Raw genomic sequence first — 53,981 nt, forward strand, 5'->3', positions numbered from 1 at the left:
CAATTATTATCCGATTTTTGTATAGGGTTGGCTAGTGGGTTATGAGTTTTTTTAGACATCCAAAAATCCCCTTATGAGATAAATTCAACCATAAAATAGATATCTAGCAATATCAAATGACTATGAAATTCTAAGAAAACAGGAGAAATCGAGAGATTTCGTTTCAAATATTGAGAGAGGTTAGCTTAATAAGGTACACAGTATATTTATTATGTGAAGAAAGGAAAAGAGAAATAATAAGTATAAATCAAGCCCAAATAAGATTTCCATAGGTCCGCAATAACCAATATATAACCAATTAAAAATAAATAGGAAATAAAAACCAATGTAAAATAAAGGTCATCATTGTATTTAAGTGCCATATATCCATTTGTGACAAATAAAGAAGTTAGAATAATCAGTATCATGGCCACGCTATTAAGAAAAGTTAGAAGAAAAAGTAAAAAGAAGACAAAAATTATTACTGAAGATGTATAGATAATTGGGTTTTTCATATTTAACTCCCTATTTATTATTAGCAGGAAATTACACTGAATTTGATAATCAATAGTTTAATTCTTGTTTATTTTACGTGGTAATTTTGTGAGTAGTTTTAAAAAAAAATGAAGTTATCGTGAACAAAAGACAGACAATACGATCAGGTGCATTAGTTGAAAAAGAATTAAATAACGTTATTATCGCTCTACAAAAGGTTGAGGAACTGAGTCGTCGATAATATTTCGCGAAAGGATATATGCAAGTGCATTTTGAGGAAAGAATGTGAGTAGGGGTGAGAAAAGCTAATGATTCTTGTTTAACATCCACCCGTAGAGGGTGTTAAACAGCATGTTCTAATGGACTTTTTAGTAGTTCTAGCTATGTCCTAAGACACTAACAATTTAGCACAGACTACACGGAATTGTAAGTAGCATATCGTATTCGCGTCAAAATATAGAAGACAAGCGATATACGGAAGAATTAAAAAAGATATCGGTAAAATTCTTAGAACACTGTGTGAAAAGGTGTAGAAATTATAGAAGCCAATGCAAGGTCGCTAATGGGCAGTCTTTTTGTGATGGAATAAATGGGCAGCATCACTGTAATGAATGAAAATGAGATTTGAGCATAAAAAGACCTCTTGATATGATAAAAGTGTCCTGACGCTGGCCTTTTCAATAGGGTCACTGGGGAAGTGAGTTTTGTATATCTAATGTTTTGGAACAAGATATTGTATTTATTAAAAATATAGCTCCAGATGAAAAAGAGCATAACTACTGTATTAGATAAAATGAATAATTATGCTATATCAATTACCTTTGTGAAAAAATATACTTAAATAAACGGGGGCTTAGAATGCTTGAACCTGACTTTCTCCTTTGACAACAGCTAGACCAATCACTGGATTCATGACTATCTCCTTCTAAAAATTAGATTGACCAATAACCCCTAGCACCTTTTGTAGTTTCATAGCTTCGCTTGTTGTACGAGATCTAAGTTCCAACCAGCTTCAATCATGTTTCTATAAGTAGGGGGCGAACGATTTAGCTGACGGGATCAAGTCCCACGGTCAGGTAAGTTCTACCCCAGCTACCATTAGTATTCTAGAACCTAAACAAAAAGGTCAACCAATAACATTGGCTAACCTTATAATACGAACGGGTGCATTAGTTCAATATGAATTAAACAACTTTATTATTGATTTTGGAGTGCGATTATATTTAAATGGATAAAAATTAACTTTAAAGAGCCTTTGGACAGCCCTTTCTATTCGAGCAAGTTGCCCATTTTGGCTGACATAGTAATCTCCCCATTATTACTAATAATCAGCCATTGTAGATTTGAAAAGTTATCAAATAAGGTTTTACTTTCATCTTTACCCAAAATGAAGAGGGAAGTAGACAAAGCATCAGCTAATGATGGACTATTTGTTACAACTGTGCTACTCGATGTTCCTTCAACAGGATAGCCCGTTCGAGGATCTATGATATGTGTGTAACGTTTCCCATCCAGCTCGAAATATTGTTCATAATCTCCTGAAGTATCCATTACGTTGTCTTGTAACTGAACATAACCAATCACGTTATCTAATTCAAGAGGATTACGAATACCTACTTGCCATGCTGAACCATCAGGTTTTTCCCCTATCGTATACACATTACCACCTGCTCTTACGATAGCAGAAGTGATGTCTGCTTCCTTTAATATATTGACGGCTTGTTCAACAGCATACCCTTTTGTAATTGACCCTAAATCAATACTCATGCCGGAATAAGGAAGGAAGGCGGATTTATTCGTGGAATCAAGTATGACATTTTTGTAGTTCACTAGCTTTAATGCTTTAGCAATCTCAATACTACGTGGCAAGGTCATCGTTTCCTTTGCCTCCATCCAAAGCTTGACTAGTGGGCCAATTGTAGGATCAAATAAACCCTCCGTCATATCAGCCATTTCAAGCGCCCGATAGAGTAAATTGTAGCCATCTTCTGATAGATTAATTGGATGTACTCCAGCTGCTTCATTTAGTTTTGTCATCTCGCTCTCAGACGAATAAACATTAGCGACCTCATCGATTATCGCCATTTGTTTCAGAGCTTCTTTCCCAGCAAGTTGGGCATTTTTTCCGTAGGCTTCGATATATACTTCTGTATCAAATAAGAATTGAGTTTCACGAAATACTTCCTCATAGAGCCTAGACTGACAAGCAGTAAGTATGATTGTCATACATAAAAGGATAGAAAAAAGTCGTTTCACTATATAACCCGTACAACCAACTTATTCGGCAAACAAGTAATGGCTTCCCCAGATTTTTGGATGGAGCCCATTTTCGAACAAATTTTCTTCTCGCAAATATCATTTTCTTCATGAACAAAAATACGGCTCCCATTTATAACAACATGTGCTGTTCCATTTTTAACTGGAATATAAAAGTTGTACGTCTCGTCAGTAAACGTACCTTCTTTTACTACTTTACCATCAACGGTAATTTGCCACTTGGGCTCTGTTGGGCTTATAAGGGAGCTAGCTAATATATCACTTTGTCCGAGTAAAAGGGCACCTCCAGAAATGAATCCGGTTGCAATGCCCCTTTTTAAAAACTTGCGTCTGTTTATTTTTTGATTAGATTTTTCATGATTCATGATTGTTCCCTTCCTAACGTAGTAATTTTCTTAAGAAAAAAGAATATTGCTCAGTATTGAACAAACATAATTAAAACTTTGCTTCAACACATGCTAGATCTATGAATGGATTTTTCTCAAGGTCCGGACGACGGTGTTACGACTAACACCAGTAATCAATGTAAGATCTTCTTGTGTGATATACTTCATATCCACACCGAAATCCTCTAAAACATGATACGTAGTTTCGACTTTTTCGATTCCGGTCAGTGTTCGTGCCCTCATTGCAATTATTTGGAGTTTAAGTAAGTGATTAGCAAGGTTTTGTAAAAGTGCTTGAGAAAATGGTTTGGATTCATCAAAAAATGTTCGTATAACTTCTATTGGATAAATACATTTTGTTACTTTCGTAAGCGCCATTGTTTGAAAATCCGCATAGTTATAACTTCCAAATGAATCTGGATAGTCTAATGATGGATTCCCCCATAATAGTAAATAATCATTTATAATTTCACCTTCCCTTAATACATCAATGTTTTTCTGAGATCCATCCTCGGAAAGAGTAAATTTTAATAACACACCTTTAGCAATAATTTCAAGCTGGTCGTCGGAATGTTCTGTTTGAATCTGCTTCGGCATTTGGAAACTAATTGTCGCATGTTTGCAAAGTGCTTGTCTTGTTTCTGGATCTAAGGAGTCACAAAAGGGGTTACCAGGACAATTTTTTTTCATAATGATCACCTATGTTTAATAGATATGAGATTATTCCTATAATAACACACGAAAGAAATAAATTTGGAACAAATGGAGGCAGTCACAAATTATTCGAAATTTTTAATTTCACTTTTATAATTAGGAGAAAATATAGTTGTTTTGTGTAGAAAAAGGCGTTATATAGCCATTTTGCCGTCCCTTAATCGACTACCTTCTTGCAGAATTCCCTTTTGATTGTACCAAATAGTATATAGCAATGTACCATTTGGTACACACGTCAGTATGATATGGAACAACCACCTATTTCGATAATTACTAAAATCAAATTACAGTAATCATTGTGAAATGATGAATAAGAAAATACTAGGATGTTTTCTAATCATTCGTGATGAATTGTCTTAAATAAAAAAAGGAGGTCAAAAATAATGGAAGAGAACAAAAATAGCTTTTTCAATCCTTTGATGACTCGTCGTAAGTTTGTGAAGGCTTCGGCAATTGCAACAGCTGCAACAGGTGCAGTGATAGCAAACCCTTGGGGTTCTGCCATGAAAACATTATCTGTAGATCCTGCAGAAGCAGCGACACAGGCAAGTAAGGAGCAGATTTTTTCTGGAGCATGTCGTGGTAACTGTGCAGGTGGATGTTTCTTAAACATTGAGGTTAGGGATGGAAAGGTTGTCCGAACATCAGCCAGAGATTTTCCAAATCCAGAGTACAATCGTATTTGTGTAAAAGGATTATCCCATGTTCAAAGAATTTATAATAAGGATCGTCTTAAATACCCAATGAAGCGTGCTGGAAAACGTGGAGAAGGTAAATGGGAAAGAATTACTTGGGACGAAGCGATTACAACTATTACAGATAAATGGAAAGAGTATGAAAAGAAATATGGAAAGGAAAGCTACGCGATTTACTGGGGCTCAGGTAGTTATGCTGCTGTAAGTGGAGTGGGAATGGGTAACTCTATCAACCGTCTTTTGAATGTTTTAGGCTGTGCAAATATTCAGGCGACAGTGGATGCTGCACATGGCCATGCTGCCGGTAATGCAGTCGGCTGGGGCCCAAACTTCACTCTGAATGAAATTGCAGATTTAAAAAATGCGAAAACGATTATTGTTTGGGGAGCAAATCCTGTAATTTCTCAACAGCAAAGTAGCCATTTCTTACTCGAGGCAAAAGAATTAGGTGCAAAATTAATTGTTATTGACCCAACATATAATATTACTGCTTCTAAGGCAGATATGTTTGTCCCAATTACTCCTGGTACAGATGGTGCTCTAGCACTTGGGATGATGAATATTGTTGTTAGGGAAAAATGGATTGATAAGCCATTTTTGATGAAATCGACTGTTGCTCCATTCCTAGTGAAGGAAAGTGATGGCAACTATTTGCGTTTAAGTGATATTGGTCGACTTTCTGAAGGACAGGAGGATCAAATCGTTGTTAGAGGGCAGGATGGTCGAGTAGGCCTCACAACTGAAATCACAAATCCGGTTATTGAAGGTACTTTTTCGATTAATGGTATTAAAGTAACAACAGCTTATAGTCTACTTTTAGAGCGTATTGCTGAATATCCGCCTCAAAAAGCATCTGAAATTACAGGTATTCCTGTTGAAACAATCGAAGAAATTACGAAAATTTATGCAAAGAATACACCATCAACCATATATTCTTATTTTGGTGTAGATCATTATGTCAATGCTCATTACAGCATGTTTTCAATGTATGCATTAGCAATGATCACGGGGAATCTTGGGAAATCCGGTGCTGGATGTGGTATGGGAGAAACTCTTGGAACTAATTTTATTAATGTTATGGGAACCCTTTATCCAGAAGGTGCAACAGGTCCAGCTATTACGATGGCTACGCCAGATATGGCACAAGTGATGGATGAGCACAAGTATGGTACTAAGGATATTACTTTAAAAAGCGTTTATTTTACTCATATTAATATGCTTGGAAATGCGGCAGAAAGAAAGTATGCCTTAGATTGGATGAAGAAGTTAGATCTAGTTGTTGTTGCTGATATGAATATGAATGAAACTGCTCAAAACGCCGATATTTTACTCCCTGTTGCTCATTGGTTTGAGGTCGAAGATGTATATTGTGCTTATAGTACACATCCATATGTCATTTATCAGGAAAAAGCAATAGATCCATTGTATGAATGTAAATCAGATTTTGAAATTGTGAAAATGATTGCTGAGAAAATGGGTCATGGTGATCAATTTAATATGACAGAAGCAGACTATATTAAGCTATGGCTAGATACTGATGCAGCAAGAGATCTAGGCATCACATACGACAAGCTTAAAAAAGAAAAGGTAATGAAATGCTTGCCAGGAGAAAATTTTGTATATGGAAGTGATGGCACATTCTTAACACCAACAGGAAGAGCACAGTTCTACGTTGAGACTCCAGCTCCTAATTCAAACTATGATGCCCGTTTCTATGATAAAAAATTTGATATTGAAAAAGAAAGATTACCATACTGGGAGCCACCTCATGAAGCGTCACGTGATAATGCTTTGTATAAAAAATATCCTTTCTTTATGATATCAGATCATGTGAAATTCCGAACACATTCACAGTGGTGGGATGTTCCCGTATTATTAGAGCTTGATCCAGAGCCACTTTTAAAAATAAACCCTGATGATGCTGATAAATACGGAATTAAAACAGGAGATAAAGTGAAAATTTACAATGACCGTGGCTACGTTATTATGAAGGCTGCCATCAATGCGGGCTGTCAACCAGGAGTTCTAACAGCACCAAAAGGCTGGGAGAAATCACAATTTATAGAGGGCCACTTTGCAGACTTAAGCTCTCGTGTAATGCACTCAATATGTGCTAATAGTGCATTCAACGATTTGTTAGTTGCAATCGAGAAAGCATAAAGGAGGAATGAAAGATGCGATATGTAATGGCGATTGATTTAAAACGCTGCGTAGGCTGCCATACATGTTCTGTTTCATGTAAAATAGCCAATAATCTACCAAATGAAATCTGGTATAACAGAATTTTAACCGTCGGTGGCGATACAATGGATACTGCAGGGGGGACTTTTCCCAATAACAAACTTGAATTCTTACCGGTAAATTGCCAGCACTGTGAAAATCCTGCTTGTACGAAGGCTTGTCCGGTTGGTGCAACTTATAAGAGAAAAGAAGACGGAATCGTCATTCAGGATCCAGATAAATGTATAGGGTGCCGTTATTGTATGGTTGCCTGTCCTTATAGTGGTGTTCGTCAGTTCAACTGGAAGGAGCCAGAATACTATGTCGACTTCCCTGTAGGAGACGCTGATACGGTTCAAAACCAATACAATACAGTAAGCAAATGTAATTTCTGTGTTCACCGTTTAGCGGAAGGAAAGAAACCAGCTTGTATGGAGTTATGTATTGGTCGTGCACGTTATTTTGGCGATATTGATGATCCTGAAAGCGAAGTTAGTAAAGCGATTAAAGGACGTAAATATTTCCATTTGTTAGAAGAAAAAGGTACAAAGCCTTCAGTGTACTATTTAACATGAGGAGGGATTTTCAATGAGCACTCAAACGCAAACAGTAGATAAGATACATTCATCTAACAAAAGTTCGTTTATGATATGGATGACTATTTTTTCTATCTTTACCATTCTCGGCATTGTGTGCTGGGGAATTCAGTTAGTGAAAGGTTTACAAGTGACAAATCTAGGCATTACAAATATGTGGGGGCTGTATATCACATTTTTTATGATTTTCACTGGAGTTGCAGCGGGAAGCTTGTTCTTTGCTTCAGTTCCATATTTATTTAATCTTGAAGCGTACAAGCCCTACTGCAGAATCTCTACCTATGTAGGGGCGGTAGCTAGTATTGTTGCTGCATCCCTATTTATTATTGTGGATATCGGAAATCCTGAGAGAGCGTGGCTCTTTATTATAAGTGGAAATTTAACATCCCCAATGTTTTGGGACTTCATTATGTTAGCTTCCTATATGGTTATTTCGGTAATTTTTACTCGCCAGTTGATGTTAGTAAATGAAGGGAAAAAAGAAGAGAAATCAGTAAAACCAATTGCGATTATCAGCTTTATCGCAGGTATTCTTGTAATCGTAACATCCTTTGTATTTGCATTCCAAGTTGCTAGACCAATGTGGAATACACCAGCTCAACCATTATCCTTCTTGTTAGCTGCGTTTGTGGCAGGTCTAGCAGTGCTAACGATTTTAGCGTTTATCCTAAATAAGAGTGGTTATATCCAAATGCCAGTAAATTTGCTTGCGAAGATGGGCAAGGTAGCAGCTTCTTTATTATTTGCTGAGTTGATCATCATCGTGCTTGAGTTGTTAGTTGGAATATATCCAGGTGGTGGAGAAGAGGAAGAAGTACTTCTATGGTTAGTCAAGGGCGACGGAGCTGTTATGTTTTGGGGTGAAATAGTTACTTTAGTTGCGGCAATTGTTCTTTTGGCTAAGAGAACATCACCTAAGGGTGGCAACCTCCTTGCTGGATCAATTCTAGCACTTGTGGCCATTTTCCTAATTAAAACAAACTTATTACAGTCAGAATTATTCCATCCATTACTTCAATTGCCTGGACCAAAACTATATGGGGATATGACAGGTCCATATGTTCCAGCGCTAATTGAAATAGGGATATCGTTAGGAATCATGTCACTAGGTGCACTTCTATTAAGCTTAGGATTGAGAAAGTTAAATCTAGGCACTAAATCTCTAACGAAATAGTATTGATAGCGAAAATTAAGAAAGTACCAAATGCCAAATTTTTTAGGTGTTTAGTACTTTCTTGAAATAAAGATGAATGATATCACCATTAAATTAAAATTTCATAATTAAGATAGGCAATAGGAGGCACACCCGTATGAACACCGAAATAAGGGTTATTCAAGAAAACCAAATAAACCTAGCTTTTTCAACCTCTGATTTCTATCAACTTTTATCTACTTCGTTACAGTTACCATCTGCTAATTTCGCTGAAGCATTATTAGATGATAGATACAAGGATGATATATTGAGTATTTTTTGTGAGTTTTCAATTAGTAGAGAGAAAATCTCGGAGGTAGAGAAAGCCTTTGTACAGTTGAAGAACTCTGTAAAGGACGTACACCATCTGTTGAAAGAAATGCGAATTGAGCATACTAGATTGTTTTATCATCCGAAAAGCCCAGCTCTAAATATATATGAAACGACCTTCTTAAAATCGGAAAAGGAAGGATCCGAGAAACCGATGCTCTTTGTTAGTCAGGAAGCTTCTCATGTGGAAAAAAGCTATAAGGAAGCTGGACTTATTGTGAAAATGAAGGAACCAGCGGATCATATCGTAACCGAAATGGAATTTATGATGAATTTATATGGAAGAAAAGCGATTGCTTTGCAACATGATGATAAGGAAGGTCTAGAAAAAATTCAAAAGTATATTAAGAGGTTTGAAGAAATGCACTTAGGAAAATGGGGATATGAATTTTTTGTAGAATTAGAAACTAAATCTACTATTCTTAGTTATCAGTTGATAGGAAAACTAGCAAAGATTGGTTTAGGTCATGTGCTGTTAAAATAAACAGATGCCATCCGTTCATGATATAAATTTGGAGTGATAAACATGTTATTTAATAACGGGATGTTTATAAAAGTTGATCGAACTCGATGTTTAAATTATTTGCATCATGGAGTAGGTTGTACCCATTGTGTATCGAATTGTCCAGGTCTAGCATTGGAATTGACAGAAAGAAAAATTTCATTAAATAAAGAGAATTGTCTTGGCTGTGGATTATGCTTATCTGATTGTCCAACTCAGGTGTTTACGGCTAATCATTGGGATGAAACATCTGTGGTGATGGAGGTTTGTAGACAGAAGGCAGAGGTTACACAGTTTTTCTGTGAATATCATGACAATCCTTTTCTCTCAAAAAAAGAGAAGAATAAGGGGGCTATTCAGATACCAACATGCCTTAGTAGCTTATCAAAAGGTGCTTGGTACGAAATCGGGTTACATACGAGTGTTGAAATACGTGTAGATAAATGTACCGAGTGTCCAATGAACAAGTGCTTAGAAAGATTACAATTAAATGTAAATACAGCAATCGAATGGTTAGAGGCTTCTGGTCATACTCCTGAATTTACCCTTGTTAAAAATGTAGGTAAGGTTGAGAAACATAAAAAACTTATGGCTGTTTCGACAGGAATGAAAACGACATCTCGCCGAGATTTATTTTTGTCTATATTTAAACAAGGGAAAGAGGTCATAACAAAGGTTAGAGAAGAAAATAATATATCTAAGGGACGGAAGAAAAAAGGAATGGCACGAAGCTTGTTGCCGGCTTGGCAGAACAGATTGGAGCAAACTTACACGGCAAACTTTCAAGAAGGGGGAAGACCAGTCTATTGGCCGTCAATCCAAAAAAGCGAAAGTTGTGTCAACTGTTCTGTATGTACTACAAATTGTCCAACTAAGGCGTTGAAAGTTGAAATTGTAAATCAAAAAGCAGTTCATACCTTTACTAGTGGCCAATGCATCGATTGTCGTATATGCATGTTATTTTGTCCAACTGGAAGTATTATACGAGATCGAGAGATTAATGTCAGCCCATTCGAAGAAGAAGTATTATTAGAAGTACCTGTCGTAGAATGTAAACGATGTGGGGAAACAGCAGCCGATCAAGGAAATACCTTGTGCTTTTGGTGTGAGAATGAGGCAGATGATTCAGAAATGATTAATGATGTATGGAAGTTTTTAATAGGTTAATGTCGACAACTAGCAAACATAAACCCTTGAAAGAGAGGGAGGTAATCCAATGCTGACACAAATTAATGAAGAACCAGTTAATGAACTTTACTTAAACTTAGCCTCGGTTGCGAGGGATCGATCTCAAATGTATCAGCTTTTAATAGCTGCCGTACGATATCCAACATACGAGCTTGCTGAAGCACTTATTAATGGAAGCTTCTATACAGAAGCCAATAACCGTGTAAATTGGGTGAATGTAGGGAGTGGAATTTTTAATAATCCGTTACAGAAACTAAAGGTAACAGTGGAGAGTATAAAGGATTTACAGCCAAAAGAGCTATTGTCGAAGATGGAAGCTGAATATTCAAGATTATTTTTAGAGGGTAATCAAGCAATAATTCCACTGTATGAAGCGAGTTTTAGTGGCTGTGCAACAGATGAAATCTCAGTACAACAAGCAGTGGAAGAAGTGTATCAAGCAGAAGGAATTGTCCATACATATGAAGCGTATGAGCGAGCAGACTTTATTGGTACGGAGCTAGAGCATTTATATTACTTGTGTTCAAACGAGGCGGAATCTTGGCAAATTGGAAAGATGGGAAAGGCAAAACAATGGAAGCGGAAGCAACGTGCGTTTCTAGTAAAACATACTGGATCATGGGGCGGAGTTTTTTTTACGAAGGTAGTAAATTCGACCGAACTTGATGTTTATACAGCAATTGGAATGTTAGGAAGTAGTTTTATGAGGTTAGAAAGAGGGAACTAAGCTCCCCTTTAAGAAGGCGGTAAAATAGATGAAGCGTATTCTAAGGATGATGATGCAAAAGCCAAAAAAATATATTATTGTCGCTGTTGCCTTGTTATTATTGGGCATTGCTGCTGTTTATCAAAGGGTAAGCAACGAGCAGGATATACTTAGCCTTTTACAAAAAGCTGAACCAGCTGTGGAACAATATAATGAAATTAAAGGATCTTTTCCGACCTTTGAGCTCTTTGATGGTGATGGTAGGTTTCTTAATTACGCAGTTATTTCTAGTGCTTCCGGTTACGGTGGGGAGATTCGGATGCTCACGACAGTAAATGAAGATGGCACAATTAATCGTGCAGTATTACTTAAACATGCTGAAACACCGATCTATTTAAATAAAGTGTTAAAAAACGGTTATCTTGAAAACCTTCAAGATAAATCGATTAGTAATCCACTCAAAAGCTATGATGGCCTAGATGCGGTAAGTGGTGCGACTAGAACAACAGAAGGAATCTTGTCAGCTGTTTCAAAAGGAGTTGCACAAATTGGTGAGAATCAGCTAGGGATTGCATCACCAACTGAAGAGGGCATACATTTTGACTGGCAAGATAGTTTAGTAGTCTTAATTGTCTTAGTAGCATGCTTAGCCACAGCAAAAAAAATCAAGAAGCTAAGAACGTGGCTCTTGGTTGCATCTGTCATTGTAATTGGCTTTATGGCAGAACAGTCTTTAACGCTCGGAAATTTTATGAGCATCGTGACTGGGAATATGCCAGCATTTACTGAGCGACCAATTTGGTTTATTTTTGTTATTGGAATTCTATTAGCTACGTTAATTTTTGGGAAAAACATCTATTGCGGCTGGATTTGTCCGTTTGGTGCTACACAAGAAGGAATATACAAGGCACTTAATTTAAAAACAAACAAGGTAGATCCGCGAATATTTGCTGTTGCTAAAAAGAGTGTATGGTTTTTCATTTGGCTTGCCGCAATGTTAGCACTATTCTTCAATAATCCTGGAAGTTCAAGCTATGAACCTTTTTCAGTATTTTTCGGTGGAGAAGGTGTAGAGCTCCAGTGGCTAATCATGGGAATTGTTGTCTTTATGTCTATTCTCGTGTATCGACTTTGGTGCCGCGCGTTTTGTCCAGTAGGTACAATATTAGATCTAGTTGCGCAAGGAAAACGAAAAACAAAGAAGCTTTTGAAAAATAAGCCACATGTACATGGTGAAAATACTAGGTGTACCTCGTGCTCTAACTGTGAAGCAACTTGTGGAGTAAAAAGAAAGAAAGAGAAAAAGCCAGAATCATTAAGCACTTTTAATAAAGTACTAGTTTGTATCATTTTACTAATAGATATATTAATCGTCGGTGTTCTTTTACAGAATGTCGGATTGATTTAATGAGTGTTTAGTAAACGGTTTTGAATAGATGACTTAATTATATAAAAGAGGAGAGAAGACAATGTTATCAAATATAGGTGTTCCTGGGTTAATAATCATTTTAGTAATTGCACTTATTATTTTCGGACCGAAGAAGCTTCCTGAAATGGGCCGTGCTGTTGGACAAACATTAAAGGAATTTAAAAAATCAGCTAAAGAATTAGTGGATGATGAAAAAGAAACTGCACAGAAAATTGTTTCTTCCTCAAATGATGAAGAAAAGACTAAATAATTCTATTCGAATTAAAAGTAGAATTTAATTTAATGTTATATGACATAATAAGAAATTAAATAAATGACCACACATTATATATATGTCTAATATGTGTGGTCATTTTAGTATCAACAACAAAACCTAAATATAACCTAAAGGTTATTTTGGGTTTTGTTGTATTTTTATAGAAAAATAAAAAAGATCACATTAAATGTGATCCATTACATTAAAAATTATTCGTCATCCCATAAATCATTCCTGATATATAAGGAATTAACCATAATAACCAAACAATAATACTTAATTTATGGAATTTTTCCATCATAACTTTATCCTTTTTAATCAAAACAATTGTAGCCCAGATAGCATGAAATAACATTAATAAAATTGCTAATAAACCAGTTATACCATGGAAACTAAATAGAGATCCTTCTGATGCCATTTTTTCCATTATAGTCGTTCCAATAGTGTCGAAAACTAATCCTAACCAAAAAATGATTACATGCCATGGTTTTAATATATCTTGAAACTTCTCTGACCATACTCCTACAGAATAAAATAATAATGCTGCCGTAATGAATATAATTGCTAATATAAGCATTGAAATCACTCACTTTTTTAATTTATCTAATTAGTGTTACCTTTAAACAAATAAACTATTTAGAATTATTGCTTGAGCTTAGTATATAAAACGAATATGAACGGCAGATGAACAATGTATGTTGAAGATTATGATTGTTAATTAAAAGAGAGATAAATAGTTATCAGGGGATATCAAATGGTATAAATCAATTATTTTATTTAGAGTTTTAAAGATCTCTTATTGAACAAATGAGGAAGGTGAATTAAATTATTAATATTCACAAACTTATGTAAATTAGCTATGATTAGTGTAATATTACACTGCAGGTGAAAGGAAATGAGCATTAATGGGATTTCAAAATGTTTATTTCGAAATGTTTTTTTCCTTTGTATTGGCTCTAATTGAGCTATTCTCAAGTAGTAAAGAATAATTTATGATATAAGATTTCTTTTCTACACAGAAAATCCCTCTAGAGAGGGAAAATTTAGAATCGTTTTCTTCTATGGTAAATACATGGACATGGATGAAAGTGTGGTACTACATGTACTATAGTGTTTTTCTTTACTATGTGTCTTATTGGAGTAAGTTGTGGAGGTAACATTTGTGTTGGATACATATTTGCATTCTGTGGTACATGTTGTGGCTGAAATTGATTTTGCTGATACATAATGATCACATCCCAATTAATTAAGATAAGATATCGTATGCATCAAATGTTGGGCGTGTACAGTTGTCTACCCAGATATAAATAAAATGTGTCTTTTATTGATGAACATTAGACCGATATATGGCTGCTTATAGTGTCATAGCTTCGCTTGTTATACGAGATCTCAGTCCGAACCAGCTGCAATCATGTTTCTATAAGTAGGAGTCGAACGGTTTAGCTGACGTGTTTAAAAACCCATGGGTGCGGTCATTTTACTTCAGCTACCATTAGTATTCTAGAACTTAAATAAAAAGGTCAACCAATAACATTGGCTAACCTTATAATACGAAGTGGGTGTTTTACTTCGACAACAAGAGCTGAGACTGGTTCCTTCTTCTTGTGTGATAAACGAAGAAAACCCCCAAGATTTCTCTTGGGGGTACAGTATTTTCGTGTTAAGTTTTTAATGGTTAGGCTTATTTTTCACCACTTAACTCAACTAGAATCTTGGCTTGTGATTTATCATTGGTTAACGCTTCAAAGCCTTTTTCAACGATATCATCTAACTGGATTTGAGATGTGATAATCCCTTGTGGTTTCAATTGTCCAGTACCCATTAAATCAACTGTTTGTTGGAATGAAGTAGGTGTGTAAGCAATAGATGATGTCACCTTCACTCCTGTATTTGTTAAATGAAGTGGATTCCATTCAATAGGTCGAGCGAATATTGAAACAATAACCATTGTACCGCGTGCTCTTGTTGCATCAATAGCTTGTTTAAATGTAGGAGCTACACCAGCCACTTCAAATGCTACATCCACACCATCTGGAACAATTGTACGAATTGCTTTTACCGCATCTTCTTTACCAGAGTTAATAATATGAGTTGCACCTAATTCTCGAGCTTTTTCAAGGCGAGTTTCAGATAAATCTAAAACAATAATTTTACTTGCACCAGCAGCTTTTGCCGTAATAACAGTTAATAATCCAATTGGTCCTGCACCAAATACAGCAACAGTATCACCAAATTTAAGGTTACCTTCTTTAATAGCTTGTACAGCTACAGCTGTAGGCTCAACTAATGCACCATCTTGTAAGGATAGTGTTTCTGGAAGAAGATACACATTATTTTCTGGAGCATTAGCAAAAGTAGTGAAACCACCATCACCATGTAAACCAATGAAACTAAAACCATCATAGCTATCTAAATCTTCTGGTTTGTTCCCGTATGTAAGTGTAGGGTTGATGGCTACACGGTCTCCTACTTTAAATTTTGTTACATTTGATCCTACTTTTTCAATCACACCAGCAAATTCATGTCCCATAATAAGTGGTGCAATTTCTCCAGTTAATGGATCAGCTTTTTCCGTAGGTACAAATACAGGACCTTCTTGATATTCATGTAAGTCACTACCACAAATACCTGCCCATGCAACTCGGACTGTTACTTCATTGTCTTTCAAAGGTTTTAATTCTCTTTCTTCAATACGAATATCTTTTTCACCATACCATACTGCAGCTTTCATAAATAAAACCCCCTATTATTTTTACTTATTTAAAAAATAAGTATTTTAAGATATTTCTTATTACAATTATTATTATACTAGTAACTAAAATAAATGGTAGATTTTTGCTTCGTGTAGGGTTTTGGTTCTTTTTATGTGTGAAAATTGTTATTTTATTCTTTTAAACTAAGTTTTGATGACGGGACAATTTATTGGAAGAAGGAATATTGGCTTATAGTCAAAAGATGCAAAAGTAGTATGGTTGACTCCATTACTACAAAGAGATGACGTATTTAACGCAATGGTTAACAGTGATAATAAAGGACTTTGTATTATTGGAGATAAAGATAGTTGTTTAATTGAGGAACGCTTTGAAAAATTGAAAAATAATCAAAATCTTATATTAAAAGTGGTTGATGGTGGAAATCACAGTTTAGAGCTTGATAAAGAACCAATAAAATCTATTGAAATAGTAAAAAGTATAATTTCTGCTATTAATGAGTTTTAAAATCTAAAGGGGAAATGGGGTCGGGGATTCGAATCCCTCTCGGATTATTATTTTATGGGGAATAAAAAAGGAGTCATACTTTGTGTTGAATGACTCCTTTTTGTTTGGACATATTTGTCTTATTATCAATTATTAGTGTTGATTTGGTAAATCGAATGGCGTAATTTTATGGTACTGTGTATCTATATTTACATTCGTGTTACTTGAATTAATTCCAGATAATGCAAATAAAGATGTTGATAACAGTACACTTAATATAATTTTTTTCATAGTCTTTCACTCCTTTTTATTATTTTTAGCTATATGTTAGTATGAACGTGTGTATATGATTAGATGAAACTTAATTAAAGGCATTCTTTTCTTTTTTTATTATGTTAATAAAACTTAGTTTACCTTGTATTTCAAAAATATAAATCGCCTTATCTAAATATTCATTTCCACTTTCAATTCGTTTATTGTTTAAGAGATTAATTCCTGTTTGATATAATAATTCACCTAATAGGTATAAAACTTCTGTTTCAACACATATTTCTATTCCTTGTTTACTATACAGGATTGAATCTTCATAACGTTTAAGAGCCGTTAAAGATTTAGATAGACCATATAGAAGGCGAATTTTTATATTTTGATCTTTATTCTCTGGTAGATTATCGAATTGTTCTATTGCTTTCGTGTAAATATCAATAGCATCAGTGTTCCTGTTTTCTTCATTATAGATAATAGCTATACTATTTAATATTTCTATTTCTCTTTCTATTTCTTTTTCTGAGTATTGAGTGGCATCGTCAGATAAATAGTCTAATGCTACTGTTAACTTATTTAGAGCATCATCAACATTCGAGTTAATGTAATAATCACAAATACCTTCATGCCACAACAAGAATTGCTGATCTTCAGGAGTTTTGAATAAAGAGTTTTCTTTTTCTTTTTCAACAATATAGGATAAAGATTCATAATCTCGTACTCGTATAAATTTTCTCATTAAATGTTTAACTTTTTTTATATTATCAGGTTCTTTCTGAACATTTTCTATATCAAAGAAAAAGTTCATGTCAACATTTAATTTTTGACTTAAAAGGTATAGAACTTGACTTGTAGGATTTAAATCTCCTTTTTCAATAATGCTAATTTGTGCTTGTGTACATATTCCTTCAGCAAGCTCTTTTTGAGTCATATTTAGTGTTTTTCTTTCTCTTTTGATTTTTTGTCCAATAAGGTTTGTAACCATTTTATTCTCCTTAGATATTGGGATAACCTGCTAAAAAATATAATACGATATATTGGTTAATTAATTTCTGATTTAATTCTCAAATATCTTTTGTTGCTTCTATAAACTTTTCTTACGTTTCCTTATAATTTCTCTTTAATTGTTTCTCAATGCTAGTTTTTGTTTCATCAACAATAAAACTTATTTTTCTGATCTTTACTTCATGTTTGTATACTATAAAAAGGATTGGCATTTAGTTGATTCTTTTATTTTGTTATGGTGTTTTGTTTTATTGTGTAATTATTCTGAATCATCGATGTTCTAAATTTGATTCTTGAATATTCGGAAGAGGAAATAAAAATTTTAAAATTTATTCTTGATTAATCCAAGAATAATCGGAAATTGAAGATTTTAAAAAATAAATGTTGATATATCAATATCTATTTTAATTTAAGAAATTTATTCACGATTTCTATTTTAATCCAAGAAATTTATTCTCGATATTAATTCGACATTCATCGTACACTTTCCTTTGAAAAAATAGAAAGTCACTAAAATTTTCCATGGGTGTAGCAAGGACTATTTATTAAATGGTTATAGCGGTAATACATATGAACAGATTGAACAGGGGAATTCACACACTTGTACCCATGATGGATCGGTTAACAGTAGTACATAAAAAATGAAAATCTTAAACGATTGGAGTGAAGTTATATTCGTTTCGATGGTGGGTTATTGTATACAGTCGGCATTAAACTGCTGAACTTATTTTTATAGGGGTACTTTAGTCAAAGAAAAATATGTTTAGGACAGATGATTTATTGGAGATCTTGAATAAGGAAAATAGCCAGTCAGGTGACTGGCTATCATAAAGTGAAAAAGTTTCAATTTTGAGCACGCATGAACACCTATATACAAAATAAAAACTCATTTTTCATATAGCTGGTGGCTTCAGAGAAAACAAAAGATTGACTATAACAGCTATGATCAAATAAGACAAATTATTCGAAGTAAAGGAGAAAACGCGAATGTGAGAATCTGCCGTTCTTCTAGTTAGGATGACAGAAAAAGTACTTGCTGAAATAGAAAAATATAAATAGTTGTATTTTATAGCAAAGAAGGAGCAATAAATTTAATACAACATTCCAAATCATAGAAGGTCCCTTTAATCCCATAAAAGCTATTATAAGACCAATAAAAGAAACACTAAGAGTAAATTGAGCATTGAAGAAATGAAATATACTAAAACCTAGCGGCGATATTAAATCTCCTAAAATTAATATTATAAAATATATTAGTAATGCTATTAGACCGAGGCAGAAACAATAAAAAGACATGTAAGTAAATTTAAGATTATTCATTATCACACAACACTTAGTAAAGATACTTTTAGAGATTAAATGAATAATTTGTTGGATGAACAAAAAATAGATTAATAAAATGTGAAGGTATAATTTTTCTAACACAAAACGGGAAATTTTGTAGAAGAAGGTTAAATAGAAATAATTTTGGTTTGATGATTTCATTTTATATTTGAAAAAGCACCTAGGAATTTTTAGGTGCTTTAGGGTTCAAAATGATAGATTTTTTAAATTCTAGTGGTTTGCAGTATTTCGCCGTAATTTCCTGATGCTTATTCTGTTTTTAACAACAATAAGAACAAGATTTAGTGTTCTTAATGAACGACCCGATTCTGCTAACAAATCATTTTTGGGTGAGCTAGAAGCTGCTTCATCAATTTTTTAGTCAATGATGCAGATCGTACTCGTAAGTGTAAATCAGGAGCAATTGTAATAGAGAATGCATTATTATCAATTGCTTTCTTTAATTCTGAAATGGTAGAACAGGTGTAGTCTAATATATTCACAACTGAGCCATATTGTAAATACTGATGCGTATCACTTCCTGCTACTATAGGAAGTTCTAGTTTTTCCGCAAAATCATACACTTTTTCTTGGTTGAGTTCAATACCTATTGAATGAAGATCTTTTCCATTTAGATCTAGTGCATCTAGTCTCTTCAACTGATTCGATTTATGTTGGGTCAGTGGAGTGCTAGGTCGAAATGGATGACCGCCAATTTTAATTACTTCAAATGATTCTGCTAGGCTCATCAAATCTGCAAAAGGGATAAGATTTGTTTCCTCAAGATGAGGCTTTAATTGCTCGAACATCGTTAAAATGGATTCTCGACGGCTTATCAATAATATATGACCTACTTCTTTTACATCGACTTCCATACCGGGGAAAATCTTTAGTCCTTCTACTTCATAGTAATCTTCTTGATAAGGAAAATGAGCATCTAAATAATGATAAACTTCTAAAAAATTCGAGGTGTTGAAATGCTCTGTTAAAGCAAAAGCATCTAGTCCAGATGCTTTTGCTTCTCTAACCATTTCTTGAAAATATGTTGGTGAGAAGTCCGATTTTTTTGAAATTTTAACATGTGTGTGAAAATCAATCTTCATTTGAAAAACTCCTTCATTATTAGTAATAGCTACCTGTCACATAAAGAACGGTCACATATAAAATGCTAGCAATAAGAAAAGCATAGTCATTTTGACCAATTCGGAGAGAAGCAAGCTTTAACTTTTTTACTTGTGGATTTTTAAAGGCATTTTTACTTCCTTTTGTTTCAAGTGCTTCCACTGTTGTACGAGCACGTTTTGCCGTGCTTAAGAGTAATGGATAAAAAGACATAACAGCTAATTTAATGAAATAGCTAGCCGATCGCCAGTACAATATGCCTTTCTTAGCTGGTGCTTTTCCTCTTAATCTGTACGACATGAAAACATGGTTATATTCTTCAAGTAGTAACGGTAGCATTCGGTAGCCATATGAAATGGAAAAAGCAACTTGGCCTGGTACGCCAATACTGAGTAATCCCACACTCAATTTCTCAGGACTCATGGAACAAAATACGGTAATGCTGGCTAATGAAATAACGGCAAGCTTAACCGTCAGCATTAACAACGGCTGTAGAATCGCTAAATCTCCTCCGAAAAACAGAGAAGCTATTAATAAATAGCCACCTTGACCGAGCAAACCAAGAATCAGAATCAGTAAAATCAACCGGCTTACCTTTGTCATGATTGTGGTTATAATCGTAGCTGCCAACAGGCCGAATAATATTACTTCATTATGAATAAACCATGGAGCAATTCCGAAAAAACCATACCAGATGAACAGTATACGAGGATCGAGCTTGGCAATAAATGTTTGATCATTTGCATACGCTGTGTTCATTAATTCGATTTTAATCTGTTCTACACTTAGCTTATCAATTATGCTTTTTGCGTAATCCATGAACGTTCCTCCTGATATAAATCAACAAATGATTCGATCGAATAAGCAGCTGATGAAAGGTGTAGCTTATGGCTTAGTTCTACAATCTGAGGAGGCACAATGCCAGCTCTCCTCATTAAAAGTAAATTTGAAAACAATCCTTCTTTATCACCATCATAAATGATTTCTCCATTGTTCATGACAATAACGCGTGTCGACCATTCACTCACCAATTGCATGTCATGTGTAGCAATCATAACCAATTCTGTATGATGCTCTAACTGATTGATAAATTGAGTCAGATGCTTACGTGTGGCGATATCGAGATTAGCTGTTGGTTCATCTAAGAGAATAATCGCTGGATCCATCGCTGCACCAATAGCGAGTGAAGCTCGACGCTGCTGACCTCCACTCATGAGACGGCTGTCTTTATGCTGTAAATCGGTTAAATTAAACAGTTCCAGTATGTGATCTACTTTTTGCTTATATCCCTTTCGATTGCGCGCTTTTAAGAAGAATTCCACATCTTTGCGGACGGAATCTTCAATAAACATTTGCTCCGGATTTTGATAAATATAGGTTACTTGATCTGCTAGTTGTTCAGGTGATTGGTTGCTCGTAGCTTTTCCCAACACATTCACAGTTCCTGATGCAGGCTTGCGGAATCCTGTTAATAGTCGCAATAATGTCGATTTTCCTGCTCCATTATTGCCCACAATCGCCACTTTTTCACCTTTATAAAAGGTTATATTAATATCCTGTAATATATGATGATAGGAGCGATCAACCGTTTTATAAGAAAATGCAACATCATGAAATGAAGCAACAGGCTCGCAATTACAGCCAAAATCCCTTTGATTAACCTGCGGTTCTTTTTGACGTACTTTTCTTACGAAATGATACTCTGCTTCACTCAATGTTGTTGGAAGAGAAGCTGTGTCACCAAGTACATAGGCCGCCTGTGTGCCTTGTGGTGGATAAATATGGTGCTCGGTTAATTCATCTACTGCAGTTAGAGCTTCTTTAACTGGTTTTTTCCATACTAATTGTCCTTTGTCTAGTAACAAAACAGAAGAACAATAATCGGCAATAAATTCAGTATGATGCTCAATTACAATAATGGTCTTATTATACTTTTCATGTAGTTTTTTGAGGACGTCATACATTTTTTTGGCATGATATGGATCGAGCTGGGCAATCGGTTCGTCCAAAACGATAATATCTGGATTTAGTGCCAAGCAGCCTGCCAGTGCAAGTAGGTGCTTTTGTCCGCCACTAAGTTGCCAGACAAATTCATTTTCCAAATGATCAAGCTCCACAAGCAGAAGCGCTTCACGAGCTCGTTCTTTATAATCTGCAAAGCCAAAATGAAGGGGAGCAAAAGCAGCATCCTCCAGTACTCTTGCTTGCACAAGCTGATTTTCAAAATCTTGATAGACATAACCGACATGCGCCGAAAGCTCTGCGACTGAACTCATCTCTACATTCAATCCATTGACAGTGGCTACTCCCTCAAAATCACCTGTGTAATAATGAGGAATAAGACCATTCATCAGTTTACACAATGTAGATTTTCCACTCCCATTACCACCAATGATAGCGAGAAACTCTCCTTGTTCTACCATCACGTTCATATTATGCAGTACGGGCTTTTTGTCATTAGGGTAAGTAAAGGTCACATTTTGAATGTCAATAACCGTATTCATGCTGCGTTTTTCCTTTCCTTTTTAGAGCGTGCAATAATTGTATAAATAACGATGGCTGAAATAATGACTGCCACACCAAGACTAATCCAAGTTAAAGCTGATTCAGAGTCTTCAGCGAATGATGCTTTCCATTCAAATATGTTCAAATTGGTTTCAGAAATGAACTCAAATCCGAATGCTGAAAATGCCAGAATGACGGAAGCAATCACAAGCTTTGGATGCAGAATTCCTCGGATAGAATGAACATTCTGCTGCGTGCGCGGTTTCATTCCAAGCAGAGGTTCAATTTTCCCATAGAGACGTGGCACAAGATACAAGGTAGGAAGCAAGGCAAATAAAATGCCAGAAAAGAAGACATCATTTAAGAATGCAAATCCTTCAACTACTACGACACTTTCTGGAAGACCAGCAATCGCTTCAAAATCATCTACACCAATCCATACTTTCCCAATATCAACCATCATGCTAATTAGCTGGTGAATCACAACGCCAGACATGGCCGCAATCCCTACTTGACTCTTGCTTTTCGGATTCGTAACCATAACTCCTGCAATATACATGGCGAGTGAGAATGATATGAACTTTTCCAGTTCACCAAAACCACCGAACTGGCCAAGCATTAATTCGCCAAAAATAACTTCTCCAAGGGCAGCTCCTACGGCGGCATATAACGGGTGAAACAAAATACAAAGAGTCAATGGAATAAAGGCAAAATACTCAATGGAAAACTCAACAGGTCCTAAGTAAATAGATGGAACTAGTTCAGTAATCATGTTCGACAAGCCATAAAGGGACATCGACAAAATAAAAATCATCATTTTTTGTGACTGGGTTAGCGTATCTTGTTTTTTCAAGGGAATACCTCCTTTAGTAATTTCACCTTCATTTTAGTGAACTAATATAAATTAGGCATACTATTCATGTAAATATAAGGTAAATTTTTTATCATTTTCTTTCATTTTGAAATTTTTTTATCAAAATATGATAGCATAATGGAAAAAAGGGATGAATGAAGTGTTTGATGTGCATAATTTATCGCAAAGTCAGATGAAAATTGCCCAATGGATATTACATAATGAATCAACCGTCATGATTGCTACAGAAAAAGATATAGCTCAGACTGTAGGAGTAAGTATTGCTTCTGTTTCACGCTTTTGGAGTACGATAGGTTTCAAAAACTTAAAAGCTTATAAGCATTATTTAAAAGAAAAACGTGAAATTACACCGGCTAAAAAAGTGCTAAACACCTTAAATGAGTTAGAGTATACGGATGTTCAAAGTCATCATTTAAATCGCAGCATTCATCATCTGCAAACTACACTGAATCATTTTCAGCTTGAGCAGTTTAAACAAACTATTTCTACGATTCGTCAGGCTAGCACTCTTTTTATTTATGCTCCAGGACCTTCTCTTAGCCTTGGAGAGCTAGCAAGCTATCGTTTACGACGTTATGGCATTAATGTACATCTAATTAGATGGATGGGAAGTGAAATGTTAGAGGAGCTAATCCATATTAATGAAGGATGTGCCGTACTTCTATTTAGTTTTGGTAGGCTGTTAAAAGAAGGTGAAGTGCTGTTAAAGCATGCGAATGAAAAACGTTGTAAAACAATAGTTGTCAGTGATCAGCTTGCACTTAATATTCCTATACCATTTGACCTTTTTTTATATGCAGATCGAGGAGGAAAAGAGGAGTTTCATTCGATGATTGCCCCACTCTTTTTAATGGAAAATTTAATTATTGAAATTGGAAAAGAGGAAAAGTCATTAACCTATATGGGAATCCTCGATGATACTCGTACAGCCTACAAAGAAGATCTTCCACGGTGAACCATTTTTTTAACGAATAAAATTATTAGCTGGATTCCAATGAAAAAGTAATGGAAGATAAATCAACAATAGAAAAGGAGACAGCATTATGTTTATGCTGTCTTTTAAAATGTTTTAAACAAAAGAAGTAGGTGTATGAAGGGGTCTGAATCTTTTAAAATGGAAAGGTTTAGATGTCATAGTTCTTTATTTTTTTATACTACTACATGTATAATCTTCAAAGAAAGGATATCTGGCCGTTGACAAGCAATTACTTTTTCAATGTTTAGCTTTGTTAGGAGCTCATTACCAAATGCGGTGACTATACTCCTCCAAGGCTTTTAGCTTGAAAGACATGTATTTTTAATTGACTGAATTTATACTTTTTTTATTTTGTTTAAACTCGAAATAAATAAATTTTTAGTTCAATTAAATGCTGTTTGCTGAGTCTTCAGGAAAATGTAGAAAATTAGATTACTAAAGGAGTTAGAAAGTTGAAAACAAAAAAGTTTACTTTAACTGCAATTTTTTTATCTATCATTTTATTTTGTGCTTTTACACCATTCGGCTTTATACATTTAGGGGTAATTAAAGCGACTTTAATACATATTCCAATAATTATAGCTTCTATTATTTTAGGGCCAAGAATTGGTGCTTTCTTAGGGCTTGTGTTTGGATTTACTAGTATTGCCATCAACACGATCAGTCCAACATTGTTATCCTTTGCTTTTTCACCAGCTATTCCTGTTTTAGGCACAAATCACGGAAGTTTTTGGGCGTTATTTATTGCAATTGTTCCAAGAGTAATAATTGGATTTATCCCTTATTACATGTTCAAAGCTTTTCTAAAAGTTATAGCAAAGAAAAAATCCAACTATCAAAAAACTGCTATATTTCTAGTTGGCTTATTTTCGACTTTTATTCATACATTTTTAGTCATGGGTTCTATTTCTTTCTTATTCCAAGATGCCTACGCCCAAGCTATTAATGCTACCAGCACGAGTGCTATTTATAAAGCTGTTTTAACAGTGTTTTTTACAAATGGAATTGCTGAAGCAGTCCTTGCTGGAATTGTTGCGATGGCTGTAGTTCCACCGTTATTGAAGTTATCGGAAAAATAAGATCTTAATAAGGAATGTGAGAATCTCGAATATTGTTAGTTTTAGAAGTCTTGACATTTCTAGATCTTGTCCAAAGGCAATTGGGCTATTCAAAAGATTTTTTATGCTAACAGGTTTTGGTTGGGTAGCCGCTGTAATAATCGCCTACTGACTAACATTCTATCAATAAATCGAAATATAATAAGTAAGAGGGCTATCGTTTTTGATAGTCCTTTTATTTTAATATTAATCACATTGCGGTAGAAGTGGGGTGTTTTGGAGAGGATTTAGCATGATAATCCTCCAAGATTTATATCGCATACTATCCTATTTTTGTTAATATAGAGATATAATCTCAAATGGGGATTTTAGGCAATAAGGGTTTTCAAATAGATAAAGTACATATTATGTCCCTTAAAGTTTTTCTACTCATCAGAAGAAGCAAGCGACTTTATACAAGTAAATGAAAGGAGGAGTTTGCAATGAAACTAACATCTCAACAATTTAAAAAGATTGGATTTTATATCACATTATTTGCTATGATAGGTTTTATCTCTTATGTTTTGGTTTTTAAAGCCGCTTATGTCCCTTTTGGATATAATGTGATTTCTCATGATAAAACGACAGTAGAATTACAATCTACTAGTATATTTGGAAAGAAGAAGAGTGAAACAGTTACTTTTACAAAAGAAGATGAATGGATCGAAGAGATTCTCATGGATGCGGTTAAACGACAGAAAGAACAATATTGGTTTCTGTTTACAGTTATCCCTTTCAGTCTTTGGATCTTAGTAAATTATATATGGAAAGGTAAAGGTATTTGGAAAGGAGTTATTAGAAGTAGCATCATCTTTTCTATTTTAGTATCTATCCTACCGCTTTGGCACACTATCTCTTTTATACGAGTATTAATATGATGAAATAAAAAAGCACTCATTAGAGTGCGAATGTTATGTTGTAAAAATCCAGTACTCTTTCTACAAAATAAAGCTCTACCTATTTCGAACAGAGGAATTTTCCATGCTATCTCAAAAACAACAGCCACTTATGAACACAAATTTTTATATATGCTGAGTTGTTACTTATATTTATACACCTTATAATTTAGTAGATATAATATAAAGGTGTTGATTTCAATAATGTTTAAATATACGATTTGTTTTGTGAAAAATAAAAATACTATATTAATGCTTAACAGAGAAAAGGCTCCAATTATGGGTGTTTGGAATGGAGTAGGTGGAAAGATTGAAAAAGGTGAAACACCTGATGAAGGTGCAATACGTGAAGTATTTGAGGAAACTGGGTTAAGGGTAGATACCTATACTTCTAAAGGAACTCTTTGCTGGGAAACTTCTAATGGTGAACTTGATGGAATTTATGTTTATCTATATGAAGTAAACGATGGATTAAAATTTGAAACACCCAAAAAAACACGAGAAGGTATTTTGGATTGGAAATCAATTGAATGGATCATAAATCCACGTAATCTTGGAATTGCGGAAAAGGTGTCTCGATACCTACCTATTTTTTTGAAGAAAGAAGGAAATTATTCATTAAAATACCAAGATGGTCAGATACATATTTTATAAAATGTTCAAGAGTTAGTAAGCAGAGTCGACATTTTTGACTCTGCTTTTTATTGGACTAAAGAAGTGGTTTTGTGGAAGAAGAAGGAAATGAGGGATGAGCTGTTTAATATATTTCTGATAATATAAAATATTTTTTCTGAATAAGGAGAGATTCATATGGCACTAAAAGTAGGAGATATTATTACGTTTGAACGGACTTTTACAGTGAAAGATGTTGAATTATTTACAGAAATCTCATGTGATGAAGGGATTCATCATATAACCCCAGATGAACAGGGAAGACTTGATAATATTAACTTGACAAGAGGGGAATTTTAGAAAAAACATATATTTATTAAGTTATATTTTGTTAATATTCGTGTTTTGTTTGTTGTAATCATATTTCTAACGTATTATTTTTCTCGGATATTGATGTGGTTTATAAAAAATGTTCGTGTTTTAGGCTTCTTTGGAAAATTGAACCTATTTGGGTTGGGTAAAGAAATATTACTTACATGTAATGTGCATGTGAGAAAATTCAGATACTCATCTTTTGAATATATTAATTATTATATTTAAATAATGAAAAAATTTTGGGGATTGTTTTCGTATATTTTTTTTCCGATGAATAAGTAGTGAATATAGGCTGAGTTGAATTTCGCTCCAGGATGCTCGCTTTCCGGGGGCTAACCTGTCCCGCTGCTCCCGTAGGATGTAATCATTATACAAAAAATGAAGGTCTTGCTTGGGATTCATACGAAACAGAATTCTTAAAGATAAGTCAGTTATATGAAAGTGGGTGATATGAGATCACTTTAAAACTAGATACCTACTATCGTATTCATATCAGTTATGGAGAAGTTATAGCGGTGATAACGGGTTACTTTATACTTACCAAAAGAAAGTCAACCCGTTTTGAATAAGTGAGAATTTTTGCTTATGGTTGACAGCACAAATGGCCTTCACCATTTTCAATCTTCTCTTTCAAACTATTTAATACTTCTGACCACGCCATCACATGCCAATCAAACGCTTCTTTCCAACTGTCATCTTTACCAAAACCAATATGATGAACTGTCACTTTGGTAATCCCATTTATTAATTCTTCAAATGTAACTTGAACTCTAGTTAAATTATTTTCATTATTCATCAAACTTTTAAAAGGGTCTGGAGCCTTCCAGGTAAAATGAAGTTCATTGTTTGTATCTATTTTTGTTACTTTACAACCTTTAGTATTCATTTCTTCTCTATTACCAGGAATGAAATAGAGTTCATATGAACCTCCTTCTCTCGCTTCAATGACTGATTCAGGAGCAAACCATTCTGAAACACGCTCAGAGACAGTCCATGCTAACCAGACTAGACCTTTTGGAGCGTTAATCTCAACCTGTGATTTTATAAATTTTTCATTCATTGTGTTTATCATTTTTTAAACCTCCTTTTAAATATTCAATTAGTTAGAGTGTAGCATATAAATGATGAAAATGTTATTTTTTTTCATAATATATAAGAGGTTTCTGATGCTAGACGCTAAAAATCAATTTGAGATGGGGTTATAATTGGTTTATAAAAGATTTATGAAATCAGATAGATGGGTTAGTTGAAGTTTTGATAGATAAAGAAAAACATATACGTGAAAATGTAATATCAACAGATAAATATTTAAAAATGGAGTGTAGCCACATAGGGGGAGTATTATGAACGAAAATAATCAAGAAAGAAAACGAATTAAGAAATATAAAAAGAATCCAGTAGCGAATTTATCGGACTCTGTTAATCAATCAATGATTGGGAATTTGGGAGCATCTGCAAAAGGTGGTTGTTTTACAAAAATAATTGCTTTAGTAATCATTATTAGCATTTTTCTAATACTGTCTTATTGTTCTAATTGAAAATAATCTTTCTTTTTTATTGGTACATATTTAAAAAACGGTTCACTAAATGGAAGGAGCTCTCTCTTGAGATGAAAAATGTCACTATCAACGAATAGTGTTTTTGTTAGGGTACTAAATGAGCATCTTAGCTTGGGTAGATTTTGATAAGGGAGGTAGGAGTATTTCAAAATGATTGTATTATGCAAAACAGAATTTTTGGATACAATAAAATAAAGAAGAGAAAAATTCTTTATTTTAACAAGCTCCATGTAAATTTATTTACATAATCAAGCATTATTTTACCTCTTTTTTCTTAAAATTAAGCCAACACAAAATTTGATGATTTACTACATTTAGATAAATTACGTTAACAAAACATTTATGCTGACAGACCTTATGAATAAGATGTATAATATAAATACCAAATATTGTATATTTTCTGAGTTGGATTTTATATGACCTAACTTTATGATCTCTTTTTTAATACGTAAATTTAGGAGGAAGTATGAAAAAAAATAATCCAAGAGTTTTTATAGGATCTTCTAGAGAAGCTTTGAAATATGTGTATGCCGTTCAAAAAGCTCTTAACTATGTTGCAGAAGTTACTCCATGGTCAGCCGGTGTATTTCAACCTCTTAGATATCCTATGGAAGATCTTGAAGCTCAGTTAGATAGAAGTGATTTTGCTGTGTTTATATGTTCTCCTGATGATTTTGTTAATATACGAGGTAAAAACTATGTTATGACTCGTGATAATACCTTGTTTGAAATGGGCCTATTCTGGGGAAAACTTAAGAGAGGAAGAGTGTTTTTTCTAATACCTCATAGTAGTGTTACTGATGATATTAGCGATCCAAATTCTACAAATTATCATTTACTCTCTGATTTTACAGGACTAAACCCTTTGACATATGATTTCGAGCGAGAAAATACGGATGCTGCAGTAAGTATTGCTTGTAGTGAAATAAGCAAAGTAATAACTGAATATGGTGCATTCGAAGATCCTAAGAAACTTTTAGAACTAGTAAGAATAAGACAAGCGGAAAGAGATGCAATCGCTATGTTTATTCTAAAGATAACAAAAGAACTTATTAGTTCAAATAATTCTAATCTATACCATGTATTAACGGATGCTCTACGTAGTGTGTATGCTATTTATCCAGATTTCAGTATTAATGGAGTCGGGGCGTGGAAAAAAACAAATTCTGAAGGATTGAAACATGTTTCTGGTAAAAAAGGGCAGGTGGATTTTTATCCCTTTAATATAAACCAGGGTAAAGATGACAATCATAAAGATCGAATACTTGTTATTGATTGTTTTAATAAAAGTGAAGAATTGATTCTTAAAACAGAAGATCATTTTGTGAAAACATATCTAATATGTTATCCTATACAAAATGATTTAGTCTTAACAGTTACAATTAATGGTTCAAGAGAGTTAAGCGAGGAAGAGATAAAGTTGTTGATTCCCATGAATAGTGAACTTATGAAGACTGTAAATGATCTATTAGGAGGTGCGTCTCAGTGACCAGAATTATAAATGTAGAAACAATAAGAAAACTAGTAACAGACGCAGAAATGAAAAAACTTAATGAATCTATTGTTTTACCTGAGAAGAATACATTAGCTAGAGCTTTAGTAAATGGAAAAGAAGCAAAAGGAACTGTCGTATTTAGAAAAAAAGCTAATTATGGGATTCCTTTTGAAAATAAAGCGTAACATAAGTAATCATGAATGTTAATAAACCTTGATTTCGGTAGAGTTCAAGGTTTTTTCTATTTGCATATTAAACCAAGATACCTAAAACAATGTCTTTCTATAGATAATTTGCGAATCTTTACAAATGAATACTAATACAGAATGATAAGGTGGAATGGTATAAAATTATGAATAATAGAAGGGTTAAAAAAGTAAAAGAACTAATTTTCGAAAAAAGTTTTTGGCAAAATGCTTGGACAGCGCCAAGTTTACTATTCGCTGCGACAACTGCTTTTCTTTCTTTTTTTGATATTTCATTTAAGACATCAATCTTTTGGATTTTAGTTAGTATTTCTTTTGTTTATATGGTTATATATACTTTTAGATCGACTAGCTTGGATTCTATTTCTTTAAATTTGGATGGTTCTACCTTTGAAATATCAGTTGGTGATATTTTTAATCAAGATCCGAATGATTATAAGGTTATAGCATTTAATGAGTTCTTTGATACTCTAGTGGACGATGATTTAATTTCTGAAAATTCTTTAAACGGACAATACATAATGAAAAAATATCCGAGAGAAGAGGATATTCAAAAATTCAATAATAAAGTATTGAAAGATCGTAGATTGCAAAAAAATATTAAGGAATATGAGGTTCAAAGAGAGCTTGGAGGCAATACGACAAGGTATGAACTAGGAAGTATTTTTAAAGATGACGATTATTTCCTTGTTGCATTTTCAAAATTTAATGAAAAGAATGAAGCAAATTTAAGATTAACAGAATATGCTACTTGTCTATTGAAATTTTGGACTGAAGTAAATGCATTATATAACCGAAGAACGGTGGTACTTCCATTATTAGGGGCAGGTATTACAAGACATAGAGATTTTTCTGCAACTAATCAAGAATTACTTGAGGTACTTATTTGGACTTTTAAAATTAGTAAAGTGAAATTTAAAGAACCTTCAAAAATAAAGATTGTTATTCAAGAAAATCAAAAAAAGGAGCTTAATTTTTATAAATTAAAAGAATTAGAGAAAAAAGGTGTATAGAAATGGGGCTATGTTGCTAGCGAGATAGGCTAAAGAAAATTCAATTATATCGATATAAAACACTCTATGATTAATAGGGTGTTTTTTTGATCATTTTTACTAATAATGATAGCTTAGTTTGTGGTTTTTCATTGACAAGAATATATTTCAAATAATAGTGCCACTATTATTTATGATAGGTCGTTGTTCTATAAAAGACATTAAACCAAATGGATGTAGAGTATTTTACGGATAATAAAAATAAGGGAGTTCAATAAATGATGAATATAGAGGCTGGTTGAGCGTAAGGTGCAAGACTCCTCTGAAAAGCGAACATCCTGTAGCCGAATTCAACTCTACCTATACACATTACTTATTCATAGGTAACAAAGTAGGAGAAAACAGCTTTTTTGAAAACATATCTTGAAGATTTCAGGTTTGATTATTGATCGATCCTTTCAAATAGATAAGAAACGCTTAGCAATTTTGATAAATCTAAAAAAACTAATTTCAATTGAAAACGTTGACAAAAACCTGTACGTATAGGTAAAATGTCGGTGTAACCTATACGTATAGCTATAAAACAAGGAGGTATTTTCAGTGGGGAAATATGCAAGTGAAGCAAAAGACTTACTTGAATATATTGGTGGAAAAGAAAATGTCGGTGCTGTTACACATTGTGCAACACGTATGCGATTTGTTTTGCAAGATCCATCATTAGCTAATAAAGAAAAAATTGAAAGTTTAAAGATTGTAAAAGGAGTATTTTCTCAAGCTGGGCAATTTCAAGTCATTATTGGTAATGATGTTTCTGTTTTTTATAACGATTTTGTAGAATTGTCAGGTGCTAATTCGGTTAGTAAAGAAGATGCGAAGCAAGCGGCCAAGAATAATATGAACTTTATTCAAAGATTGATGGCTAATTTAGCTGAAATCTTTGCACCAATTATTCCGGCGTTAATTGTTGGTGGATTAGTATTAGGTTTCAGAAATATTATTGGCGATGTAAAAATGTTCGAAGATGGAACGAAAACACTAGTTGAAATCTCACAATTTTGGGCTGGCCTGCATAGTTTTCTCTGGATCATTGGGGAAGCGATATTCCATTTCCTACCTGTAGGGGTTGTGTGGGCTGTTACTAAAAAAATGGGAACGTCTCAAATACTAGGTATAGTTTTAGGTATTACGTTGGTATCTCCTCAGTTATTGAATGCGTATGCAGTTGCTGGTGGTGGAGAAATACCAGTATGGGATTTTGGCTTTGTTCAAATTGATATGATTGGATATCAAGGACAAGTAATCCCAGCTATTTTAGCAGGGTTTGTTTTAGTGTATTTGGAAAGAGGACTTAGAAAAATCTGTCCATCATCTATTTCAATGATTATCGTTCCATTCTTTGCATTGATTCCTTCCGTGTTACTTGCTCATACAGTGTTAGGGCCAATTGGTTGGACTATTGGTGAGTGGATTTCTTCTGTTGTATATGCAGGTTTAACATCTACATTTGGTTGGTTATTTGCAGCTTTATTTGGTTTTGCATATGCACCGTTAGTCATCACTGGATTACATCATATGACAAATGCGATTGATCTTCAATTAATTGCTGAAATGGGTGGAACTTCACTTTGGCCGATGATTGCACTATCTAATATTGCTCAAGGTTCGGCTGTTCTTGCGATGGTGTTTTTACAACGTAAAGATAATGATGCGAAGCAAGTCAATGTACCTGCATGTATTTCAGCATATTTAGGTGTAACAGAACCAGCTTTATTTGGTGTCAACATGAAATATATGTTCCCATTCATTGCAGGAATGATTGGTTCAAGTGCAGCTGCGATTATTTCTGTTAGCAGCGGTGCAATGGCTAACTCAATTGGTGTTGGTGGAATTCCAGGTATTCTATCGATGCAGACAAGTAGTATGGGAAGTTTTGCGATTTCTATGGTTGTAGCAATCGTTATTCCGTTTGTACTAACGATGATTTTAGGAAGACGTAAATTACCAACATATCAACCAGTACAAAACTAACTAGGAATGAAAGTGAAGTGGATTTCGTGAAGAATTTAAAACAAAGCGTTGTTTATCAAATATACCCTCGTTCATTTAATGATTCCAATGGTGATGGTATCGGTGATTTACGAGGTGTTATCGAGAAGCTAGATTATTTACAGAAACTTGGCGTGGATTATATATGGTTAACTCCATTTTATATTTCACCACAAAAAGATAATGGCTATGATATTGCAGATTACTATAAGATTGATCCATTGTTTGGTGAGATGGCAGACTTTGAACAATTGGTTGAAGAAGCGAGTAAAAGAAATATCGATATTATGCTAGATATGGTTTTTAACCATACTTCAACAGAGCATGAATGGTTCAAAAAAGCGTTACAAGGAGAAGAAAAGTATAAAAACTTTTATATCCTGAAAGAAGGAAAAGAAGATAAGGAACCAACAAATTGGATTTCTAAATTTGGTGGGTCGGCATGGGAATATAGAGAAGAATTTCAAGAATACTATTTGCACTTATTCGATGTTACCCAGGGTGATTTGAATTGGGAGAACCCAGAAGTTAGAGAAGAAATTTATAAGGTGGTTAATTTCTGGTTAGATAAGGGAGTTAAAGGATTTAGACTAGATGTTATTAACTTAATCTCTAAGCCGGAAATTTTCGAAGATGATGAAGTAGGAGATGGCAGAAGATTTTATACAGATGGTCCGAAAATACATGAGTATTTAAAAGAGTTGAATGAAAAAACTTTTGGAAAGCATGAGGATGTCATCACTGTTGGAGAAATGTCATCAACAACAATCGATCATTGTATAAAGTATTCAAATCCAGAAGAAAAAGAGTTATCCATGGTATTTAACTTCCATCATTTAAAAGTTGATTATAAAAATCAAGATAAATGGACGTTAATGGATTTCGACTTTCCTATGTTAAAAGATATATTCAAAACATGGCAGGAAGGTATTCAAGAGGGGAATGGCTGGAGTGCGGTTTTCTGGTGTAATCACGATCAACCACGAATTGTTTCTCGATTTGGTAATGATCAGGAGTATCATAAAGAAAGTGCAAAGATGCTTGCGACAACTGTTCATATGATGAGAGGAACACCATATATTTATCAAGGTGAAGAATTCGGTATGCCTAATCCGCATTTCAACAGCATTGAACAATATAGAGATGTTGAATCGATCAATTATTATCATATTTTGAAAGAGCAAGGTGTGCCAGAGCAAGAAATACTCGAGATTTTGAAAAGCAAATCACGTGATAACTCTAGAACACCGATTCCATGGAATGATGAAGAAAATGCAGGCTTTACTACGGGAACACCGTGGATTTCACTTGGAGATTCAGCGAAAGAAATCAATGCAAAGAATGCACTAGAGGATTCGAACTCAGTCTTTTATTTCTATCAAAAGCTCATTTCTTTACGTAAGCAATACCCGATTATTGCAGAGGGCGATTTCCAAATGATTTTAGAGGCTCATGATAAGGTTATGGCTTATACAAGATCATTCGAAAATAAAATGTTGATTGTTATAAATAATTTCTATGGTGAAGACACTGAAGTACAATTGCCAAATGATTTAATAGAGCGTGTAGAAAATAGCTCTGTTTTAATTGGAAATTATGAAAGTACACCTGCATTAAGTTGTGAAATGACTCTTAAACCATATCAATCAATTGTATATTATGTAGGTTTAAATAATTAGAGATAATTCCTTTTTAAATAATTTATGATAGAATATTTACGGTGATAATAATGGATAAGAAATACGTAAATATTTATAATGATCTCGTTGATAAAATTGAAAACGAAGTGTATGTGGCTGATGATAAATTGCCATCTGAGAAAAGCTTAATGGATTATTACAGCGTTTCTCGTGATACAATTCGAAAATCATTAAATAAATTAGAGCAAAATGGCTATATTGCGAAAGTGAACGGCAAAGGTTCATTTGTATTAGATATTCAAAAATTCGACTTTCCTGTATCAAAGGTCGTGTCCTTCAAAGAATTGACAGACCAATTAGGTGATACCGTTACAACAGAAGTCAAAGGGTTGGATTGTAGTATTCCAAGTAAAAAGATAGCGAAGAAGTTAGGACTCCAATCTAATGAGAAAGTATGGACAATCATTAGAAAGAGAATCATTGATGGACAAAAAATTATTTTGGATAAAGATTATATTCCAGAGAAGTTTGTTGGTCAGCTAACAGAAGAGATTTGTCAGGATTCCCTTTATAGCTATATTGAAGGTGAGTTGGGATACAAAATTGCCTACGCTCGAAAAGAAATTACTGTTCAAATGGCTAATGATGAAGATAAGATGTCTTTAGATATGAAAGAATTCGATATGATTGTTGTTATTAAAAGTTACACATACTTAGACGATACTAGTCTTTTTCAATTCACAGAGTCAAGACACAGACCAGATAAATTTAAGTTTGTTGACTTTGCTAGAAGGTAACAAGAGAAACTATTAGATGCCATCATTAAATGAGATTTGTTTTTAAAAGTAAAGACAAACTTGGATACCGATTTAATTTTTATTTCTATACTCGCGTTTATATACTAAAATCCTTTTTATTAAAGGATTTTAGTTTTTGTACAAATTAGTTAGCAGGGAAAAGTACTTATTACCTTTAAAAGAAAGGAACAATCATGATGAAAACAGAAAAAGAAAAAATGATAGCAGGAGAAATGTATAATCCTGCAGATTCTGAGTTGGTAAATGATCGTATAAACGCAAGACGTCTAGTGAGAATCTATAATCAAACGACGGAAACAGAAAATGATAAACGTATTGAAATATTAAAAGAATTATTAGGTTCAACGGGAGAAAATGTCTTTATGGAGCCTAATATACGTTTTGATTATGGATATAATACACATGTTGGAGAGAACTTTTTTGCAAATTTTAATTGTACAATCTTAGATGTATGTGAAGTAAGAATCGGAGATAATTGTATGTTGGCACCTGGTGTACAAATCTACACAGCTACTCATCCACTTCATCCAATCGAACGTAATTCAGGAAAAGAATATGCAAAGCCTATTCGTATAGGAGATAATGTATGGATTGGAGGCAGTGCTGTGATAAATCCTGGAGTAACAATAGGAAACAATGCTGTAATCGCATCTGGTGCTGTAGTTACTAAAGATGTTCCTGATAATGTAGTAGTTGGTGGAAACCCTGCAAAAATAATTAAGCAAATAGATTTATAAAATTGTGTAACTTCATAAGAAAGTGCTGCATTTCGTTACATTCAATCCTTTTATGTGATTGATTTCACGTGCGGTTTTGAGCTATATGTGCAATGAAGACTTTTGGAAGATTATATTTTTATAAATGAACTCCAGTTCGATCAATCTTTAATATCAAAGCGAAGTGAAATTTTTCACTTCGCTTTTTTTGTTTTTTATTTAGACTGTTTTCTAAAAGATTGTTGTTTTTAAATAAGTTCGTTGAATAAATATGGTATTCCAAAGTCGAATGGAGCGTAAGTAGCGGGACTCCTACAGGAGCACCGACCACCCAAGAGCGGAATTTAACTTTGCCTATATTCGTGAAAATAGCCTCAATGAAAAAAGAACAGATGAATATAGATGTCCCTCTTGTGTAATGTAATTTATATATATAAAAGTTCTACCTTCAAAGTAGTATCCATCTTTATCAGTAATCACTTTTTTTATGTTATTTGCATTTGATTGCCATTCGGCTAAATGCTTCGATGAACCGTTAGAAAAAGCCATATTTTTTAGTGCAAAACCTAAATCAATCGTCTGTAATTCAACAAAGAAGAAAGTGGGTGACATCTGGTTTTAGTAAACCAACCCTTAACGTTTGTGAGAGGAGAGCTAAAGATCCGAGCTTTTGTGTATTACTAAGACCTGATAGGTGTTCTTAACACTTTTTACTAAATTTTATATAGCTTATTATGTTCATATAATAGTGGACGTTTATAAATCTTTAATAATAGTGCCATACTTATGGTTATTTATTACAATATACATTTTTTGGTTACGAAAAAGAGATATACTAATTATTGCTAAAATAATATATATTTCAAATCGTGAATAAAAGTGATATACTAATTAATATATAATAGTAGAAATTTTTAAAATATAAATAATAGTGATATACTATGATCAGGGTATAATTGATGCAGAAAAGGTGTATGCGACTTTGGCGTTCCCTTACTTGCTGTGACGCCAAATCAGGGAGCACCTACATCCTTTCTGTAAATCTTAGGGGTATAAGGATGGGAAAAATGAGCAACAAACAAACTAGAACAGACGTTATCTTAATTGGTGCCGGAATCATGAGTGCGACTTTGGGAACACTCCTGAAAGAATTAGTACCAGACTGGAACATTACAGTTTTTGAGAAACTCGATAAAGCTGGAGAGGAGAGCTCTAACGAATGGAATAATGCAGGAACAGGGCACTCTGCGTTGTGTGAGCTTAACTATACCGTTGAAAAACAAGACGGCTCTATCGATATTAGTAAAGCTATCAAAATTAACGAACAGTTTCAGGTTTCAAGACAGTTTTGGTCTTATCTAGTAAACCACAATTTAATCAGTAATCCACAGAACTTTATCATGCCATTGCCTCATATGAGTTTAGTTCAAGGAGAGAACAATGTGGAGTTCTTGAAAAAACGTTTTGAAGCGCTTTCGAACAATCATCTATTCGAGGGTATGGAATTCTCTGATGATCCAAAAAAACTGATGGAATGGATTCCGCTTATTATGCAAGAGCGTACTTCAGCTGAACCTATTGCAGCAACAAAAATTGATTCTGGAACGGATGTCAACTTTGGTGCTTTAACACGTATGTTAATCGACCACTTAGAACGCAAAAATGTTGACATTAAATACAATCACAAAGTGGATAATATTAAACGTACTAGCGACGGCTCATGGGAAGTGAAAGTCCATAGTGATAGTGGCAAACTTGAATACCATAATGCAGATTTCGTCTTTATTGGCGGAGGTGGTGGTAGCCTTCATTTATTACAAAAAACTGGTATTCCTGAAAGTAAACATGTTGGTGGATTCCCAGTAAGTGGATTATTCTTAGTATGTAACAATCCAGAGGTTGTAGAGCAGCATCATGCAAAAGTATATGGGAAAGCTGCAGTTGGTGCTCCTCCAATGTCTGTACCACATCTAGATACACGATATATCGACAATAAAAAATCATTACTATTTGGACCGTTCGCTGGTTTCTCACCAAAATTCTTAAAAACGGGTTCAAATATGGACTTAATAGGTTCTGTAAAACCAAACAATGTTTTCACTATGTTAGCGGGAGGAGCGAAAAACCTTTCATTAACAAAATATCTTGTCCAACAACTTATGTTATCAAAAGAACAACGTATCGAAGAGTTGCGTGAGTTTATTCCGACTGCAAAAAGCGAAGATTGGGATATCGTGGTTGCAGGACAACGCGTACAAGTTATTAAAGATACCGTTGCTGGTGGAAAAGGAACACTTCAATTTGGTACGGAAGTAATTAGTTCAGCTGATGGCTCAGTGGCTGCATTGCTTGGAGCCTCACCAGGAGCTTCTACTGCCGTTCATGTTATGTTAGAGGTAATCAAAAAATGTTTCCCACAACAGTTAAAAGAGTGGGAACCGAAAATAAAAGAAATGATCCCTTCTTATGGCGTGTCATTAGTGGAGAGCCCAGATCTATTCCACGAAATCCATTCTTCAACTGCGAAGGCACTAGGTCTTGCTGAAAGCAAGGAGTTACAGACGCAAAGATAAGTAGTCGGATTTTTAAAATATATAATCTACAATTTATGATTTAGAGTTAATATATAATAGTAACGTAGAATACGTATTTTGCTGTTCTATTGAAAAAGGGCTTCTCATTCGTTGGGAATAGCCCTTTTATTTTTTTAGGTAAAAGGTTAGTGATTGATATACCAACCCTATAAAGAAAAGTAATACCAGATTGCTTGAGTGGTGGCTGTAGGCTTGCCTGGCGCATAGCATTTGTAGGATATCAGCTGATCCTCTACTCTATTAGAAGTCTCATCAATTAACTAACGTTTTAACGATTATTTTTATACATCGAATTCATTTAAAAAACAATCTATTAGAAAAAACAAAAAGACAAACCGATTTCTTTTGAAGAAAGGTTTGTCTTTTTAAAATGGTAAGAAAGTGTATCATTTTGGACCTAGACTGTTGTCTAGCTCCAGCGCTCAGCTCCTATAGTACTTCTTCCAACCTTTCTTCGATTAGCCAACGAAGAAAGGCTGAATCGGCTTTATTACCCTAGGCTAGCATAAGACGCATCTTGAAAGAAATCCTGAAAGGTTTCTATAAGTATGTAGCTAATGATCTCAAGGGGGGGAGCCTATGAAGCTAGACAGACTGGCTCTTCATGGTTTCCTTTATCCCGCATCAAGCAACATTAGGTTAGCAAAATTACAAGATGAATCAATGTCACTTAAAGCCCGATTGGTTCAACTAATTCTCAGACGAGTGTGAGCATTAGTTGAACTGTATCTTAGTCAGCGGGCTCTAGTTCATACGGACCTGCACGGGTGGCGTGGAGTGCGCTTTTCTTATTTTCAATCGTTTAAAGGCGGTTTTTAGCCATTTCAGCTGTAGCTGTAAACAAGACATCAGAGGATGAGTTCAGAGCAGTTTCACAAGAGTCCTGTATAACACCTATGATAAAACCAACACCAACAACTTGCATGGCCACATCATTTGGAATGCCAAACAAGCTACAAGCAAGAGGAATAAGTAAAAGTGATCCTCCTGCGACACCTGAAGCACCTGCAGCAGAAATGGCGGATAGTACACTAAGAATAAGAGCTGTAACGATATCGACTTGTATATCAAGTGTATGAACGGCTGCAAGTGTTAATACTGAAATGGTAACCGCTGCACCGGCCATATTTATAGTAGCTCCCAATGGAATAGACACTGAATACGTATCTTTATCCAAACCTAATTTTTTACATAAATTCATATTTACAGGAATATTAGCGGCTGAACTACGAGTAAAGAATGCTGTGATTCCACTTTCTTTTATACAAGTTAAAACAAGTGGATATGGGTTTTTGCGGATAAACACGTATACAATAAGTGGATTAACTACAAAAGCCACAAGTAACATACATCCAATTAATACAGCAAGTAATTTTCCGTATTCAAGTAAAGAAGAAAGTCCGTTTGTAACAATAGAATCAAAAACGAGTCCCATAATACCTAGGGGTGCCAAGCTGATTACCCATTTAACTAATTTAGAAATGGCATCTGAAAAATTAGATAGCATATCTTTAGTAGAGTCAGATGCAGTTTTTAAGGCCAGACCAAGAAGTATGGCCCATGTTAGTATACCGAGATAATTGGCATTTATTATGGCATTGACAGGGTTATCTACGACGTTCATTAGTAATGTTTTTAGTACTTCCACAAGCCCCTCAGGAGGAGTTACATCTTTTGCTCCTTCTACAAGTGATAGGGTTGTTGGGAAGATAAAGCTAGCTATGACCCCAACAAAACCAGCTAGAAATGTACCTAATCCATATAAGATGATAATTGATTTCATATTTGTCTTTTGTCCAGATTTATGTTTAGAAATAGCTGACATAACTATGAATAAGACTAGTATCGGAGCTACTGCCTTTAAAGCGCCGACAAATAATGAACCGAAAATAGTAATCCAACTTGCAGCCTTAGGGATAGTCACTGCTAATATAATCCCCATAATGATGCCTATAAGTATTTGTTTAACAAGGCTCACTTTATTCCATTTTTGAATGATATTTTTCATTATTTCCCTCCGTTGTTGTGATAAAAATATATAGTAGATGAGAGCAGTTCAAGTTACCCTATTCAAACTATGTATTACTATAATATAAGAAAAATTAATATTTTTAAATAATTTTCTAAATATTTAATTATTTAAAAATAGTTATTGAATCTATTAAGTAATGTTTTTACCATGATAGAATGAGAAAAAATAGATACTCGAGGTATAGGTTAAAGTATAGAATTATAATAAACCTGAGTACTACAGATTGATATAGCGTTATTTTTATATGTGGTTCTGAAAAGGTTATAAGTTAAGGATTCATTATTTGTTAATAGGTAACAGTTTTCTTGAAAATGGCAATAATTAAACATCTTTTTATTCTTTATAAAAATAGGATACACTGATAAATAGCTATTAAATTTCTCTCATAAAAAGTTGAAAGGAAAATGAAAGATGAAACGTATATTCCTGATAGTCTTCGTTATATTTATTTTAGGTATATCATGGTCGTCTATTGGAAAGCAGTTTGAACAGGGAAGCGATTCATCTATTATAGCGACAATAAAAAATGAATTCTCATCAATGGTTGAGAATGAAGCCTTCAAGGATAAGTTGCAAGCTTTACTAAACTCCTTTCAAGCTTTGATTGGTAGTATAGAAGATAAATTTAACATGCAAGAGACTACTCCGAAACAAATTGACAAGCCTCAATTAACGGCACCTGCTGATCATATTTTTTCTATTCATAATATTGAAATTGGAGATTCAAAAAATGATGTGATAGCGATGCTAGGAGAGCCGAAGCGAATATCTTACAATGAATATGAAACCAATTGGTTTACCTACCATGAAGATTATCAAAACTTTGTAAATGTGATGTTCAATGAAATGGATAAAGTGGTTGGATTATATACTAACCAGGATTTAATTTCTTCTACAAAAGGAATTAAACTAGGCAGTTCCAAGGAGGTTGTGCTTGAGCAATTAGGTAAGCCTTTAACAACTCTTCGAAAAGGGCTCATACTATATCAGCTACCGATGGATGCAGATTATAATCTCTTTCAAATAGATGATAGTTTTGTGACCGTTTTTTATGATAAGCATGAAAATAACACGGTTACTGCCATTCAAATTATTGAGAGGGGTACAGAGAAGAAAAAAAAGGAGATTTATACAACTGCCACTGACCAACTAAAGGAAGGTTTTGAGTATCAAATGTTTGATCTAACAAATGCGGCTAGGGTAAATCATTCTTTACGAACGTTAACGTGGGATGATCATGTTAAAAATACTGCAAGAAAACATAGTTTGGATATGGCTGAAAATCATTACTTCAATCATACGAACTTACAAGGCCAGTCACCTTTTGATCGAATGGAAGAAGATCATCTTATTTTCACTTTAGCAGGAGAGAATTTAGCACACGGGCAATTTAGTAGTATTTATGCTCATGAAGGCTTAATGAACTCATTAGGTCATCGAGAAAATATTCTAAAGCCGGAATATAAGTACTTAGGTGTTGGTGTGGCATTTAATGCCGAAAACCAACCATATTATACGCAAAATTACTATACGAAATGATAGTAGATGAGGAGGCTATATCAAAAGTGATGCTTTATCACTTTTGATATAGCTTCTACGCTCCATAATGGGCTTATTCATGTAATTGGCTTAATTTATTAAAGAAAGATGGACTTTTTAATCCATATACAATAATCAAAAAAGATCTATTGAGTCAACCTCGTAAAACATGTGACCTTATTTCCTCATCCACATTGCCATTTGTAAGGTAATGACATCATTTACGTTTTGAGGATCGTAGCCTGTATATTCTTTTATTTGTTTAATTCGGTAAATAAGGGAGTTGCGATGAATATACATACCTCTTGAACATTTTTCAATATTGAGATTATAGAAGATAAATTGTTCCAATGTCTCTTGGAGTTTCTCCGATAAATTACCTAGTATTCTAGTAGAGAATTGTTGCCTCGTTCGTTCATCCAATTGATCCAATAGCGCTTTCGTTTCGATTTCAGCAAAAGAAACAAGGGGTAGTTCACTAGTGCTGTGCTTAAGAGCAGAGATAGAATCTGCATATGAGTGCTTAATATTTTCTTGTTCTACAACAGTTAGTCCCATACCAATGCGAATCAAAAGATTTTTAGCTGTTAAAATGCGATAAATATGCTTTAATTTATCTTTAAATATATGTTCAGCAAGGTTAGAAGTTAATATAAACAGACGGTTGACATTTATAAAGCCGATTAGTGCCTGCTGTTCAGTAAAAGAGCTTTCTGCTATTTGTAGTACGTCATTTCTCTTGATTTGCTTTTGTCCTAAATCAATGATGGCTACTTGATAGGGGGCTATTAATTTAAAGTTTAAAAGGTGTAATCTTTTATCAATTGATTCGTACCTTATGCTATTTGATAGCAAATCCTCAAAAATTAATTCTTTTAATCGCTGTTTCCATTCCATTTGTTCGGTTAAAAATGCTTGTTGGATCATCATTTCAGTAATCATTTTGACAAGCTCCCCGAACTCCGTAATTTCTTCAGGATTACCGGTAATGCCAATGACACCAATCGTAATCTTCTGAAATGTTATTGGAAGATTGATACCTGGTTTGGCACCCTCCCATTCACTCATATTATTTTCATGAATAATAAGAGGTTTCCCTGTTCGCAACACTTCAACTGCACCAAAATGTGTATGATGTATCCTTTTAGAATCTCCTGAAGCAATAATGATGCCGTTTTCATTCATGATGTTTATATTTCTATCCAGACGTATCATTGTTTGCGAAACTATTTCATTTGCTAGCTCTTCAGTTAACATACAATTACCCCGATTTTTCGATGTTTTAGTTAAAATAAATAAAAAATTAATAAAATTTGTAATGATTTTTGTATATAATATATAGTGTATTATAACAGTTTGGATATTATAATTAAATAAATTGTTTTGAATAAGGTGGAACTTAATATGAAAATTGTTATTGCACCAGACTCATTCAAAGGAAGCTTGACTGCAATTGAAGTCGCGCATGCAATTGAAAGGGGTCTCAAAAAAGTAGATCAAGATGTTGAGACAGTGTTAGTTCCAGTTGCTGATGGTGGAGAAGGAACTATGGAAAGTTTAGTTGCCGCAACGAATGGTCGAAAGGTACAAGTTATGGTAAAGGGGCCTTTACTAGAGCCTACACAAGCTGAGTATGGCGTGTTAGGTGATGGTGAAACCTGTGTCATCGAAATGGCGAACGCATCGGGTTTAAATTTAGTTGAACCAGATCAATTAAATCCTATGATTACGACAACTTATGGGACAGGTGAATTGATTTTACAAGCGTTAAATGATGGATGTCGAAAGTTCATATTAGCTATAGGTGGAAGCGCTACCAATGATGGCGGAGCAGGGATGCTGCAAGCATTAGGTATGAAACTATTAAATAGTGAAGGGCGATCCATTGGTTTTGGAGGTGGATCACTTCAGCAGCTTATAAAAATTGATGATGAAATGTTTGATGCTCGTATAGCTGAATGTGAATTTCTTATTGCTTCTGATGTGCAAAATCCCTTAATAGGTAAAAATGGCGCATCCTATGTGTTTGGACCGCAAAAGGGAGCAACACCTGAAATGGTTGAAAAACTAGATAATAATCTTACACATTGGGCAAATATGGTGGAAAAAGAGACTAATATACGATTGCACGATTTGCCAGGGGCTGGAGCTGCAGGTGGAATTGGAGGAGCTTTTCAAGCTTTTTTTCCATCAAAAACAAAAAGAGGAATTGATATTGTCGTAGAGTATACGAAATTGCGAGATAAACTAATCGGTGCTGATTGTGTTTTTACCGGAGAAGGGCAAATAGATTTTCAAACAGCTTCTGGGAAAACACCAATGGGGGTAGCGCAAGAGGCTCAAAAATTTGAGATACCAGTATTTGTTTTAGCTGGATCGATTGGACAAGGTATTGATGTGCTCTATGATTATGGGATAACAAGTATTCATAGTATAGTCAATGCGCCAATGTCACTTCAAACAGCTATGAAAAGTGGTGCTGAATTAATTGAACTAGCAGCAGAGCAAGTGTTGCGTACTTATTCCATTTCATACTAAGGAACAAAGATCAAGGGGGAACAAACATGTTATTTGTAGTGTTAATTATAGGGGTATTGTTAATTGTTTTAGCCACAACTACATTTAAAGTGCATCCATTTCTGTCATTATTGCTAGGTACATTATTTGTTGGTTTTGCTTCAGGGATGCCTTTAGATAAAATTGTTGAAAATATCAATGGTGGTTTTGGTAGTATCATGGGTGGTATTGGTCTTGTTATCGTATTTGGTACGATTATCGGGACTATTTTGGAAAAAGCCGGAGCAGCTTATCGTATGGCAGAAGTTGTGTTACGTATTGTGGGGCCGAAAAGACCTCAGTTAGCTATGAGTTTAATTGGTTATATTGTATCTATTCCTGTTTTTTGTGATTCTGGATTTGTTATTTTAAATAGCTTAAGAAAAGCTTTAGGGAAAAGAGCGAAGGTTGCATTAGCTTCTATGTCAGTAGCATTAGCCACTGGATTGTATGCTACACACACTTTAGTGCCACCGACTCCTGGTCCGATTGCTGCAGCAGGAAATATTGGTGCGGATGGTTACTTAGGTACGATTATTTTAATCGGATTGATTGTTGCTATTCCAGCTGTGATAGTAGGTTATATTTGGGCAACTAAAGTCGCAACGAAAATTCAGGTTGAAGATGATGGGGAAGAATTGGATTATGATGAAATTATTAAATCATTTGGGAAGATGCCCTCAACTTTTCAAGCGTTCTTGCCAATTGTTCTTCCAATCGTATTAATTGGAATTGGCTCTATTGCATCCGTAGTGGGGATGGAAGGTAATCTTGCAGCATTCTTAATGTTTTTAGGACAACCTGTTATTGCATTATTAGTCGGTGTTATCGCAGCTCTTCCTCTTTTACCGAAATTTAATGAAGAGACATTAACGAACTGGATAGGTGCTGCCTTATTAGATGCTGCTCCTATATTATTAATTACAGGTGCTGGTGGCGCTTTTGGTACAGTTATTAAAAATACTGGAATTGCTGAAATGATTCAAAGCTGGAATATCGAAGAGATATTTACCGGTGCTTTATTCTTGTTAGTACCATTCTTAATTGCTGCGGCATTGAAAACGGCACAAGGCTCATCAACAGCAGCATTGGTTATTACATCGTCACTTATTGCGCCATTATTGCCGACGCTTGGTATCGAAGGAGCAATTCCACTAGCATTAGTGGTTATGGCTGTTGGTGCAGGTGCAATGACAGTGAGTCATGTTAATGACAGTTTCTTCTGGGTTGTTACTCAATTCAGCGGAATGAAGGTAACAGATGCGTATAAAGCACAAACTATGGCTACTTTATTGCAAGGGATCGTAACGATTATCTTTACTATGATTCTTTGGGTGATTTTAGTTTAATAGATAATATAGATTGTAAAACGTCCGAAAAGTGTTTTCTTTACTTTTCGGACGTTTTTTGATGTTTTATTTCAACTTTAAAAGGGATATTGTAGAAGGATTGAATATGCCTTTTATTATCTTTTGACAATATATTATGGTTTAATTCCTATGATCTCTTCGTATGTTTGAAAGATGAAGGTTTGAAAAATATTTTTTTTGAAATTTTTAACGTGATTGTAGCTTATCGTTACATCAATCATGGCTTTTTCATGATTACCCAACTTTTCATAACATAATGCTCTTATTGCGAATGTCTGATAGCAAAATGAAAGGTCATAAGGATGATGAAGAAAGTCAGGAACTTTCAACTCTTGTAAAATTTCTAATGCTTCCTCGAATCGTCCTAAATGGAATAACGCATACGATTTTTCATGTTGGACATAAACTATATATTCTGGCATTTCTTTTTGGAATGTTTTTTCTTTCGATTGAATGAAGGAGAGAACACCCTTATAATTGTTTTTTAATCGATTCATATAATGGCAATGAACCCAAGCAGCTAAAAGTTGTCCCTGCCGATCTTCTGTAAAATCAACGAATAATTGAAGTTTATTTAAATAATATACCGCAGTACTTTCATCTTGCACCATGATGGCATGAAAGGTCATTATACGGTATAAGTCATCAATACGATAGAACAGTTTTTCTTTCTTTGAAAATTCAATCCCTTTTTGTAAATATTTCATTGATTCCTCGATGTCATCAAGCGCTAAAAACATAATCGTAAAGTAATAATGCAAATCTAGAGTAGAGACGTGATCGACAAGATGTTTCTGATTCATTGCTACTGTTTCAGCTTCTTGTAGGATGGCTAAAGCTTCCTCATACTGATGCTGACTAAATTTTCGCCAGGTTAAGTGAAGATAGCCGTTTAACATATAATTAATCATATTTAATTCTTGATAATGAGAAATAGCCTGCTTCATTACACTATCATCAGCATTAATATTGAGATGATATGTTACCCTTCCGTACAAATCGAGTAATCTAGCTGATTCATATGTGTTTTGTTTTATGTTTACGATACTTGGTTTAATCAACATAAGGATTGCTTTATATTCTTCGTTATTTGTAGCTTCTGCATACTTCTTTTCAATATCATTTAAGATAGCTCGTAACTCATCGATGTGATCTTCACCGAGTAAGGAATTCGCTTCCACTCCAAGTCTATTAGCGATATAGTGTAAGCTTTCTATCGATGGCTTGGCTTTTCCATTTTCAATCAAGCTGAGCATACCTTTTGATAATTGTTCGCCAGCTAGCTCTGCCAAAGTAAATTGCTTTGCTTTTCGTAATTGCTTTATTCGTTTTCCAATATCATGCATATCTTCACCTCCAAAAACATTCAGATTGTTTAGTTTAATTATATTTAATAAATATATAAGAGTAAAGATTAAAAAATTTAATTAAATTAAACTTTTTGTTGATGGTAAATATTAACTGTGTTACATTTGTTTTAATTAAATAATTCGAGAGAGGGAGCGGTTAAAATTGGATGAAGAACAGAAGAAGAAAAGGGCGACCTATCATCTTTGGACATTTCTTGTAAGTAAAATGATTTCCTCTTTAGGTTCGAATGTATATTCATTTGGGATTAGCTTATATATTTTATCGATTACAGGGTCAGCTCTTAGCTTCGCAGCAAATTTAGTATGTAGTATTATCCCGAGAACAATATTTGCACCTATAGTGGGCTCTTTATCAGATCGAAGTTCAAAAAAAGCAATCGTACTAGCGGGGCAGGCAGGATCTATTATAGCTGTTGGAGGTTTATTATTGTATGCATTCCTATTTGATCTCACACTAACAGCTGTTTATGTTACTACTGCTTTATATTCGATTAGTAGTACGTTTACGGGTGTTGGTTTTTCGTCTTCGGTTGCTAATCTCGTGGACGAAGAGCGAATTCAAAGAGCAACTTCCTTTAATCAATTATCTTTATCAGTAGCAGCAATTGGAGGACCCGTCGTTGGAGGTATGCTGTATGGATTTGTTTCGATAAAAGTCTTTTTAATGATTCATATGTTCGCTTATTTCCTCTCTTTTATTTTGGAATCAACGATGAACTTTCGTTTGTACACAAAACATCAAGATTCAGAGGATAAAGAAGGCATATGGAAAAGTACTATTCAAGGTATTTGGTATATGAAAGGTAAACGAATTGTATCGATGATTTTATGGATGTCCTTATGGCTTAATTTTTTTTTCACTGCAGTCAATGTAGGAAGTTCGTTTATTTTAGTAGAACTATTGAAGGTTGAAGCCAAGCATGTTGGCATTATTGAAGGAGCAGGAGCAATAGGAATGCTCATAGCTTCTATATACATGTCAGTTCGTAGCACGGTTAGCAATCCCATTCAATTTTCAAAAAGAGCTATTTTATTAATGTCAACTTTCACAGGTGTTTGTGCACTGCCTTTACTTGTGGATTTTTCATACATGGGGATTGTTTTATTTTACATCCTAATGATGCTTGGGTTTAGTAGTTGTGGAGTACTTACTAATACACCAATTATTGTTTTGCTTCAAAAAGAGGTCGATGAAATGTATCGTGGACGTATTTTTGGACTTCTAGAGACGATGGCAATGGCTATGATGCCGCTTGGAACCATTCTTTTTGGCATTTTATATGATTTTATTCCTGCGGAGTGGCTTCTTATTACTTCGAGTATTTTCCTAATTTCTATTACGCTTTACATGATGCGTGAGAATCAAGATCTCCTGAAAGAAAGAGGTTTGTCACAATAAAATTGAAGTGCTCTTTCCTTTCGTGAATTGTTTCGTATTGTGGACAAAAGGTATCGAGAAGATGACATCTTCTCGATACCTTTTGTTGTTTTAAATGTGAATATCAGTCATATCCAAGTTTAGGAGTTTTGTAAAAGGTTGTTTATGCAAACTTTGCTGCCAATTGACATGCAGGAGATATAAAGTGAATTTACTTGTAACCTACACTTTTAATCAAGTTTTTTATCTACGGTTATTTAAAACAACAATATTTTAAAAAAGGGCATTATAAAAAGTAAGTCTATCGTGAAGAGGAAAATTTTTTATAAATTTTTTCAAAAACAGAAAACGTTTCCAATCTTTGACTTTTCTTGCTTTAACCCTATTCTTTTTCATTTAATGATTCATCTGATGTTAGAATTCCTTACATTTAGTATTGACAATTATGAATTATCTGATAAATTATTAAGATATAAGTATGATGTTAGGTTTTCTAACATGAATTTGATAAAGGAGTGAACAGTAAATGGATGAAATATTTTTAATGAATAGTCTTTGGACAATGGTTTCTGCTATTTTAGTAATTTTTATGATTGCAGGCTTTATACTCTTAGAAGCAGGTTCCACGCGGATGAAAAATGCAGGGCATATTGCAGGTAAAACTGTATTTACCTTTGGCCTTACAATATTGGTGTTCTGGGCTGCAGGTTATGCTTTTATTTTCGGTGAAAATGCTAATTTCTTTGTTGGGTTGTCGGATTTCTTTTATTCAGGGTCCTTAGCTGAAGGGGATGGCCTTGCGAAGACAGTATTTTTTGTTTTCCAATCAGCATTTGCCGGGATTGCTATTACAATTGCTTTAGGTGGATTTGCAGAACGTGCAAAATTTCCTGCTTATGTTATTTTTACGATTTTGTTCGGTTTACTAGTATATCCAGTCATCGCTCATTGGATCTGGGGTGGCGGATGGTTAAGTGAACACGGAAAGCAGGACTTTGCAGGATCAACAGTTGTACATTTAACTGGAGCAATGGGTGCTTTAGCAGCGACTATTTTGTTAAAGCCTCGTATTGGGAAATATAACAAAGATGGTTCTGTTAACAATATTGCTGGTCATAATCAAGTTTATACAGCTTTAGCAGCCTTGATTTTGTGGGTTGGTTGGTTTGGGTTTAATGCTGGAAGTACTGTTTCAGTAGATGGGGCATTTTTTGGATTTGTAGCTTTAAATACAAATCTTGCGGCTGCAGCGGGGGCTGTATCAGCAACCTTTATTTCATGGCTAGTTTTAGGGAAATCTGATATTCCAACGATTTTAAATGGGGCATTAGGAGGACTTGTTGCTATTACTGCATCGTGTGCCTTTGTTAATCCTTGGGCGGCAGTTGTTATTGGTTTAATTGCTGGCGTTCTCGTATTTTATAGTGTGAAATTCTTTGATCGTTTAAAAATTGATGATCCTATCTATGCTTTATCTGTTCATGGTGCTGCTGGGGTATGGGGAACATTATCAACAGGATTCTTTGCTACAAAAGAATTAGCTGAACAGGTTGGAGGTCGACCTGGGTTATTCTACGGTGGTGGATTCGAGCAGTTAGGTGTTCAATTAATGGGTGTTGTAACTTCTGGTGCTTACGCCTTTATCGCTTGTTTTATTATTTTATATATTACAAAGTTAGTCATTGGTGGTCTTCGTGTCTCAGAGGAAGAAGAAATTATGGGCTTAGATATGAGTGAACATGGTAGCTATGGTTACCCAGAACAAATGGTAAAAGATAATAATTCAAAAAATTCTTAATATTCTTTAAAATGAGAGGTAGATTGGATAGCTAGGGTGGAGATACTGATGCTTCTCCTCCTTATTATCTCTCACAAAGGAAGTGTCAAATGAAGAATTCGCATGCATATGAAGAAATAAAACAATGGAAAAATAACGAAATAAAAAAATATTATTCAAGCATAATTGAACTCAATTCATTCCATGATCAGGTGATGAAAAAAGTATTCCAAACGGCTGTTGCTAACTTTAATAGTAAGGAACCACCTAGTTCTTTCGGATGGTTGATAACAGGAAGCGGGGGAAGGTTTGAGCAAGGCTTGATAAGTGACCAAGATCATGGCATTGTTTATAACAATGATTCAGAGGCAAATCAAGCTTATTTTTTACAATTAGGTCAGGAGATATCACGAGGGTTAGACTATGTCGGTTACCCCTATTGTAAGGGAAATGTGATGAGCTCGAATCCGATTTGGTGTCGATCACTGGAGCAATGGAAAGCACAGCTTTATACGTGGATGAAAGAAGAAAATTGGGAATCAATCCGTTATTTGCAAATTTTTCTAGATAGTAGATGTTTGGTTGGTGAAGAGAAATTTTGTAAGGAATTAAAAGAGAGTATTTTTCAATATCGAAGACAACATCCCTCTCTTATTAAAAGATTTGTAGAGAACGTCATGCATATCAAAAAAGCAATGAATCCTTTAGGACAACTTTTAACGAGTAATGTGAATGGACATAAGCAATCATTTGATTTGAAATACGCTGCCTTTCTTCCGTATGTTAATGCCATACGAATTTTGTCTCTTCAAGAAGGTTTATATGAAACATCAACATTGGATCGAATGGAGGAGCTACTTAAAAACGATCATCACAGAGAAATAATAATGAGTGCTAAAGTTGATTTTCAAAGGTTATTAGAAATTCGTTTGAAGAACGTCAATGGAGTAGAATACGAGGACTCACATTTTTTGAAAATGGCTTTATTAGATTCTTCGGAAAAGAAAGAAATCAAACGAATTGTAAAAGGTGGATACAAACTACATGAATACGTTTTACAATATGTAAAGAGGGTAGATTCCTATGGCATTTGAACCAATATCTCAATTAATGAGGGGGATTTCAAATCGATTTTCTCGTAATATCGGGGATGTAGATAATGCTCAGCATCTGGCTTTTCTAAGGCAAATGAATAAAGAACTTAAACAGCAAGAGGTATTATCCATACCACTTAATCAATTAACTCTTGTAGTGGTGGATATGGAAACAACAGGTTTTTTTCCTGAAAAAGGCGACGAAATGATATCTATTGGAGCCGTTAAAATTCGAAATGGAAATCTTCAGAAAGAAGAGACGTTCTACTCACTAGTAAAGGCCAAGCAAAAATTATCGGAAGAAGTAACCGCTTTAACATCGATAACAAATGATGAATTACAAAATGCTTCTGAGGCGGATAAGGTACTTGGGGATTTTTTTCAGTTTATTGGTAAATCGGTTCTTATAGCTCATCACGCTAACCATGAAAGAATTTTTTTTCAACATTATTGTAGACAATTCTTTCATACGACATTTAATCATCGACTATTGGACACATCATTTTTTTATAAGGTCATTAATCCTGAGCTTCAACAAATACGCTTAGAAGAGCTTTGTGAACGACATCATATTGTTAATGAACATCGCCACAATGCTTATTCCGATGCTAAAGCAACAGCGGAAATTTGTTGTATTTACATCGAAAAATTGATGAATGAAGGGAACGCTAACTTAAATGATCTGTATGGAAAACTAGCTAGACTTTGAAGGGACTTCCTTAGACTTATAGAATGAACTGCACCCCAATTGTTAGACACATCTAACAATAGGAGGTGTAGTTTTTTGTATGACAAAATATAGCTCAGAATTTAAATTAAAAGCAGTGTTTGCTTACCTAAATGGAACAACTTCCTTTCAAACAGTAGCTAAGCAATTTCATATTAGTTTAACTCCCCTAAAAAATTGGGTAGCTCAATATAACGTGCATGGAGAAGAAGCTTTTTCTTCTTCATCCTATACAAATGATGATTTGAATCTTAAAATGGATGTACTAAACTATATAAATGAATTTAGAGTAACTCCTAATGAAGCAGCTGCGATTTTTAACATCACATCTCCTTCAACTGTATATAAATGGGTTGAATTGTTTAATAGGAATGGTATTGACGCTCTAAAATCAAAGAAAAAGGGGCGCCCATTCGTGAAAAAAGAGTCAATGAAACCAAACAAATTAGGATCTATTGAAGAACTAGAAGCACGTATTCAACAACTTGAAATGGAAAATGCTTATTTAAAAAAGTTGAATGCCTTAGTTCAAAACAAGGAAAAATCACCAAACAAGACAAAGCACAAGTAGTCTATGAATTAAGGCATCAATTTCAGGTGAAAGCTCTTCTACAACTAGCTGAGATTCCACGAAGCACGTATTATTACTGGGTAAAAAACAGGACTAAACCTGATCCAGATGCTGATTTAAAACAACTCATTCAATCCATTTATGATGAACACGAAGGTCGTTATGGGTACCGTCGTATTCGTGATGAATTAGCTAATCTTGGACATGAAGTAAACCATAAAAAAGTACAAAGAATCATGAAAGCCTTTGGTATAAAATCCTTAGTTCGTATAAAAAAATATCGTTCTTAT

44 protein-coding genes and 2 pseudogenes are annotated in these 53,981 nt (G+C 34.3%); 32 read left to right on the forward strand and 14 right to left on the reverse strand.

What is annotated here, in order from left to right; genetic code table 11:
- Positions 1 to 911: 911 nt before the first annotated feature.
- A pseudogene (locus BN349_RS25185) lies at positions 912 to 1,001 on the forward strand (IS200/IS605 family transposase); the annotation flags it as partial.
- A gap of 742 nt (positions 1,002 to 1,743) precedes the next feature.
- Here BN349_RS25185 and BN349_RS01835 read toward each other — a convergent pair.
- The 3 genes from BN349_RS01835 to BN349_RS01845 all read right to left on the reverse strand — a co-directional run bounded on the left by BN349_RS01835 (position 1,744) and on the right by BN349_RS01845 (position 3,827).
- Positions 1,744 to 2,730: an FAD:protein FMN transferase gene (locus BN349_RS01835; protein ID WP_019240566.1), complete on the reverse strand. Its 987-nt coding sequence runs from the start codon at positions 2,728 to 2,730 to the stop codon at positions 1,744 to 1,746.
- Positions 2,730 to 3,116 (reverse strand): NusG domain II-containing protein, encoded by a 387-nt coding sequence (locus tag BN349_RS24670; protein ID WP_019240567.1) that lies wholly within the window; start codon positions 3,114 to 3,116, stop codon positions 2,730 to 2,732. The genes BN349_RS01835 and BN349_RS24670 overlap by 1 nt, the downstream gene beginning before the upstream one ends.
- A 99-nt stretch (positions 3,117 to 3,215) precedes the next feature.
- Positions 3,216 to 3,827: a Crp/Fnr family transcriptional regulator gene (locus BN349_RS01845; protein WP_019240568.1), complete on the reverse strand. Its 612-nt coding sequence runs from the start codon at positions 3,825 to 3,827 to the stop codon at positions 3,216 to 3,218.
- 407 nt (positions 3,828 to 4,234) lie between these two features.
- Between BN349_RS01845 and BN349_RS01850 the strand changes: the two genes are divergently transcribed.
- The 8 genes from BN349_RS01850 (at position 4,235) to tatA (ending at position 12,959) form a co-directional block, all read left to right on the forward strand.
- Positions 4,235 to 6,706 carry a molybdopterin-dependent oxidoreductase gene (locus tag BN349_RS01850; protein ID WP_019240569.1) on the forward strand — a complete coding sequence of 824 codons (2,472 nt, stop codon included), beginning with the start codon at positions 4,235 to 4,237 and terminating at the stop codon, positions 6,704 to 6,706.
- A 14-nt stretch (positions 6,707 to 6,720) separates the two neighbouring features.
- Positions 6,721 to 7,341: a 4Fe-4S dicluster domain-containing protein gene (locus BN349_RS01855; RefSeq protein WP_019240570.1), complete on the forward strand. Its 621-nt coding sequence runs from the start codon at positions 6,721 to 6,723 to the stop codon at positions 7,339 to 7,341.
- A gap of 13 nt (positions 7,342 to 7,354) precedes the next feature.
- Positions 7,355 to 8,536 (forward strand): NrfD/PsrC family molybdoenzyme membrane anchor subunit, encoded by a 1,182-nt coding sequence (gene nrfD / locus BN349_RS01860; protein WP_019240571.1) that lies wholly within the window; start codon positions 7,355 to 7,357, stop codon positions 8,534 to 8,536.
- Between the two features lie 136 nt (positions 8,537 to 8,672).
- A complete protein-coding gene (locus BN349_RS01865; RefSeq protein ID WP_019240572.1) occupies positions 8,673 to 9,368 on the forward strand; it encodes a TorD/DmsD family molecular chaperone in 696 nt (231 codons plus the stop codon).
- A 42-nt stretch (positions 9,369 to 9,410) separates the two neighbouring features.
- Positions 9,411 to 10,553, forward strand: coding sequence for a 4Fe-4S dicluster domain-containing protein (locus BN349_RS01870; RefSeq protein ID WP_019240573.1), 1,143 nt, complete (start codon positions 9,411 to 9,413; stop codon positions 10,551 to 10,553).
- 49 nt (positions 10,554 to 10,602) lie between these two features.
- A complete protein-coding gene (locus BN349_RS01875; RefSeq protein WP_019240574.1) occupies positions 10,603 to 11,301 on the forward strand; it encodes a TorD/DmsD family molecular chaperone in 699 nt (232 codons plus the stop codon).
- Between the two features lie 28 nt (positions 11,302 to 11,329).
- Positions 11,330 to 12,688 carry a 4Fe-4S binding protein gene (locus BN349_RS01880; RefSeq protein WP_019240575.1) on the forward strand — a complete coding sequence of 453 codons (1,359 nt, stop codon included), beginning with the start codon at positions 11,330 to 11,332 and terminating at the stop codon, positions 12,686 to 12,688.
- A gap of 61 nt (positions 12,689 to 12,749) precedes the next feature.
- Positions 12,750 to 12,959 carry a twin-arginine translocase TatA/TatE family subunit gene (gene tatA / locus BN349_RS01885; protein WP_019240576.1) on the forward strand — a complete coding sequence of 70 codons (210 nt, stop codon included), beginning with the start codon at positions 12,750 to 12,752 and terminating at the stop codon, positions 12,957 to 12,959.
- Positions 12,960 to 13,167: 208 nt separating this feature from the next.
- Here tatA and BN349_RS01890 read toward each other — a convergent pair whose 3' ends face one another.
- Both BN349_RS01890 and BN349_RS01895 read right to left on the reverse strand, forming a co-directional pair.
- On the reverse strand, positions 13,168 to 13,542 hold the full coding sequence (locus tag BN349_RS01890; RefSeq protein ID WP_019240577.1) for an HsmA family protein: 375 nt from the start codon (positions 13,540 to 13,542) through the stop codon (positions 13,168 to 13,170).
- A gap of 1,104 nt (positions 13,543 to 14,646) precedes the next feature.
- Positions 14,647 to 15,696 (reverse strand): 2,3-butanediol dehydrogenase, encoded by a 1,050-nt coding sequence (locus BN349_RS01895; RefSeq protein WP_019240578.1) that lies wholly within the window; start codon positions 15,694 to 15,696, stop codon positions 14,647 to 14,649.
- A 241-nt stretch (positions 15,697 to 15,937) separates the two neighbouring features.
- On the opposite strand from BN349_RS01895, the gene BN349_RS23065 reads away from it, so the two are divergent.
- On the forward strand, positions 15,938 to 16,183 hold the full coding sequence (locus BN349_RS23065; protein WP_019240579.1) for a hypothetical protein: 246 nt from the start codon (positions 15,938 to 15,940) through the stop codon (positions 16,181 to 16,183).
- 340 nt (positions 16,184 to 16,523) lie between these two features.
- On the opposite strand, the gene BN349_RS01910 is transcribed toward BN349_RS23065, so the two are convergent.
- The 5 genes from BN349_RS01910 to BN349_RS01930 form a co-directional block, all read right to left on the reverse strand.
- On the reverse strand, positions 16,524 to 17,411 hold the full coding sequence (locus tag BN349_RS01910; protein ID WP_019240581.1) for a helix-turn-helix domain-containing protein: 888 nt from the start codon (positions 17,409 to 17,411) through the stop codon (positions 16,524 to 16,526).
- Positions 17,412 to 19,086: 1,675 nt separating this feature from the next.
- Positions 19,087 to 19,857 carry a PHP domain-containing protein gene (locus tag BN349_RS01915; protein WP_019240582.1) on the reverse strand — a complete coding sequence of 257 codons (771 nt, stop codon included), beginning with the start codon at positions 19,855 to 19,857 and terminating at the stop codon, positions 19,087 to 19,089.
- Positions 19,858 to 19,876: 19 nt separating this feature from the next.
- Entirely contained in the window at positions 19,877 to 20,695 is an 819-nt protein-coding gene (locus BN349_RS01920) for an energy-coupling factor transporter transmembrane component T family protein (protein ID WP_019240583.1), read from the reverse strand.
- On the reverse strand, positions 20,674 to 22,380 hold the full coding sequence (locus tag BN349_RS01925; protein ID WP_019240584.1) for an ABC transporter ATP-binding protein: 1,707 nt from the start codon (positions 22,378 to 22,380) through the stop codon (positions 20,674 to 20,676). Before BN349_RS01925 ends, BN349_RS01920 begins: the two co-directional genes overlap by 22 nt.
- Positions 22,377 to 23,198, reverse strand: a complete 822-nt coding sequence (locus BN349_RS01930) for a hypothetical protein (RefSeq protein WP_051024180.1) — start codon at positions 23,196 to 23,198, stop codon at positions 22,377 to 22,379. The genes BN349_RS01925 and BN349_RS01930 overlap by 4 nt, the downstream gene beginning before the upstream one ends.
- Positions 23,199 to 23,385: 187 nt before the next feature.
- On the opposite strand from BN349_RS01930, the gene BN349_RS01935 reads away from it, so the two are divergent.
- From BN349_RS01935 to BN349_RS26070, 5 genes are all read left to right on the forward strand, one after another.
- On the forward strand, positions 23,386 to 24,210 hold the full coding sequence (locus tag BN349_RS01935; protein ID WP_019240586.1) for a MurR/RpiR family transcriptional regulator: 825 nt from the start codon (positions 23,386 to 23,388) through the stop codon (positions 24,208 to 24,210).
- A gap of 473 nt (positions 24,211 to 24,683) precedes the next feature.
- Complete coding sequence (locus BN349_RS01940) at positions 24,684 to 25,310, forward strand: ECF transporter S component (protein WP_019240587.1); 627 nt, start codon at positions 24,684 to 24,686, stop codon at positions 25,308 to 25,310.
- Between the two features lie 461 nt (positions 25,311 to 25,771).
- Complete coding sequence (locus BN349_RS01945) at positions 25,772 to 26,206, forward strand: hypothetical protein (protein WP_019240588.1); 435 nt, start codon at positions 25,772 to 25,774, stop codon at positions 26,204 to 26,206.
- Positions 26,207 to 26,428: 222 nt separating this feature from the next.
- A complete protein-coding gene (locus BN349_RS01950; protein ID WP_019240589.1) occupies positions 26,429 to 26,878 on the forward strand; it encodes an NUDIX hydrolase in 450 nt (149 codons plus the stop codon).
- Positions 26,879 to 27,034: 156 nt separating this feature from the next.
- Positions 27,035 to 27,196, forward strand: coding sequence for a hypothetical protein (locus BN349_RS26070; RefSeq protein ID WP_019240590.1), 162 nt, complete (start codon positions 27,035 to 27,037; stop codon positions 27,194 to 27,196).
- A gap of 598 nt (positions 27,197 to 27,794) precedes the next feature.
- Here the strand turns inward: BN349_RS26070 and BN349_RS01960 are convergent.
- A complete protein-coding gene (locus tag BN349_RS01960; protein ID WP_019240591.1) occupies positions 27,795 to 28,283 on the reverse strand; it encodes an SRPBCC family protein in 489 nt (162 codons plus the stop codon).
- Positions 28,284 to 28,554: 271 nt separating this feature from the next.
- Between BN349_RS01960 and BN349_RS01965 the strand changes: the two genes are divergently transcribed.
- The 9 genes from BN349_RS01965 (at position 28,555) to BN349_RS02015 (ending at position 39,256) form a co-directional block, all read left to right on the forward strand.
- Entirely contained in the window at positions 28,555 to 28,749 is a 195-nt protein-coding gene (locus BN349_RS01965) for a DUF6366 family protein (RefSeq protein ID WP_019240592.1), read from the forward strand.
- A 487-nt stretch (positions 28,750 to 29,236) separates the two neighbouring features.
- Positions 29,237 to 30,259, forward strand: a complete 1,023-nt coding sequence (locus BN349_RS01975; protein WP_019240594.1) for a nucleotide-binding protein — start codon at positions 29,237 to 29,239, stop codon at positions 30,257 to 30,259.
- On the forward strand, positions 30,256 to 30,450 hold the full coding sequence (locus BN349_RS01980; RefSeq protein WP_019240595.1) for a hypothetical protein: 195 nt from the start codon (positions 30,256 to 30,258) through the stop codon (positions 30,448 to 30,450). The genes BN349_RS01975 and BN349_RS01980 overlap by 4 nt, the downstream gene beginning before the upstream one ends.
- 167 nt (positions 30,451 to 30,617) lie before the next feature.
- Complete coding sequence (locus tag BN349_RS01985) at positions 30,618 to 31,484, forward strand: macro domain-containing protein (protein ID WP_019240596.1); 867 nt, start codon at positions 30,618 to 30,620, stop codon at positions 31,482 to 31,484.
- 579 nt (positions 31,485 to 32,063) lie between these two features.
- Entirely contained in the window at positions 32,064 to 33,491 is a 1,428-nt protein-coding gene (treP, locus tag BN349_RS01990; RefSeq protein ID WP_019240597.1) for a PTS system trehalose-specific EIIBC component, read from the forward strand.
- Positions 33,492 to 33,517: 26 nt separating this feature from the next.
- A complete protein-coding gene (gene treC, locus BN349_RS01995) occupies positions 33,518 to 35,188 on the forward strand; it encodes an alpha,alpha-phosphotrehalase (RefSeq protein ID WP_019240598.1) in 1,671 nt (556 codons plus the stop codon).
- A gap of 47 nt (positions 35,189 to 35,235) precedes the next feature.
- Positions 35,236 to 35,946, forward strand: a complete 711-nt coding sequence (gene treR / locus BN349_RS02000) for a trehalose operon repressor (RefSeq protein ID WP_198286483.1) — start codon at positions 35,236 to 35,238, stop codon at positions 35,944 to 35,946.
- 197 nt (positions 35,947 to 36,143) lie between these two features.
- Entirely contained in the window at positions 36,144 to 36,704 is a 561-nt protein-coding gene (locus tag BN349_RS02005; RefSeq protein ID WP_026089120.1) for a sugar O-acetyltransferase, read from the forward strand.
- A 1,046-nt stretch (positions 36,705 to 37,750) separates the two neighbouring features.
- On the forward strand, positions 37,751 to 39,256 hold the full coding sequence (locus BN349_RS02015; protein ID WP_026089122.1) for a malate:quinone oxidoreductase: 1,506 nt from the start codon (positions 37,751 to 37,753) through the stop codon (positions 39,254 to 39,256).
- An 823-nt stretch (positions 39,257 to 40,079) separates the two neighbouring features.
- Here BN349_RS02015 and sstT read toward each other — a convergent pair.
- The gene (gene sstT / locus BN349_RS02025; RefSeq protein ID WP_019240603.1) at positions 40,080 to 41,285 is read right to left on the reverse strand and encodes a serine/threonine transporter SstT; all 1,206 of its coding nucleotides are present in this window, start codon (positions 41,283 to 41,285) and stop codon (positions 40,080 to 40,082) included.
- A gap of 435 nt (positions 41,286 to 41,720) precedes the next feature.
- Between sstT and BN349_RS02030 the strand changes: the two genes are divergently transcribed.
- A complete protein-coding gene (locus tag BN349_RS02030) occupies positions 41,721 to 42,848 on the forward strand; it encodes a CAP domain-containing protein (RefSeq protein ID WP_019240604.1) in 1,128 nt (375 codons plus the stop codon).
- 177 nt (positions 42,849 to 43,025) lie between these two features.
- On the opposite strand, the gene BN349_RS02035 is transcribed toward BN349_RS02030, so the two are convergent.
- Positions 43,026 to 44,105 (reverse strand): CdaR family transcriptional regulator, encoded by a 1,080-nt coding sequence (locus tag BN349_RS02035; RefSeq protein WP_019240605.1) that lies wholly within the window; start codon positions 44,103 to 44,105, stop codon positions 43,026 to 43,028.
- 147 nt (positions 44,106 to 44,252) lie between these two features.
- Here BN349_RS02035 and BN349_RS02040 point away from each other — a divergent pair, with 147 nt between their 5' ends.
- Together BN349_RS02040 and BN349_RS02045 are read left to right on the forward strand one after the other, a co-directional pair.
- Positions 44,253 to 45,386 carry a glycerate kinase gene (locus tag BN349_RS02040; protein ID WP_019240606.1) on the forward strand — a complete coding sequence of 378 codons (1,134 nt, stop codon included), beginning with the start codon at positions 44,253 to 44,255 and terminating at the stop codon, positions 45,384 to 45,386.
- A 26-nt stretch (positions 45,387 to 45,412) separates the two neighbouring features.
- Positions 45,413 to 46,753 (forward strand): GntP family permease, encoded by a 1,341-nt coding sequence (locus BN349_RS02045; RefSeq protein WP_019240607.1) that lies wholly within the window; start codon positions 45,413 to 45,415, stop codon positions 46,751 to 46,753.
- A 134-nt stretch (positions 46,754 to 46,887) separates the two neighbouring features.
- Here BN349_RS02045 and BN349_RS02050 read toward each other — a convergent pair whose 3' ends face one another.
- The gene (locus tag BN349_RS02050; RefSeq protein WP_019240608.1) at positions 46,888 to 48,120 is read right to left on the reverse strand and encodes a helix-turn-helix domain-containing protein; all 1,233 of its coding nucleotides are present in this window, start codon (positions 48,118 to 48,120) and stop codon (positions 46,888 to 46,890) included.
- A gap of 166 nt (positions 48,121 to 48,286) precedes the next feature.
- Between BN349_RS02050 and BN349_RS02055 the strand changes: the two genes are divergently transcribed.
- From BN349_RS02055 to BN349_RS26210, 5 genes and pseudogenes are all read left to right on the forward strand, one after another.
- Positions 48,287 to 49,543, forward strand: a complete 1,257-nt coding sequence (locus tag BN349_RS02055) for an MFS transporter (protein ID WP_019240609.1) — start codon at positions 48,287 to 48,289, stop codon at positions 49,541 to 49,543.
- A gap of 505 nt (positions 49,544 to 50,048) precedes the next feature.
- Positions 50,049 to 51,320: an ammonium transporter gene (locus BN349_RS02060; RefSeq protein WP_019240610.1), complete on the forward strand. Its 1,272-nt coding sequence runs from the start codon at positions 50,049 to 50,051 to the stop codon at positions 51,318 to 51,320.
- A gap of 89 nt (positions 51,321 to 51,409) precedes the next feature.
- A complete protein-coding gene (locus BN349_RS02065) occupies positions 51,410 to 52,393 on the forward strand; it encodes a DUF294 nucleotidyltransferase-like domain-containing protein (RefSeq protein WP_019240611.1) in 984 nt (327 codons plus the stop codon).
- Positions 52,383 to 53,102 (forward strand): exonuclease domain-containing protein, encoded by a 720-nt coding sequence (locus BN349_RS02070; RefSeq protein ID WP_019240612.1) that lies wholly within the window; start codon positions 52,383 to 52,385, stop codon positions 53,100 to 53,102. Before BN349_RS02065 ends, BN349_RS02070 begins: the two co-directional genes overlap by 11 nt.
- Positions 53,103 to 53,181: 79 nt before the next feature.
- Positions 53,182 to 53,981, forward strand: a pseudogene (locus BN349_RS26210) (IS3 family transposase); the annotation flags it as partial.

Origin of the sequence: Bacillus sp. AP8 (assembly GCF_000321185.1) — a bacterium.
In the GTDB taxonomy this organism is placed as follows: Bacteria; Bacillota; Bacilli; order Bacillales; family DSM-1321; genus Bacillus_AD; species Bacillus_AD massilioanorexius.

What these genes read in the sequence shown, in the direction of transcription:
- BN349_RS01965 (WP_019240592.1), top strand. Translation starts at nt 28,555, where the DNA reads ATGAACGAAAATAATCAAGAAAGAAAACGAATTAAGAAATATAAAAAG.
- BN349_RS01910 (WP_019240581.1), bottom strand. Translation starts at nt 17,411, where the DNA reads ATGGTTACAAACCTTATTGGACAAAAAATCAAAAGAGAAAGAAAAACA.
- BN349_RS02040 (WP_019240606.1), top strand. Translation starts at nt 44,253, where the DNA reads ATGAAAATTGTTATTGCACCAGACTCATTCAAAGGAAGCTTGACTGCA.
- BN349_RS01920 (WP_019240583.1), bottom strand. Translation starts at nt 20,695, where the DNA reads ATGGATTACGCAAAAAGCATAATTGATAAGCTAAGTGTAGAACAGATT.
- BN349_RS01915 (WP_019240582.1), bottom strand. Translation starts at nt 19,857, where the DNA reads ATGAAGATTGATTTTCACACACATGTTAAAATTTCAAAAAAATCGGAC.
- BN349_RS01945 (WP_019240588.1), top strand. Translation starts at nt 25,772, where the DNA reads ATGAAACTAACATCTCAACAATTTAAAAAGATTGGATTTTATATCACA.
- BN349_RS01925 (WP_019240584.1), bottom strand. Translation starts at nt 22,380, where the DNA reads ATGAATACGGTTATTGACATTCAAAATGTGACCTTTACTTACCCTAAT.
- BN349_RS02015 (WP_026089122.1), top strand. Translation starts at nt 37,751, where the DNA reads ATGAGCAACAAACAAACTAGAACAGACGTTATCTTAATTGGTGCCGGA.
- BN349_RS01930 (WP_051024180.1), bottom strand. Translation starts at nt 23,198, where the DNA reads ATGATGATTTTTATTTTGTCGATGTCCCTTTATGGCTTGTCGAACATG.
- nrfD (WP_019240571.1), top strand. Translation starts at nt 7,355, where the DNA reads ATGAGCACTCAAACGCAAACAGTAGATAAGATACATTCATCTAACAAA.
- BN349_RS02060 (WP_019240610.1), top strand. Translation starts at nt 50,049, where the DNA reads ATGGATGAAATATTTTTAATGAATAGTCTTTGGACAATGGTTTCTGCT.
- tatA (WP_019240576.1), top strand. Translation starts at nt 12,750, where the DNA reads ATGTTATCAAATATAGGTGTTCCTGGGTTAATAATCATTTTAGTAATT.
- BN349_RS01890 (WP_019240577.1), bottom strand. Translation starts at nt 13,542, where the DNA reads ATGCTTATATTAGCAATTATATTCATTACGGCAGCATTATTATTTTAT.
- BN349_RS01985 (WP_019240596.1), top strand. Translation starts at nt 30,618, where the DNA reads ATGAATAATAGAAGGGTTAAAAAAGTAAAAGAACTAATTTTCGAAAAA.
- BN349_RS02005 (WP_026089120.1), top strand. Translation starts at nt 36,144, where the DNA reads ATGAAAACAGAAAAAGAAAAAATGATAGCAGGAGAAATGTATAATCCT.
- BN349_RS01880 (WP_019240575.1), top strand. Translation starts at nt 11,330, where the DNA reads ATGAAGCGTATTCTAAGGATGATGATGCAAAAGCCAAAAAAATATATT.
- BN349_RS24670 (WP_019240567.1), bottom strand. Translation starts at nt 3,116, where the DNA reads ATGAATCATGAAAAATCTAATCAAAAAATAAACAGACGCAAGTTTTTA.
- BN349_RS01845 (WP_019240568.1), bottom strand. Translation starts at nt 3,827, where the DNA reads ATGAAAAAAAATTGTCCTGGTAACCCCTTTTGTGACTCCTTAGATCCA.
- sstT (WP_019240603.1), bottom strand. Translation starts at nt 41,285, where the DNA reads ATGAAAAATATCATTCAAAAATGGAATAAAGTGAGCCTTGTTAAACAA.
- BN349_RS01875 (WP_019240574.1), top strand. Translation starts at nt 10,603, where the DNA reads ATGCTGACACAAATTAATGAAGAACCAGTTAATGAACTTTACTTAAAC.
- BN349_RS02050 (WP_019240608.1), bottom strand. Translation starts at nt 48,120, where the DNA reads ATGCATGATATTGGAAAACGAATAAAGCAATTACGAAAAGCAAAGCAA.
- BN349_RS01850 (WP_019240569.1), top strand. Translation starts at nt 4,235, where the DNA reads ATGGAAGAGAACAAAAATAGCTTTTTCAATCCTTTGATGACTCGTCGT.
- BN349_RS02070 (WP_019240612.1), top strand. Translation starts at nt 52,383, where the DNA reads ATGGCATTTGAACCAATATCTCAATTAATGAGGGGGATTTCAAATCGA.
- BN349_RS02045 (WP_019240607.1), top strand. Translation starts at nt 45,413, where the DNA reads ATGTTATTTGTAGTGTTAATTATAGGGGTATTGTTAATTGTTTTAGCC.
- BN349_RS01975 (WP_019240594.1), top strand. Translation starts at nt 29,237, where the DNA reads ATGAAAAAAAATAATCCAAGAGTTTTTATAGGATCTTCTAGAGAAGCT.
- BN349_RS01895 (WP_019240578.1), bottom strand. Translation starts at nt 15,696, where the DNA reads ATGAAAGCTGCAGTATGGTATGGTGAAAAAGATATTCGTATTGAAGAA.
- BN349_RS02035 (WP_019240605.1), bottom strand. Translation starts at nt 44,105, where the DNA reads ATGTTAACTGAAGAGCTAGCAAATGAAATAGTTTCGCAAACAATGATA.
- BN349_RS02065 (WP_019240611.1), top strand. Translation starts at nt 51,410, where the DNA reads ATGAAGAATTCGCATGCATATGAAGAAATAAAACAATGGAAAAATAAC.
- BN349_RS01870 (WP_019240573.1), top strand. Translation starts at nt 9,411, where the DNA reads ATGTTATTTAATAACGGGATGTTTATAAAAGTTGATCGAACTCGATGT.
- BN349_RS01855 (WP_019240570.1), top strand. Translation starts at nt 6,721, where the DNA reads ATGCGATATGTAATGGCGATTGATTTAAAACGCTGCGTAGGCTGCCAT.
- BN349_RS01935 (WP_019240586.1), top strand. Translation starts at nt 23,386, where the DNA reads ATGAATGAAGTGTTTGATGTGCATAATTTATCGCAAAGTCAGATGAAA.
- BN349_RS26070 (WP_019240590.1), top strand. Translation starts at nt 27,035, where the DNA reads ATGGCACTAAAAGTAGGAGATATTATTACGTTTGAACGGACTTTTACA.
- BN349_RS01960 (WP_019240591.1), bottom strand. Translation starts at nt 28,283, where the DNA reads ATGATAAACACAATGAATGAAAAATTTATAAAATCACAGGTTGAGATT.
- BN349_RS02030 (WP_019240604.1), top strand. Translation starts at nt 41,721, where the DNA reads ATGAAACGTATATTCCTGATAGTCTTCGTTATATTTATTTTAGGTATA.
- BN349_RS01865 (WP_019240572.1), top strand. Translation starts at nt 8,673, where the DNA reads ATGAACACCGAAATAAGGGTTATTCAAGAAAACCAAATAAACCTAGCT.
- BN349_RS01950 (WP_019240589.1), top strand. Translation starts at nt 26,429, where the DNA reads ATGTTTAAATATACGATTTGTTTTGTGAAAAATAAAAATACTATATTA.